Raw genomic sequence first — 57,671 nt, forward strand, 5'->3', positions numbered from 1 at the left:
GAGAAGCAGGCGAGGAAGGGCACGTACAGCGTCGCCAACGCCGTGGCCACAAGGTCCCGCACCAGAGCTCGCCCAGAGGTGCGGCGCGAAGGTGCGAGGCCTTCGAGCAGGCGCCACAGCCACAGCACCAGGAGGCCCGCGATCGCCACGACCCACTCCCCCGAAGCGTGCAGGTAGTAGGCAGCGGGAACCAGCACGACACCGACGACCGACAGCGCCACCCTCGGTACGCGCAGGCCGGCGATGCGCAGAGCGGTGGCGAACTCGAATCCGGCGAATCCCGCGAGGGTCGCCGCGAACACCATGAAGATCTCTTTGACGACGATCAGGCTGACCAGGAGCAGAGCGCCGCCCACGAGGCCGATGAAGACCGCGAACACCAGGTTGCGTCCCGTGCGCTGCTGGATCTTCTCGTTGGTGGCATCAAGCTGCGCCTTGGTCGCTTGCAGCTGGGCCTGCACCTGACGTTCCAGGTCGCTCCTGCGGTCACGCATGCGCCGCCCGAGGGGCGCGTCCGCTTGGCGCGCTTCATCGTCCGGCGGGCCGGATGATGCTTCGGGCGGCTGGGTCATCTCGGGCTCAAACCTCGAGGAGTTCCGCTTCCTTGCGAGCGAGCGCCTCGTCGACCTGGTCGATGTGCTTCTTCGTGAGCGACTCGAGTTCCTTCTCGGCGCGTGCGACCTCGTCGTCGCCTACCTCGGATTTGAGCGCGTCGAGCTCGTCCTTGGCCCTGCGACGGATGTTGCGGATGGACACGCGGGCCTCCTCGGCCTTGCCGCGCACCAGCTTCACATACTCCTTGCGTCGCTCCTCGTTGAGCTCCGGCATCGTGATCCGGATGATCTGCCCGTCGTTGTTCGGCGTCGCGCCGAGGTTCGGCGCGTTCACGATCGCCTTCTCGATGTCCTTCAGGGCGGACTTGTCGTACGGCGTGATTACGAGCGTGCGGGCCTCTGGGTTCTGCAGCGCCGCAAGCTGAGCGAGGGGCGTCGGGGTTCCGTAGTAGTCCACCAGGATGCGCTGGAACAACTGCGGGTTCGCGCGTCCCGTGCGGACGGTCGAGAAGTCGTCCTTGGCCACGTCGACGGCCTTGGTCATGCGCTCCGTCGCGGTGGCGAGTGAGTCAGCGATCACCTGTCGCTCCTTCGTTCGTTGGGTCAGATCAAGCTTAGGGCCGCCGCAAGCGTCGACCCGACCGGCTTTCGCCCGGGCGGTCTCGCCGTTCGGATGGCGACGCCCTTCCCTCCCTGAGCACACGCGAACGACGGATCGCGCGCTTTCAGTTGCCGACGATCGTGCCGATCTCCTTGCCGAGGATGGCCGCCGTCACGCTGCCTTCCGGCTCGATGCCGAAGATCTGCATGGGCATCCCGTTGTCGCGGCACAGGCTCAGCGCCGTCGCGTCGATCGCCTTGAGATCGCGCACGAGCGCATCCTGGTAGGTGATGCGCTCCAGCTTCACGGCATCCGGATTCTTGCGCGGGTCGTCGCTGTACAGGCCGTCGACGCCGTTCTTCGCCATGAGCACTGTGTTGGCCCCGATCTCCAGCGCGCGTTGCACCGCGACCGTGTCAGTGGAGAAGTACGGCAGCCCGGCTCCTGCGCCGAAGATGACCACGCGCCCCTTCTCGAGGTGACGTTCGGCGCGACGCGGGATATACGGCTCCGCCACCTGCGTCATGCTGATCGCGGACTGCACTCGTGTCTCGGCTCCCGCCTGCTCGAGGAAGTCCTGCAGCGCCAGCGCATTCATCACGGTGCCCAGCATGCCCATGTAGTCGGCGCGCGCCCGGTCCATGCCGCGTTGGCTCAGTTCGGCGCCGCGGAAGAAGTTGCCGCCGCCGACGACCACCGCCACCTCGACGTCTTCTGCCGCCTTGGCGATCTCGCGTGCCAGGGAGCTGACGATGTCGGGGTTGACGCCGAGTGCCCCTCCGCCGAACGCCTCGCCGGACAGTTTGAGAAGGACTCTCCGTCTCGTGGCAATGGGCATGTGGCGAGTCCTTCCTTAAGGTGTACGGAATCTAACGTAGCGGTGGCCGGCTCCCCCGAGCCACGACGGGCTCCCCGCCCGGGGACCTCGGCTCGGACTGCGGGATGACCGTCGCCTGGCGCAGAAAAGGAGCCCGGATCGTGCACGATCCGGGCTCCTCTCTGTACCGCGGCGGGCGCCCCGCAGCTCAAAGGCTCAAGCGCCCTCAGGCACCGACCTTGAAGCGCGCGAAGCCGGTGATCGTGATGCCCGCGTCGGACGCCACCTTGGCCACCGTCAGCTTGTTGTCCTTCGCGTACTCCTGGTCGAGCAGGGAGACCTGCTTGAAATAAGCGCCAAGACGGCCCTCGATGATCTTCGGCAACGCCGCCTCCGGCTTGCCCTCGTTGCGCGAGATCTCCTCGACGATGCGACGCTCGTTCTCGACCGCCTCTGCCGGAACGTCCTCACGGGTGAGGTACTCCGGGTTCGCGAACGAGATGTGCTGAGCGATGCTCCTGGCCGTCTCCGCGTCGTCGCCGCTGTAGGCGAGGACGACTCCGACCTGCGGCGGGAGGTCTTTCGACGTCCGGTGCAGGTAGATCGAGAAGTTGTCGCCGTCGAGGCTGACGAAGCGACGGAACTCGACCTTCTCGCCCAGAACGGCGGCCTCGTCGCTGATGAGCTCGGCGACGGTCTTGGTCGCCGCGGGCGCAGCGAGTGCCTCATCGAGGGTGGTGGCGCCGGCCTCGATGACCGCCTCTTCCACTCCCCCGGCCAGAGCGATGAACTTGTCGCTCTTGGCGACGAAGTCGGTCTCGCAGTTGAGCTCGAGCATGTAGGCGCGACCGCCGTGCTCACGAGCCGTGACGAGGCCCTCGCTCGTTGAGCGGTCGGCGCGCTTCGCGTTGCCCTTGGCGCCCTTCAGGCGCAGGATCTCGGTGGCCTTCTCGAGGTCGCCGTCGGCCTCCTCGAGCGCCTTCTTTGTGTCGACCATCCCGGTGCCGAGCTGCTCGCGCAGCGCCTTGATGTCGGCGATGCTGACGTTTGCCATTGTGGTGTGAACTCCTGAAGAAGAATCGGGTGGTTTACGCGGACGGGAGCTACTCGGCCGGCGCAGCCTCGGCTGCGTCGCCCTCCGCGGCCTGGTCCGCCTCGATGACGGCCTCCGGCTCGGCCTCAGCGCCCTCGGCGTCGGCGGCGGACTCGGTGGCCTCGATCTGCTCGGCAGCCTCGTCGACGACCACGGCGGCCTCCGCCTTGCCTTCTGCCAGATCGGCGTCCGCACGCTTGGCGGTTTCCGCGCCCGACTGCACGCCGTCACCGGTCTCCAGCAGCTCGCGCTCCCACTCGGCGAGCGGCTCCGCGCCTTCTTCGCCCTCCTCGGGCTTTTGGTGGCGCTGGATCAAGCCCTCGGCCGCGGCGTCGGCGACGATGCGGGTCAGCAGGCTGACCGAGCGGATGGCGTCGTCGTTGCCCGGGATGGGGTACTGGACCTCGTCGGGGTCGCAGTTGGTGTCGAGGATCGCGATCACTGGGATCCCGAGCTTCTGCGCCTCGTCGATGGCGAGGTGCTCCTTCTTGGTGTCGACAACCCAGAGCGCGCTCGGCGTCTTGCTGAGGTTGCGGATTCCGCCGAGCGACTTGTGCAGCTTGTCGAGCTCGCGCTTCTTGATCAGCAGTTCCTTCTTGGTGAAGCCGCTGGTCGTGCCCTCGAAGTCGAGCTCCTCGAGCTCCTTCATGCGCGCAAGGCGCTTCGACACCGTCTGGAAGTTGGTCAGCAGACCACCGAGCCAACGCTGGTTCACGTACGGCTGGCCGACACGCTGCGCCTGCTCGGCGATCGCGTTCTGGGCCTGCTTCTTCGTGCCGACGAACAGGATCGTTCCGCCGTGTGCCACGGTCTCCTTCACGAAGTCGTATGCCTTGTCGATGTAGGCCAGCGACTGCTGAAGGTCGATGATGTAGCTGCCGGAGCGCTCGGTGAGGATGAATCGCTTCATCTTCGGGTTCCAGCGCCTGGTCTGGTGTCCGAAGTGCACGCCGCTGTCGAGCAGCTGGCGCATGGTTACAACGGCCATGGCCGTTCTCCTTTTCTCGGCATCACGACGTCGACGACGAAGGATGCCTGGTCGGTTGCTCTGCGAGAGCCGGACGGCCTCGCACCTGGCGCTCGACAGGCATCCGCCTCAGCCGAAGCCGGGGACCGAATGGATTCCTGTGCCCATTGCGGAGTTCCGAAGTATCGGAACATCCACGGGCGAACGGGCGCGCGTAGTCACCCCGACGGGCGGGGTGCTCGACCATCATAACAGCCGGGCGCGGGGCACGCCGCGGCCGGAGCTCAACACGAGAGCTCTGGCCGCAGGCGGTGCTTCGTCAGGCCCTCGCGTGCTCGCGATGCAGCCTTTGGAGCTTCGACTTGTCCTCGAGCTCGAGTCCGGTGACCTCCGGCAGCGCCGAGAAGACGAACCAGAACGATAGAGCGGCGAAGAATGCGAACCCCGCGTATACCCAGCCGAGGCCGACGGCCTGGCTGAGCACCGGGAAGAGCAGCGTGACCAAGAAGTTGAACACCCAGTTGAAAGCAGCCGCGATGCCCAAGCCGAGTCCGCGGATCTTGTTGGGGAACACCTCGCCGAGGACGACCCACATCACGGGGCCCCAGGTGGCCGCGAAGAAGATCACGAACAGGTTCGCGCCGATCAGGGCGATGACGCCCCAGGGCTGGGGCAGGGTGACGGTGCCGCCTGAGGTGTGTGCCTGCGAGAACGAGATCGCCGCGAGCACGAGCCCCACGAACATTCCGGCGGAGCCCCACAGCAGCAGCGCCTTGCGCCCGACGCGGTCGACGAAGAGGATCGCGACGAACGTCAGCACGACGTTGATGATGGACGTGATCACCGAGGTGACGAACGAGTCGCTGGAACTGAATCCGACCGACTTCCAGAGCGTCGTCGAGTAGTAGAAGATCGCGTTGATGCCGACGAGCTGCTGGAACGCCGCCATGCCGATGCCGACCCACATGATCGGTTGCAGGCCGAGCGCCTTGCCGCGCAGGTCGCGGTAGTGGGCCCGCTTCTCGTTCTCCAGGCTGTCTTCGATCTCGTCGATGCGCTGGTCGATGTTGATGGCTCCCGTGACGTCACGCACCACGGTCCTGGCATCCTGTCTCCTGCCTTTGCGTAGCAGGTATTGCGGCGACTCTGGTATGGACAGCGAGAGGATGCCGTACACCACCGCAGGGACCACGCCGACGAGCAGCATCCACCGCCAGGCGGGTAGCCCGAACCAGAGGTTCCGCATGGGGTCGCCGTTGGAGCCCGCCAAAGCGGCATCCGAGAGCAGCGCGAGGAAGATGCCCAAGGTGATGGCGAGCTGCTGCAGCGAGCTCAGGCCGCCGCGCAGCTTCGCCGGCGCTATCTCGCCGATGTAGGCGGGTGCGATGACGGAAGCGATGCCGATGGCCAAACCGCCGATGAATCGCCAGAGCATGAGGAACCAGTCCGCGAACGCGAGCCCGGATGCGATCGAGCTCGCCACGAACAGCACTGCAGCGAGCAGCATGACGCCTTTGCGGCCCCATGCGTCGGCTAGCTGGCCCGCGAACCATGCGCCCACCGCACAGCCGATCAGCGTGATGGCCACCGTGAATCCGATGGCGGCTGAGCCGAGCGAGAAGGTCTTCTGAATCGAGTCGACCGCCCCGTTGATGACGGAGGTGTCGAATCCGAACAGGAGGCCGCCAAGTGCGGCGGAGATAGTGATTCCCAGTACTTTGCCGCGGTGCGCCGTGCCCACGCTGTCGTTCTCGGTTTCGGCGTTCGCGTCTTCGTGCGTCTTCGAGTGCCTATCAGACATTGAGATCGCCCCCTCGATTTCTCACGGTAACACCAGGCAGGAGCGATCGCGCCGATGGAACCGCAACCGGATCCCGGGCTTTCGCGAAGCGGTCCACGCGTGGTATGCGGGGCAGGCGGCGCCTGGCGTGCAGGTGCGGCAATGGTGCCCCCCGCTGACTTCTCCTCCCCCGCCGCGGCTGCAGGGCCGCTCTGCACATCGGCCGTCTCGGCAGCATTTTCGCCGGATCGCCCTGTCAAGATCGCCGCATGCCGTCGCCGCGTCGTCCCACCGTTACCCGAGCGGTTGCTGCGGTCGCGGCGGCGGCGCTGGCGCTCGCGCTCACCGGTGCCCCCGAACCGGTGGGCGCGAGCCCTTCCCGAATGCCAGCCCTATGGGCGAGCAACGCCCTATCGGCGAGCATCGCCGCATCGGGCCCCTCTACATCTGGCGCCTCTGCTTCTGGTGCCTCCGCATCTGACGCCTCTGCATCTGACGCCTCTGCATCTGACGCCTCTGCATCTGACGCCTCAGGGATGAGTACCGCTTCACCGAACGCGACTTCGAGGCGCATCGGCTCGCAGAACCAAGGTGGCCGCAGCGTGGTTCCCGTACCCGGAACTCGCTCCGGCCCCTCACCTGACTCGGGCGCCTGGACATGGCCCGTGGCAGGTCGCCGCACCGTGAGCCGGGGATACGAGGCGCCGCCATCGCGCTATACCGCCGGACACCGCGGGGTGGACATTCCCGCCGTAGAGGGTGCTGCGGTCGTGTCCCCCGCAGCGGGATCTGTGCGGTTCGCCGGTGTGGTCGTCGATCGCCCGACCGTCACCGTGCAGACGGGGAGCGGCATCCTCATCAGCATCGAGCCGGTAAGCACGCCCTACTCGGTCGGAGACGTCGTGATGCAGGACGCTCCGCTAGGTGTCGTTTCGCGTGGCGGGCACTGCGACGGCGTGTGCATTCACCTCGGAGTCCGCATCAAGGGCGACTACGTGTCACCCATGCGCTTCTTCGGAGGTATTCCGCGAGCCGTGCTGCTCCCGATCCGCTGAGCACCTCACCCCACGCCCCGGCTGACGCGGGTATGGAGACGAGGGTTCAGGCTTTCGGGCGTAGAGAGGAGCGTTCAGGCTTCTGGCGTGGAGACGAGCGTTCAGGCCTCGGGCGTGGAGACGAGCGTTCAGGCCCTGGGATGTGCGCGTTGATAACTCTCCTTGAGTCGTTCAGCAGACACGTGCGTGTAGATCTGGGTCGTGCCGAGGCTGGCATGGCCGAGGAGCTCTTGCACTGCCCTGAGGTCGGCGCCGCCATCCAGCAGATGCGTTGCGGCAGTATGCCGCAGGGTGTGCGGCCCGGACGGCCCCGATCCCGGCAGTTCCTGAAGCAGCGTGGAGACCAGACGGTGCACCGTACGAGTGTTGACGCGCCGCCCTCGTGCCCCGAGAAACAGAGCCGCCGCGTCGTTCGCCGCCGGCCCCGCGCGTCCCGAGCCCGAGCCCCCGGGGCCCGCACCGCCGAAGCCTGCTCCGCTCGAGCCCACACCGCCGAAGCCCGCACCGGTGGAGCCCGCAACGCCCGAGCCCACACGCCCAGAGCCCGCTCCGCCCGAACCCACACTGCCTTGGTTGCCAGTGGAGGCGCGAGCGAGAAGCTCGGGGCGAGCCATGCGCAGGTAGTCCACGATGGCGTTGAGAGCCGGCACGCCGAACGGAACGACCCGTTCCTTGGAACCCTTGCCGGTTACGCGCACGGTGAGGCGGTCGAGGTCCAGGTCGTCGACGTCGATGCCGGCGAGTTCCGAGACTCGAAGCCCGGAGGCGTACAGCAGTTCGACGATGGCGAGGTCGCGCAGACCGATGGGGTCTCCGCCAGCCGCGTGCTCCTGTAGACGGTCGAGCAGCGCGGATACTTGGTCCCTGGTCACCACACGCGGAAGCCGCCGGTCCGACTTCGGCGCACGGAGTCGGCGACCGGCATCCGTGGCCGCCGCTCCCGTTCTCTCCAGCCAGGCGGTGAAGCCTCGAGCGGCCGCAGCCTTGCGAGCGATGGATGCTTTGGCGAGGCCGCCCTGTTGGGAGTGCCACAGCCAGTCGCGCAACAGCGGGAGACCGATGTCGGCTGGTTCGCCCGTTCCCTCGTGCTCTGCGAAGTCGGCAAGCGCGCGAAGGTCGGATCCGTAGGCGCGAACGGTGGCAGCCGAGTATCCCCGATCGGCTCGCAGATGCGACTCGAATCGGCTGATCGCTTCGTCCCAGGGCACGTGCCCAGCTTGCCGCGGGAGAGGAACAGATGGCCGGCGACACCCTGGCGACATGACGGGCGATCGCCCTCGGATCACCGCTTACGGGGTACGGCTCGCCAGCCCGTGGCATCCTCTCGCGCCCTCCCCTCGATCTGGAGGACGCCGAGCGCGCCGAGTACGGCGCCGATCGCCAATCCGGAACGTGCAGCGATCTCGTCGGGTGCGTGAGCGTTCCTGGTCGTCAGCGCGTCGAGCACCCGCAGCGTGTCGGGGCTGTCACGGTCGGCCTCTGTTGCACGCGTCGCAGCGTTCTCGGTCGACGCAAGCGGCGTGACGAGCTCGGCCACCTCGCGAGCGTCGGTCACGCACACCGCGTCGTACTCACGAAGCAGACGGTGACACCCGGCAGAGGCCGGCGAGGTCACCGGGCCGGGAACAGCACCCAATGGGCGCCCAAGGGCTGATGCGTGACCTGCGGTGTTGAGCGATCCCGACCGTGCACCGGCCTCGACCACCACCGTTGCCGCGCTGCTGGCGGCGATGAGCCTGTTCCGCTGCAAAAACCGCCATTTCGTCGGGGCAGCGCCGCATGGCAGTTCCGATAACACGAGCCCGCGCTCCGTTATGCGCCGCAGCAGTTCGTCATGTCCCGCCGGATAGAACCGGTCGACGCCGCCTGCGAGGAATGCAAGCGTCAGTCCGTCGGCGGCGAGCGCCGCTCGATGCGCCATGCCGTCGATTCCGTAAGCAGCGCCCGAGACGACGGAATAGCCGAGCTCCACGAGCCCCGCGGAGAGCTCACCCGCCACGTGTTCGCCGTACCCCGTCGCCGCTCGTGCACCCACCAGCGCGATGCCGGTAGGCGCATCTGCGAGGAGCCGGGGCGATCCGCGCATCCACAGAGCGATCGGCGCGTGCGGGCCGAGGTCTTCAACGCCCGCCGGCCATGGCTCGCCTGGCGCATTGGGCACGAGCATCCGAGCGCCGACCCGCGCCGCAAGTGAGAGCGCGCGTTCCACGTCGGCCGAGCGCAGTCTTGGGCGCCAGCGTTCCAATCCTGAGCGAAGGTCGGAGTGGACCGCGACGGTCTCGGCGACTGCCGCCTGTGGGTCTCCGGTCGGCTCTTGCACGCGGTCGGATCGCCCGGAGTGGTGAAGCACGAGCTGAAGGGCCTCTGCCGCTCCCATGGATTGGATGATGGCTCCTGCTGTTCCGTCGCCTGGCTCGGTGACGACAGACCACGCAGCGCGCGCGAAACGATCGGCCAGCTCGCGTTCGTCGAGGTCGGCCCGGCCGCTCACCGCAGTGACAAGGCGGCGTACGTGAGATTCATCCAGCCCGAACAGCGTCACGCTCCGACTCCCTTTCTCAGGTACAGCGCCGTGCTGACGTGCTCGCTCGTCGGATGCGCTGCTCCCTCGACGTCGGCGATCGACCAGGCGAGGCGCAGGGACCTGTCGTACCCCCGCATCGTGATGGCGCCCCGCTCCAACGCCCGGTCGAGCGTTGAGGTGGTGCCGCGCGGAAGCATCCGTACGCGTTCCCTGAGCCATGACCCCGGCACGTCGGCATTCGTGCGCCACGGCGTCTCTGCGAGGCGCTCGGCGGCGGCCTCGCGGGCGTGCGCTACTCGGGCCCGTGCCTCTGCCGTGGTAGTTCTGGCTTTCCCCTCCGCGAGCTTGAGGTGCGCTGCCGTGACCCGACGTACGGTCAGCCTGATGTCTACTCGATCGAGGAGAGGACCGGAGATCTTGGCGAGGTAGCGGCGGCGTGCGGAGGGTGCACAGGTGCACTCCGTGTCGCCGACGTTGTACTGCCCGCAGGGACACGGGTTGGCGGCCATCACGAGTTGAAAGCGCCCGGGGAAGGTCGCCATGGCGTTCGCGCGATGGATGCGGATCTCCCCCGACTCCAATGGCTGACGCAACACGTCGAGTACCGAGCCTGGGAACTCCGGCGCCTCGTCGAGGAACAGCACGCCGTGCGCGGCCCGTACGGCCGCGCCCGGACGGATCTGGCCGCTTCCGCCGCCGACAATGGCAGCTGCCGTCGCCGTGTGGTGAGGGGATTCGAACGGTGGCCTCGTGACCAAACCGGTCACCGGTGCACCGGCGAGGGATCTGATCGAGGTGGCCTCGAGGGAGGCATCCGTCTCCAAGTCGGGCAGCAAGCCGGGCAGCCGCTCGGCCAACATGGTCTTGCCTGCACCCGGTGGTCCGAGCAGGAACATGTGGTGGCCGCCGGCTGCTGCAACGATGAGTGCCTCGATGGCCTCCTCGTTTCCGACCACTTCGGCGAGGTCGGCTTGCCGCTCGTTGCTGTCGTCTCGTTCGACCGGCGCCGGCCACGGCTCAACCGGCAGCGGGTCGAGTTCGGCTCCGTGCCGAATCGCTGCCTCGCTCAGCGACGCGACCGGCACGACCTCGATGCCTGGCACGAGACGTGCCTCCTCCGCGTTCGCAGTCGGGACCATCACCCTGGTCAGCCCGGCCTTGACCGCGCCGATCACCGAGGGAAGAACCCCCGGTGTTGGTCGGAGGCGCCCATCGAGGCCCAACTCGCCGATATGCACGGTGGATGCCACGGACTCAGCAGGCACATCTCCAGCGGCGGCCAGCGCCGCGAGGGCGATCGCGAGATCGAATCCGCCCCCGTGCTTGGGCAGCGCGGCAGGCGAGAGGCTCACGGTGAGCTTGCGCGACGTGATGGGCAGGCCGGAGTTCGAGGCCGCGGCGCGAACGCGCCCGCGGGACTCGCCCAGCGCGGTGTCAGGCAGCCCGATCAGCCAGAAGCCGGGAAGCCCCGGGGAGATGTCGGCTTCGACATCGATGACGTGCGGCGTCAGCCCGACGAGCGCTATGCCGCTGGTGCGCGCTATGGCCATCAGCACACCCCCAAGAGATGCTCGACGACCGCGTCGCGATCCGCGATCCCCGCCGGCGCGAGCACGGATATCGCGTCGATGCGGAGCGAGCGGTGCGACTGCTGCGTCGCCTCGCACCACAGCACCGCCAACCGGCGCAGTCTGGCGGCCTTCGACGGCGTTATGGCGTCGAGCGGATGCCCGAACATCGTCGACGAGCGCGTCTTCACCTCCACGACGGCGAACACTCCGCCGCGCTCTGCCACGATGTCTATCTCGCCCTGCTGGCATCGCCAATTGCGCGCGACGATGCGGTACCCGCGTGTCGTCAGGTAGCGCGCGGCGAGCTCTTCGCCGCGCCTGCCCAGGTCGTCTTTCTTCGCCATCTGATGCCTCCCCCGCCAGCGTGCCGGGAGACGGAGGGGCGAAAGCGCAACGGCTGCGCCGATCGGGACGATTCGCGTGTTCGCCCGGCTGGGGAGGACAGGTGCCGGGCTGGGGCTGTGGAGAATCGCGAAGACGACCTGGCGCGGAGGACGACAACACCGGTCCCCATGCAGCCGGCCGGCATTCCGACCCGATCTGGCTCACTCACCCGGTCGGCATGCCGACCGGAACAGGCTCACTCGTCGAGCGCGAGTTCCTTGGGCAGCTCGAACTCCTTGCTGGAGAGCTCCTCGATGTTGACGTCTTTGAACGTCAACACGCGAACGGACTTGACGAAACGGTCGGCGCGATACACATCCCAGACCCACACATCGTGCATGGTGATCTCGAAATAGAAGTCGTTCGCCGTGTCGCGACGCACGAATTCCACCTCATTGGCCAGGTAGAACCTGCGCTCGGTCTCGATCACGTATTTGAACTGCGAGACGATGTCGCGGTACTCGCGGTACAGGGCCAGCTCGACCTCGCGGTCGTAGTCGTCGAATTCGTCCTCGTCCATTTCAGCCAAGTCTACGCTGCGGGCTCATCGACTCGGTGCCGCTCGGCCGCCTCGTCGATGGCGACGGATCCCGCATCCGCGAGATCGTCCGACCGTCCCACGCTCTCCTCGACCAGGTCCTCGACGAGCCCGAGGTCCAATTCGACCTGCGTACTGTCGAGCTCCGCACGGATGCGCTTGAGCCAGGTACGCCTGTGCAGAGCGCTGGGGCCGAGCCGGTCGATGGCGCCGAAATGCGCCTCGCTCGAGTAACCCTTGTTGCTCGCCCAGGAGTAGCCGGGGAACACGGCATCCTGTTCGATCATGATTGCGTCGCGGTGCACCTTCGCGATCACGGATGCCGCGGCGACCGATGCGCACGACTGGTCGGCCTTGATGCGCGGCACAACGGGCATCCGCACCGGAAGCACCTTGCTGAGGTAGTCGTAGTTGCCGTCGAGGATGATCGTGCCGGCTTCCAGCGGCGCTCCTGCGGCCTGCAGCGATGCGAACGCACGAGCGCCCGCCATGCCGAGGCAGGCCATGATTCCGTATGCATCGATCTCTGCGGCAGTTGCGAGACCGACGGCGTGGTACCGAGCCCACTTGATGCACAACGGTGCGAGCTCCTCGCGTTTCGGCTCGAGCAGCAGCTTCGAGTCGCGCAGGCCTTTCGGCCAGCGCCCGACCTCGGCGTCGACGACGACCATGCCGACGGCGACCGGACCGGCAAGAGCCCCACGACCGACCTCGTCGCAGCCGATCACGGTCAGGTTGCCTGCCGCATGAAGCTCGGACTCGAACTTGTAGTTCGGCACGACGGGACGCTTGCGTCTGCGCGCGGGCGTCGCCGGCTTGGGCGCCGGCGACGAGGTCTCGCGAGCACGAGTATCCACTTCGTTCACTGCCACGCCTTCGACGTTACTGCTTGTCGTCCTCTGCGCCACGGAACACTTCCGGGTAGTTGGAGAGCCAGCTCCAGCGGCTGATCGGCCAGCTGATCAGGATGGCTCGACCCACGACATCCTTCTCGGGCACGAACCCCTTGCCCGGCAGATTCTGATTGCGCGATGAGTCCTGCGAGTCCCACCGGTTGTCGCCCATGACCCAGAGGTCACCCTTGGGCACCACGACGTCGAAGTGCAGCGAAGCCGCTTCTTCTTCACCGGGTGCGAGCTTGATGTACGGCTCGTCGAGCGGCGATCCATTGACGCTCAACTGCCCGAGGGCGTTGCAGCACGAGACGTGGTCGCCGGGAAGGCCGATGACGCGTTTGACGAGGTGATCGTCGCTGTCCGGGGCCGCGAGGCCGATCAGTGACAGGGCCCATTCGATGGGGTTCGTGTTCGACTTCGTCGTGGAGGGCTGAAGCCAGCCGCCCGGGTCGGTGAACACGACCACGTCGCCTCGGCTGATCGGCATCAGATTGGGTTCGAGCTCGTTCACGATGATCAGATCGTTGATCTGCAGCGTGTTCTCCATCGAACCCGACGGGATGTAGAACGACCGGACGATGAAGGTCTTGATCAGGAACGAGACGAGGATGGCGACCAGGAAGATGATGACCAGGTCGCGGAGGAAGAGTTTGACGCTGCGCTGCTTCGTCTTCTTCTCCGACGCCACGCGGCTCGACCGGCTGGGCAGAGATTCATCTGTCATCTGTGTATGAGATCCCGCCCCTTGAACCGCCGAAGCCCGCCCCTTAACGCCTGAGCTCCCGCCCCATACTAAGGGGTCGGGAGCTCAGAGTCGGACGTGTGCCGAGAGGGCCCAGCGCTGCTTACGCGTCGCGCTTCTCCTTGATCTTGGCCTTCTTGCCACGCAGTTCGCGCAGGTAGTAGAGCTTGGCGCGACGCACATCGCCTCGCGTGACGACCTCGATGTGGTCGATAACGGGCGAGTGCACCGGGAAGGTGCGCTCGACGCCGACCTGGAAGCTGACCTTGCGAACCGTGAACGTCTCGCGCACGCCCTCGCCGGCGCGTGAGATGACGACGCCCTGGAAGACCTGGATACGGGAGCGGTTGCCCTCGGTGATGTTGACGTGCACCTTGACGGTGTCACCCGCGCGGAAGTCTGGGATGTCGCTGCGCAGCGATGCTGCGTCGACGGCGTCGAGGATGTGCATGATGATTCGCTCTCTGCGCCCGCCACCGGTCGAACGCGGATCAAGTGGATGAAGAATTGGATGCTGTGCCGTTCGCGCTCTAGGGCGCAGTGCGTGACTCCCCGGAGGCAGAGCACGTGCCGCGGCACAGTCTTCTATTCTGCCATGAAGCGCAGGTCGGGCCAAAACGGCCTGGAGGCGTGCGATCAGTGGCCGTTCTCGCGCACGATGATGACGTCGCCGTCGTCGGGGCGGCGCCCGCGCACGGGACGGCCGGCGCCGGCTTCCGCACGGTCTGGCCAACTGGATGCCCGTGCGACGGCATCCGACACCCGGTCACGCCATTCCCGCAGCAACTCCCACACGGCGAGCCAGAAGGTTGCAAGGCCAAGCACCGCAGAAACGATGCCGAAGGCCGCGCCCGTCGCACCGAAGAAGCCGAGGCCGACGAGCGCGAGGTGGAAGGCGACGGTTGCGGCGGCATCCCATCTGCCCAGCGCACGCGTGGTGCGCACGGACGGTCGAAGCCTCGTGACACCGGCCAGCACCGCGAGGAACACGAGGAGGATGGCTGCGCCGAGGAAGAGCAGGAAGAACGCGCCTGCGCCGCCGCCGAAGAACCCGAACCCGACCAGAAGCCACAGCGGCAGCACCGGGACGGCGAACAACTGCCATCTCAGAAGGGCCCGCATGAGCGTCATGGCGTCAGGCTATGCGCGTGCCATGCAGAACGGCTGAGAGCAGCCGAGGGTTCGCTGAGGGCGTGACCGCTCCGAGTCCGGACGACGCTGTCAGTCCTCGCCCAGGAGGTCGGGGCGCACCCGGCGCGTGCGTTCCAGTTGCTGTTCCCGACGCCATTGCGCGATGGCACCATGGTTGCCGCTCAGCAGCACGGGCGGTACCTCGCGCCCGCGCCACACCGGCGGCTTGGTGTACGACGGATACTCCAGCAGGCCGTCTTCGTGCGATTCCTCCACGAGGCTCTGCGGGTTTCCCACGACACCCGGGATGAGCCGCGCGATGGCCTCGACCATGGCCATCGCGGCCACCTCTCCCCCATTGAGCACGTAGTCGCCCAGGCTGACCAGCCGCACCCTCGCCCGCGATGCCGTCTCGTCGAAGACGCGCTGGTCGATGCCCTCGTACCGCCCGCATCCGAACACCAGATGGCTCTCCCGCGAGAGCTGCCGTGCCAAGTGCTGCGTGAAGACCTCTCCCGCCGGCGAAGGGAAGACGACGACGGCGTCGTCGGATGCCTCGAGCGCGGCATCCAGCGCCTCTCCCCACGGCTCGGGTTTCATGACCATGCCTGCGCCGCCGCCGTACGGAGTGTCATCGACCGTGCGGTGCCGATCGTGCGTGAAGGCGCGCAGGTCGCCGACGTGCAGGTCGATGATGCCGTTCTGCCTGGCCTTGCCGAGGAGCGAGATGTCGAGCGCGTCGAAGATCGCGGGAAAGATCGTCACGATGTCGATGCGCACACCGCGAGTTTAGATGGCGTCCAGATACCGTTCCCGCACGAGATCGATGAGCTGCTGGGGTGCACGACGACCGGCGACGAGCAACGGTTCGGTCGTGACGTCGCCGCCCGCGGATGCCGCAAGATCGGCGAAGAAGCCGGGTGCGAGCAGGTAGCTGCTCACGATGACCCGGGACTTGGGGTGCAGCCGGCGCGTGGTCTCGATGGCCGACGAAAGGCGAGGCACGGCTGCCGAGATGAAGCCGACCGTCACGGGCCTGGCCAGGGTCGTGGCCAGGCGTCGCCCCATCTCGAGGCAATCCCGGACGGCGCGATGGTCGCTCGACCCTGCCGCGGCGAGCACGATGGCGTCGCTCGGCGCAAGGCCCCGTTCGGCCACACGGGAGGCCAGGATCTGCACGAGGCGGTCGTCCGGCCCGAGGGCTGCGGCCAGACTCACGTCGCGGCCCTCGGCAGCAGCGAGTTCGTTGGCGAGGTCGACATGCACGTGGTAACCGGCCGAGAGCAGCAGTGGCACGACCACGGCAGACTCGTGCGGTGCCAGACGTTGCAGCACAGAGGAGACGTCAGGTTGCTGCACGTCGACGAAGCCGTTGCCGACGCGCACACCACCCAGTGTCTCGCCGACCGCTCGGACCAGGTCGCCTATGGCTCGCTGTCCGTCGAGGGAACTCGTGCCGTGCGAGATCGCGAGCAGCGCCGGGCGTCTTCCCCTCTCCTGGCCATCCCTGTCGGTGCGATTGTCTGCGGCGGGGCCGGTCAAGGTCACACCGGTACCTCGACCTCGACGAACCCGTCGACGACGCGGGCGCGGAACGGCCGAAGGAAGAGCGAGGGGTCGGTGAAGCACTCACCCGTCTCGAGGTCGTAGACCTCCTTGTGCAAGGGCGACGCGATGGTCGCGCGGTCGCCCTTGGATCCCACGATGCCGCGTGCCATCACATGCGAACCGGTACGCGGGTCTTGGTGCGACACCGCATACACCTCGTCGGGAGAAAGCCTGAACAGCGCGATCTGGTGGGAACCGATCAGTGCGGCTTCTCCCCAGGCGGGCTCGAGATCATCGATGAGGCAGGCGCGCTGCCATGTCGGATTCGCCGTTTCGACCAGTCCAACCAGGTCCGTGATCGTCATCTCAAATCCCCTCGTGACGTGCATCTGCCTGTTACTGGTGTCGAAGGTAGGCCCGCCGTGTTTCGACGGTGTCGGCCGCAGGTTTCGCCGGGATGAAAACGGACTCACAGCGGCCGGCCCGGTCGGTGGGTGCGATGTTAATCCGGAGTTACGCCGAGGTAACGCGGCCGAAATCCCCCCGCTCCTATGCTCGATCAACGCCGATGGAGCCGCGCAGGACGACCGAACCGTGTCGGTCCTCGCCAGCAGGAAGAGGCAGATCCCATGACAGAAAACGACCAGCACGCACGCTCCGTCGTGATCATCGGGGGCGGCCCGGCAGCGCACCGGCTCGTGGAGGCCATCGTGGCCAGGGACGACGCGCACTCGCTGAAGGTCGCGGTCATCGCGGACGAATCCCACCTTCCCTACGACCGCGTCGCCCTCAGCCGTCGTCTCGTCGAGGCCGAGGACCTGACGCTGGATCCCGCGGTGTGGGCGGCGGGAAATGTCACCCTGTTCTCCGGCGAACTCGCCACAATGATCGACCGCTCCGCTCGTACCGTCACCACCAGCGTCGGGCGGGTGCTCTCGTATGACGACCTCGTGCTGGCGACCGGCTCCCGTGCACCCGTGCCCGACATCCCGGGTGCCGGGCTCGCCAGGGTGTACCGCACGATCGACGATGTCGACGCGCTGGTCGGCGAGGTGGAAGCTCTGCGCGTCACGCTGGGACGGGCGCCGAGGGTCGTCGTGGCCGGTGGCGGACTGCTCGGGCTTGAGGCGGCGGGCGGTGTGCAGAAGCTCGGAGCGGAATCGGCGATCGTGCACTCCGGATCGTGGCTCATGTCTGCACAGCTCGACGAGGGAGCCGGGCAGGCGCTCGGTCGCCTGATCAAGGCTCAGGGCATCGACCTGCACCTGGGAACGCGCCCGCGCGCGATCGTTCACGACGGGGACGTGGTCACAGCCGTCACCCTGACCAACGGGCACACCGTCGCGGCCGACATCGTCGTCTTCGCCATCGGCATCCGCGCACGGGACGAACTCGCCAGGGACACCGGCATCGAGGTGCACGACCGCGGAGGAGTCGTCGTCGGGTCGGACTGCCGAAGCTCCGACGAGCGCATCTGGGCCATCGGCGAGGTCGCGAACGTGCACGGCTGGTGCATAGGTCTCGTCGCACCCGCCAACGCGATGGCAGAGGTGGTCGCTGACCGGTTGCTCGGCGGTTCGGCCGAATTCACGACCATCGACGACGCGACGAAGCTCAAGCTTTCGGGAGTGGACGTGGCGAGCTTCGGCGACGCCTTCGCCACGGATGAGGGCGCCCTGGAGATCGTGTACGCCGACCCCGCCCGCGGCATGTATCAGAAGCTCGTGGTGACGGACGACGCCCGCACACTGCTCGGCGGCGTCTTCGTCGGCGATGCCGCACCCTACTCGTCGCTGCGCCCCATGCTGGGCAGGGAGCTCTCAGCCGAGCCCGCGGCGTACCTCTCCGCTGCGGGAGCCGAGGCTCCGGCGGGCGTGGAGCTGCCTGACGACGCGCTCGTCTGCTCGTGCAACAACGTCACGGCCGGCACGCTGCGCTCTGTCATCCACGGCGACGACGGGGAGCCGTGCACCGATCTCGGCGAGCTGAAGACGTGCTCGCGTGCCGGAACACAGTGCGGATCGTGCGTGCCGCTCGTCAAGAAGCTGCTCGAAGGCGAGCTGCAAGCGGCCGGGATCGCGGTCTCGCGCGCGCTGTGCGAGCACTTCCCCATCTCGCGCCAGGAGCTGTTCGAGTCGATCAAGGTCGTCGGCCTCACGAGCTTCGACGACATCATCGCCAGATTCGGCACGGGCAGAGGCTGCGACATCTGCAAGCCGGCGGTGGCATCCATCCTCGCCAGCCAGAACGTCGGGTACATCCTCGACTCGGGCAGGGGGACCCTTCAGGACACCAACGACCGCGCACTGGCGAACATGCAGAAGGACGGGACCTACTCGGTGGTGCCGCGCATTCCGGGGGGCGAGATCACGCCGGCGAAGCTTGCGGTGATCGCATCCGTCGCCACCGACTTCGGCCTCTACACGAAGATCACAGGCGGACAGCGCATCGACCTGTTCGGCGCAAGGCTCGAGCAGCTTCCGGAGATCTGGAAGCGCCTGGTGGAGGCCGGGTTCGAGTCGGGCCATGCCTACGGCAAGGCGTTGCGGAACGTGAAGAGCTGCGTGGGTTCGACCTGGTGCAGATTCGGGGTGCAGGACTCGGTGGGCATGGCCATCCGGGTGGAGCTGCGGTATCGCGGCCTGCGCGCCCCCCACAAGCTCAAGATCGGCGTGTCGGGCTGCGCACGTGAGTGCGCCGAGGCCAGAGGCAAGGACGTCGGCGTCATCGCCACCGACAAGGGCTGGAACATGTACGTCGGTGGCAACGGCGGATTCCAGCCGGCACACGCCCAGTTGCTCGCCTCCGACCTCGACGATGAGACGCTCATCAGGTACATCGACCGCTACCTCATGTACTACATCCGCACGGCTGATCGCCTGCAGCGCACGGCTCGTTGGATCGAGGATCTCGACGGCGGCATCGACCACGTCCGGGAAGTGGTCGTCGACGACTCTCTCGGGCTTGCCGCCGAGCTGGAGGCCGCGATGGCGGCGCACGTCGACACGTACGAAGACGAGTGGGCGGCGACGCTCGCCGACCCCGACCGCCTTCGCAGGTTCCGGTCGTTCGTGAACGCCCCGGCAGAAAGCGACCCGAGCATCGCCTACGTCGAGGAACGCGGGCAGATCAGGCCGGCCAACGACGACGACCGCTCGGCGGGACGCGTTCTGCTTGCCGGCGATCGCATCCCGGTGCGGGGGCGCGACTCGTGAACGGCTCAGTGCGGTCGCGCAGGGAGCATGGCCTCGGAAGTGTCTACCTCGTCGGCGGTGGTCCCGGGCGGCGCGATCTGCTCACCCTGGCCGCGCTCGAGGCGCTCGCGCAGGCGGATGTCGTGCTGTACGACCGCCTCGCACCTCACGACGATCTCGCCGAGCTCGCACCGAACGCGACGCTGATCGACGTCGGGAAGAAGCCGGGCCACCATCCGGTCGACCAGGGCGAGATCGACAGGATGCTCGTCGAGCACGCGCAAGCCGGCGCCGTCGTCGTTCGACTCAAAGGCGGCGACCCGTTCGTGTTCGGCCGCGGAGGCGAAGAGGCCGAGGCATGCAGGGCGGCGCGCATCCCTGTGACCGTTGTTCCCGGGGTCTCGAGTGCGATCGCCGTTCCGGCTGCGGCGGGCATCCCGCTCACCCACAGGGGAGTCAGCCACCTCTTCACGGTTGTCTCCGGCCACGCTCCGCTGAGCCCGGCCGAGCATGAACACCTCGCAGGGCTCGGCGGCACCATCGTGGTGCTGATGGGCATCGGGACCTTCCCGTCGTTGAGCCAGGGCCTGCTGAGGCACGGCATGTCACCGGACACGCCCGTGGCCATCGTCGAGCGGGGCTACACGGCTCAGCAGCGAACGACGATCGCCGACCTCGGGTCCATCCTCGAGCTCTCGGCGAGCGTGGGCGTCTCCTCCCCCGCCGTGATCGTGATCGGCGAGGTCGTGCGCCTTGCGCAGGCCGAGCCTGCAGCGCTTGCTGCCGTCGCCGGGCTGGCGGGGGCGTGATGAGCATGACATTCGTGGTGGAGCCGGACCTTCCCGAGCAGGTGCCCGGATTCCGGCCGACGCAGCTCGAGGGATTCCGCATCGGCGTAACGAGCGATAGGCGCAGCAAAGACCTGATCGAGGCGCTCGAGCGGCGCGGCGCTTACGTTCTGCACGCGCCCACCCTGCGCATTGCGCATGCCGAACGCGACGAGCCGCTCATCGAGGACACCAGGCGCGTGATCGCGGCCGCGCCCGACGTGCTGCTCGCCACGACGAGCTACGGGATCCGTCGCTGGTTCGAGGTTGCGGACGCGGCGGGGCTTGGCGGCGAGCTGATCCGCACCCTTGAGGCTACGGACATCCTCGTGCGCGGCCCGAAAGCGCGAGGGGCTGTGCGTGCCGCCGGCCTCGATGACGCGGGCATGAGCGACAAGGAGACGACGGCCTCGCTCGTGGATGCCGTGCTGGCCGACCATCCGTCCGCTTCGACGGTCGTCGTGCAACTGCACGGATACCCGGACGAGCAGCAGTTGCAGCGCCTGCGCGACGCCGGGCGCACTGTGCTGACCGTCGCACCGTATCGCTGGACCGACCCCGAAGGCGGCGACGAGCGCACCGCGAGGCTCATCGACGCGATCTGCACGCGGCAGCTCGATTGTGTGACATTCACGAGCGCCCCTGCCGTCGAGGCGCTGTTCGCCGCGGCGGATGCCACCGGGCACCTTTCCGAGGTGCTTGCCGCGATGACGAGCGACGTGCTTGCGGCAGCGGTCGGGCCCGTCACCGCTGCCCCGCTGGTCGCCGTGGGTGTGCATCCGATCCAGCCGGAGCGATACCGGATGGGAGCACTCATCCGGCTGGTCTGCGAGCACCTGGAACAGCACAGGGTGGAACGCGTGCAGACCGTGCACGGCATGGTTGAGCTCCGCGGCTCGATCGCCGTGATCGACGGAGCACGGCTGCGTCTGCCGCCCTCGTCGCTCGCACTGCTTCGCACCCTCGTTCGCGCCGGTGGAGCCGTCGTCACGCGCGGAGACCTCGCTGCAGCGCTTCCCGGCCAGCCGGACGACCATGCAGTGGAAGTCGCGCTCAGCAGGCTGAGGCAGGCGATCGGTTCGCCGCGCATCGTCGCCACCGTCGTCAAGCGCGGATACCGGCTCGCGGTCTAGCCGGTGGCCGGCGCTCGGCAGCGTGAAGGCATCGTCTTCGGCTCACCGCTCGCCGCCGATCCTGTGAGACGAGTGTTTCCCCGCGGTAACCGTGAGCGTCGGCGGCGGAAACACGGCGCACCTAGCGTCTGAGCACAGACGCTCATGAGCGACCAGGATCGCTCGGCAACGGCATCCGACCACCATCACCGATGAGCACCCGGAGCGACATGACAACTACCGCGGCAGACACGGCGCCCTCGGAAGAGCGGCAAGCGTGACCGAGATGGGCCCGCTCCGTGCACTGAGGGTCGTCGTCGTGGGCTATGGCCCCGTAGGCGCCCGCTTCGCAGACGAGCTGCTGCCTTCTGTGCGTGCCGGTGTCGTCGAACTGACCGTCGTGGGCGCAGAGGGCGCGGATGCCTACAATCGCGTGCTCGTCGCCGAGTACGCCGTGGGGAACTCCGAGTGGGACGACATGGTGCTGCACACGGCCGACGACGTGCGCGCGGCCGGCGGGCGCGTCGAGACCGGGACCCGCGTCGTGCTCATCGACCGCGATACGTCGTGCGTAGTCCTGGAGAGCGGCGAGCGGATTCCATACGACCGCTTGGTGCTGGCGACCGGTGCGAGGGCGAACGTCCCGACCCTCGACGGCATCGAACGCGTGGTGCGCGACCTGCGGACTCTTCAGCGGTCGGGTTCCCGTCTGATCGGGGCGGATGACGAGCTGCCGCAGGGGGTCACCGTGCTGCGCGACCTCGCGGACGCCGCACGCGTACGCGAGGCGGCACGAGCGGGCGGTCGCGTCGTCGTGCTCGGTGCCGGTGTGCTCGGTCTGGAGTTCGCGCTTCTCGCGGCGCGTGCCGGCGCGCAGGCCTGCGTCGTGCACCACGGTCCCGTTCCCATGCCCCGCAACCTCGACACGGGCGGCGGCACCGTGCTCGCCGCTTCGCTGCGCAAGGCGGGCGTCACGGTCATCGCGCACAGCCGGGCCGAAGCAATCGTCTTCCGCACGGACGAGGACGGCGAGCGGCGATTCAGCGCGCTCGCGACGGCCGACGGCAAGCACATCCACGGCGATCTGCTCGTGCTCTCCTGCGGCGTCGGCGCCCGGTCCGAGCTCGCAGCGACAGCGGGCCTGCGCACCGCCGCCGGCATCGTGGTCACGCCCGAGCTGCGCTCCTGGACCGACCCGGCCGTCTACGCGATCGGCGACTGCGCGCACGTCGTCGACCCGGCGGGGCAGGATCACGGCGCCCGGCTTTCGGGGGGACCGTCGGGGCTGATCGGCCCGGGCTGGCGGCAGGCCGAATGGCTGGCCGGGCGGTTCGCGACGGAGGCCGTGGGCAGCGAGCACGAGGCTGAGCCGCCGGCAGAGCGCCCATCAGTCGTGATGCTCAAGGGTGAGGACGTCGACGTCGTCGCCGTCGGAGATGTCTCCCCCGAACCGTGGGACGCTCAGCCATGGGATGCCGACCCGGCCGACGCGCCGCGCGCCGTTGCGCAGTGGGCCGATCCCGAGCACGGCAGGTACGTGAAGATGATCACGCGCGAAGGCATCCTCGAGGGCTTCGTGAGCGTTGGGATGCCTAAGACATCGGCAGAGCTGACGCTGCTGTTCGAACGCGGTGGCGAGCTGCCGGCCGACCGGTCGCTGCTGCTGCGCTTCGACGGCCCCGATTACACGCCGGAGTCGAACGCCTCGGCGTTCGCCCCCGACGCCACCGTGTGCTGGTGCAACGGGGTCTCAGTTGCGCAGATCCAATCGGCGGCATCCGACGGCAACGACACAGTCGCATGCATCGGCAAGGCGACACGAGCCGGCACGGGTTGCGGCGGCTGCAAAGGGCGCATCGCGGAGCTGCTCGAGCGACTGGCCGACCCGGACGAGGTCGCTGTCTGAGTTCTGGAGCCGACCTGGGCCGCACGCGTCATGCGCGGGCCAGGATGCCACTCAGATCGCTTCCCGTCGGAAGCGCGCCGTACTGCCACCGCCGGTCGTCGCCGAGGCGCGAAGCCACGAAGGCGTCGGAGACCGCCGCGGGCGCATACCTGAGCAGCAGCGAGGCCTGCAGCACGAGCGCCAGGTCTTCGGTGATCCGCCTTGCATCTGTCGCGGCGTCGTCGGGCTCCTGCTCGGCGAGGGTGCGCACCTCTTCGCGCACAAGCCTCAGGTGCGTGTCGAACTCGCGGTGGACGCCCCCCGCCTGCGACACCTCGGCGTCGAACGCTTCGAAAACACCGGGTGCCGCCAGTGCGCGCAACGTGTCGAGGGCTATGACGTTGCCCGACCCCTCCCACACCGCCATCACGGGTTGCTCCCGGTAGCGCATGGCGAGCGGAAAGTCTTCGGTATAGCCGTTGCCGCCGAGGCACTCCAGCGCCTCTGCGGCGTGCGCTGGACCACGTTTGCACACCCAGTACTTGCTCACGGCCGTGGCCAGCCGACGGAATGCGACCTCCTCGTGCGAGGCGTCATCGTCGTGCGCCCTGGCCAGACGCAGCGCCGTGGCCGTCGCCGCCTCGGACTCGAGGGCGAGGTCGGCGACGACGCTGCGCATGGCGGGCTGATCGACGAGCAGGCGGCCGAACGCCGCTCGTCCTCGCACATGCCACGCCGCCTCCGCCACCGACTGCCTCATGCCGGCAGCGGATCCGAGCACACAGTCCAGCCGCGTGCGCGCAACCATCTCGATGATGGTGCGGATGCCTGCCCCCGGTTCACCCACCAGGTGACCCACCGTGCCGTCGAACTCGACCTCGCACGACGCGTTCGAGCGGTTGCCCAGCTTGTTCTTGAGCCGTTGGATGCGGAACACATTGCGGGAGCCGCCGTCGAGCACTCGCGGAACCAGGAAGCATCCGATTCCCTCGGGAGTCTGGGCGAGCACGAGGAAGGCATCCGACATGGGTGCCGAGCAGAACCACTTGTGGCCGGTGATCAGGTAACCATCGGCCGTCCGCATGGCGACGGTGCGGTTCGCGCGAACGTCGCTGCCGCCCTGCTTCTCCGTCATCGCCATGCCGAAGAGTGCGCCCGGCTTGTTCGCGGCGTCCACGAGCCGCCCGTCGTATCCCCTGCCGAACACGCGAGGCAACCAGACGTCCGCGAGCTCTGGCTGCTGGCGAAGCGCTGGCACGACAGCGTGCGTCATCGAGATCGGACACGCATGCCCCGGCTCGACCTGCGCGAACAGCATGAATGCCGCCGCTCTTGCCACGTTGGCACCTGCACGAGGATGCGCCCATGCGGAGGTGTGCGCGCCGTGCTCGACCGCGGAGGCGATGACCTCGTGGTACGCGGGGTGGTATTCGATCTCGTCGACCCTGTTGCCCTGCCTGTCGTGCGTGTGCAGCACGGGCGGGTACCGGTGTGCGAGGTCGGCCGCGTGCTGGAATTCCGCGGTTCCGACGTGCCGCCCGATCGCCGACAGGTCGTCGAGCGCCCAGGCGGCGTCGTGGCGGCGCACCCCTTCGACGAGCGGGAGATTCGCCTCGAATTCGTCGACACCCACACGCGCGGCCGGCTGGTTCGTCACCTCGTGGGTGCTGTGTGGTTCTGGCATCGTCATCGAAGGCCTCCTCTGCACGTTCCTGCGCGGATCACGATCTCACAGTCGGCCGGATTCACTGTGATGCCGCCGTGACACGCCCCTTACTCCCAGGGCACGGGCGACGTAACACACCCTCAATATGGTCGACCCATGTCATCGGTCGCCGCAGCAGAGCACGGCACGGACACGCACTGTCCATATTGCGCACTGCAGTGCGGCATGACACTCACACGCAACGACGGCGAGACGGCGAGTACGGAGCCGGTCACGGTGTCGGGCCGGTTCTTCCCGACCAATCGCGGTGGTCTGTGCAAGAAGGGCTGGACCTCGGCCACGCTCCTGAACTCGCCGCAGCGCATCCTCCAGCCCCTCATCCGTCGTGCAGACGGCGAGCTCTCTCCCGCCTCGTGGGAGGAAGCGCTCGACCTCATCGCCTCTCGACTGGCCGAGTGCCGCCGAGAGCACGGTGCGGACGCCGTCGGAGTCTTCGGCGGAGGCGGACTGACGAACGAGAAGGCCTACCAGCTGGGCAAGTTCGCAAGGATCGCCCTGGGCACGTCCCGAATCGACTACAACGGCAGATTCTGCATGTCGTCGGCGGCGGCCGCCACAAATCGGGCCTTCGGGCTCGACAGGGGCCTGCCGTTCCCGGTGGCCGACCTCGATGAGGCGAGCACGATCCTGCTGCTCGGTTCGAACATGGCCGACACGATGCCGCCCATCCTGTCGCACCTGGAGAACGCCAGGAAGGCCGGCGGTCTCATCGTCGTCGACCCGCGCGAGAGCTCGACCGCGAAACTGACCGCCGACGGTGCAGGCATCCATGTTCAGCCGATCCCCGGCTCGGACCTCGCCCTGCTGCTCGGGCTGATCCACATCGTCATCGCCGAACGCCTCTACGACGCCGAGTACATCGAAGCACGCACGAGCGGCTTCGCCGCGCTCAGGCGAAGCGTCTCATCATGGTGGCCGGAGCGCACTCAGGCCGCCACCGGCGTGCCAGCTGCGCAACTGCGCGAGGTCGCGCGCCGCTTGGCAGGCGGCGGAACCTACATTCTGACCGGCCGTGGCGTCGAGCAGCACGTGAACGGCACGGACACCGCGACCGCGGCGATCAATCTTGCGCTCATCCTCGGACTGCCCGGATCGGAGACGGGCGGCTACGGAACCGTGACCGGTCAGGGCAACGGTCAAGGCGGCAGGGAGCATGGCCAGAAGTGTGATCAGCTCCCTGGCTACCGCAAGATCACCGACCCGGATGCCCGCAGGCACGTCGCCGCCGTGTGGGGCGTCGACGAAGCGGACATCCCCGGTCCCGGGCTGCCGGCCGTTCAACTGCTTGCCTCGCTGGGGCAGCCGGGGGGCGTGCGCACGCTGCTCGTGCACGGCGCGAACGTCGTGGTCTCCGCACCGAACGCATCCGAGGTCATGGCGGCACTGGAACGACTCGACTTCCTCGTGGTGTGCGACTTCTTCCTCTCTGAGACGGCACGGTTCGCCGACGTCGTGCTTCCGGTCACGCAGTGGGCCGAGGAGGAGGGCACCATGACCAATCTCGAGGGAAGGGTCATCCGCAGGAAGCGCGCGCTCGACCCGCCCCCCGGCGTTCGGAGCGAGCTCTGGGTGTTCGCCGAACTCGCGGCCCGGCTCGGTGCGCCAGGGGTCTACGACACAGACGCGTCCGCCGTCTTCGACGAACTCGCGAGGGCCTCGGAAGGCGGTATCGCGGACTACTCGGGACTCAGCTACTCCGTGCTCGATGCCGGCAGACCCGCGTACTGGCCCTATCCCAAGGGGCGCAGGGGCACCCCCCGCTTGTTCGCCGACCGCTTCGCCACACCCGACGGGCTGGCGAACATCGTGCCCGTCACCGTTCGCCCGGGCGCAGAACCCCGCCCCGTCGGAGATGAACTGGCGCTCATCACGGGACGCCTGCTCGAGCACTACCAGTCGGGCAGCCAGACGAGACGCGTTCCTGAACTGAGCACGGCACAGCCCGAACTGAGAGCGCAACTGCACCCCGCAACGGCGGCCGACCGTGGGCTGGCAGACGGCGATCGCATCGAGCTTCGCAACCGGCGGGGCGTGGTGAGAGCCGTTGTGCAGACGACGCGCGGCATCCGGCACGACACGGTCTTCCTGCCGTTCCACTTCGCCGGCGATCAGAGCGCCAACATTCTGGTGTCAGACGCCACAGACCCCATCTCGTCCATGCCCGAGTTCAAGACGAGCGTCGTGACGATTCACGCGATCGACGCGGCGGCCCATCAAGATATGTGAGGAGAGCACCATGTCCATCTACGAGGAGATCGGCGGAGCCGACGCGCTCACCGCAGTGGTCGACGACTTCTACGACCGGGTACTTGCCGACGATGAGCTGGCCGACTTCTTCATCGGCGTCAACATGACACGGCTGAAGCGACTGCAGGTCGAGTTCTTCACGGTGGCGCTCGGCGGTCCGCAGGATGCCTACACGGGCGCCGCCATGGACGAGGTGCACCGCGGCCTTGAGATCGGTGCGCACCATTTCGGCCTCGTGGCGGGCCATCTGACCGATGCGCTGACGGATGCCGGCGTTCCGCCAGAGACCGTGTCGACCATCATCGGCGCAATCGCACCGCTGCAGTCGGACATCGTCACGGCGTGAACGTCTCGGGGGCCGGTCGAGTACTACTCGGCTCGCTCCTGGGCGTCCGCCTCCGACTCGTCATCGTCTGACCCAGCTGGCTCGTCCGACTCGGCGCGCTCGGTCGACTCGTCCGATTCGCCTGCCTCGGTCGAATCGTCCGGCTCATCCGGGGTCTCCTCGAAGAGTCCGAGCGGTGGTGTCACGGTGACGGTTCCCGCCTTGACATCGACCTCCGGCACGATCGCGGAGACGAACGGAACAAGCACTTCGCCCTGCTTCGTCGACACGGCGAGAAGGTCTTGAGCGGGAAGATGGTCGACGCGGGCGACGGTCCCGACCGGTTCGCCGTCCCGCAGCACGGTCAGTCCGACGAGCTGGTGGTCGTACCAGGCATCCTCTTCGACCTCATCGTCCTGATCGACCCACAGAATGGCCTTGATCAGCGTCTCGGCCTCCGAGCGGTCGCTCACGCCTTCGAAGAATCCGACGGCATGCCCGTTGTACCAGCGCAGTTCGGACAGCGTGATCGTCTTGCCGTGCCACTTCGAACCGCTTGGCACCTGCAGCGAGAACTCGGCGCCCGGTGTGAATCGGCGCTCGGGGTCATCGGTGAAAAGCTCGAGCTTGATGGCGCCCTTGAGACCGTGCGCCTTGGTCAGTCTGCCGACGCGAAGCTGCTGCTTCGGCTGTTTCGGCTCGGTTCTCTTCCCGCTCACCGTTCGTCAGTCGACGAGATCGACACGAACGCGCTTGCCGTCGGCAAGTGCGTTCACGACAGTGCGAAGCGCTTTCGCCGTGCGACCGGAGCGGCCGATCACGCGGCCGAGATCCTCGGGGTTCACGTGAACCTCGAGGACCTCGCCGCGCGAGGACTCCTTCGCCACGACGCGAACGTCGTCAGGATGGTCGACGATTCCCTCGACCAGGTGCTGCAGAGCGGGAGCGAGCAAGGTTTTACGCCTCGGTCGTCTCGTCGGCCGACTCGGAGGCCGCTGCCTCCGGCTCGGCCTTGGGGGCCGGCCTGTCTGCCTTGGGCTTGAGGACCGGCTTCTTCTTCTCGTCTGCGACGAACGCGACCTTGGCCTCAGCCGTCTTGACGGTGCTCACCGCGTTCTTGTCGCCCTTGAACTTGCCCCAGTCTCCGGTGAGCTTGAGGATGGCCTGCACCTGCTCGGTCGGCTGTGCGCCGACGCCGAGCCAGTACTGGGCGCGCTCCGAGTCGACCTCGATGAACGAGGGCTCCTCGGTGGGGTGGTACTTGCCGATCTCCTCGATCACACGACCATCGCGCTTGGTGCGCGAGTCGGCGACGACGATGCGGTAGTAAGGGGCACGGATCTTTCCGAGCCTCTTGAGGCGGATCTTGACAGCCACGGTTCTCCTGAGTGTGTTTTGACGTGTTTCGCGAACTGACTGCCGAGGGCGTGGGGGCACACAGGGCAGGAGGTCTGATGGAGAGTTTTCCCACGGGCTGATAGAGGGTCGTTCCGTGAGAACTCGACTGACCATTCTTGCAGATTCTGGCGCCCGACCGATAATCGCAGTCTTGCGCTCGGCGGCCGGCGGTCCAGGGCCGAGCCCATCATCGCACCGCGGCTGCTATGCGGCTATGCGCCTTGCCGCAGCGAGGCCCTCCGACGTCGCACGCACGGCATCCACTCCGCTGGCGTCCCTGGCTCCACCGACGAGCTCGAAGCGGATGCCCGCGACGCCCAGCTCCGCCGTGAGTGGCGCATGCGGTTCCTGCCCGGCGCACACGATGACCGCAGCGGCGGGCAGCAGCGTGGTCGCCCCGTCCTCGCGCTCGATGACCAGGCCTTCCGACGTGATCTCCCGGTATCGCACGCCGGAGATCATGGTGACGCCGGCGTCCCGGAGCGCACCGACCACGACCCAGCGCGCCGTGATGCCGATGCCTGCGCCGAACTTGCCGCTGCGGCGCAGCACCGTCACCTGGGAACCCGGGCGCGGCGCGCGCCCGCCTTGCCGATTGGCCCACGGACGCCGCTCGGACTCCAGCAGATCGGCGGGCCACGACAGGCCGAAGCGCGGCGCGAAGCGTTCGGCGCGGGTCAGGGCATCCGCGGGTTCGACGAGCATGGTGGCGACGTCGACGCCTATGCCACCGCCGCCGATGATGACGACCGGGCCATCGGGCACGCCGCCGCGGATCGCCGTCTCGTAGTCGATCACGTTCGCGCCGTCGGCACCTGGCAGGTCGACGGTCCGCGGTCGCACGCCCGACGCGAGCACGACACCGTCGAAGACGCCGAGGTCGTCTGCCGTTGCCGTCGTGTCCAGCAGCACGCGTGCGCCGAGGCGCTCGAGCTCGAGTGCGGCGGCTCTCGGCGTGGCGGCATAGTCGTCTTTGCCGGGGATGCGCGCGGCGAGCCCGAACTGTCCGCCGAGTTCTCCTGCCGCCTCGTACACCGTTACCTCGTGCCCTCTGCGTGCCAGGTCGACTGCCGCAGCCATGCCTGCCGGGCCTCCCCCGACGACGGCGACGCTGGAGCGCGACCTGGTCGGTCCCAGCGGATGCGCCGCCTCGCGTCCGGCGCGCGGATTCACCAGACATGAGACGGGCGCAGACACCAGGGACCTGTCGATGCACGCCTGGTCGCACCCGATGCAGGTGTTGACGGCGGCGAAATCGCCTGCCATGGAGCGGGCGACGATGAGCGGGTCGGCGAGAAAGGGCCTGGCCAGGGCGACAGCGTCCACCAAGCCCCGTTCCAGCGCCGACTCGGCATCGCGCAGGTCGGTGAACCTGTTGCTGGCGATGACCGCGGCCGTCGAGCCCGCGGACTTCAGCTCGGCTGCGATCCGCTCAGCAGCAGCGAGCCAGGCGCCATGCGGAACGGGCGCCTGCACCGTCGGCACACGCGACTCGTGCCATCCGATGCCGACGCTGATCGCGTCGGCTCCCTCGGCCGCAAGCGACGCCGCGAGGCGCGCGTACTCGTCTGGACGCGGTCCCCCTGGCATGAGGTCGTCGCCCGAGAGCCGAACCACGACAGGCAGGTCGACGGCCGCTCGCACCGCTCGCACGACCTCCATCGCGAACCTGTTCCGGCGCGGGGCGTCGCCGCCCCACTCGTCGTCCCGAAGGTTCGTGATGGGTGAGCAGAACTGGTTGATCAGGTAGCCCTCCGACGCCATGACCTCTACCGCGTCGAATCCGAGCCCCTGCGCGACCGCTGCGGCCTCCGCGAACTCCGTGACGGTGCGAGCGATCTCGTCGCCGGTGAGCTGCCTCGGAACGACGCCCCGGGCGGCGGACCACGGCACAGGCGAAGGTGCGACGGGATGCTCCGGCCGGCCGTCGGCATCCGTCATCCCCTCCAGCACGGCGTAGCGGCCTGCGTGGAAGAGCTGAGCGCAGATGTGGCCGCCGGCGTCGTGCACGGCGTCGACCACCGTTCGGAGCCTGTGCTGTGCTGCCGGGTCGGTGAGCACGGCGTAATCGGGTCCGGCTCGTCCTGCCGAGGTGACGGCGAGCCCGCCCGTGATGATGAGGGATGCGCCGCCCTCCACGCGCTCGCGGTAGAACGCGGCGAGGGCCTCTCCCCCGTCGTCGTGTGCTTCGAGCCCGGTGTGCATGCTGCCGACCACCACTCGGTGCGGCAGCCGCAGGGAGCCCAGCGACCAGGGCGAGAAGGTGCGGTCGAGAGTGGTGGCTGGCATCCGGCTGTCGTCTCAGGTGGTGCGCGTCTAGTCGCCGTAGACGGCGGCCCGCAGCTCCCCGCTCGTGTCCGACCAGAACGGCGGAGCCACGACGGTGAGTCCGCCATCGACCGTGATGGTCTGACCTGTGATGTACCCCGCGCCGGACCCGAGCAGGAACTCGACGGCCGACGCCATGTCGTCCGCCGTTCCCGGGTGGCCGAGCGGCACCTTCTCGATCACGCTGTTCATGGGGGCCATGCCCGGCACCCGCTCGTAGAAGTACGCGAGCGAGTCGGTGTCGATGAGGCCGCCGTTGACGGCGTTGACGGTGATGTTCCGGGGCCCGAACTCGGTCGCCATGAACTTCACGTACGTCTCTACCGCCGCCTTCGCCGCACCGAGCGAGGCGTAGGTGGGGAAGGCGCGCAGGGAGCCATAGCTCGTGACGGCGACGATGCGGCCGCCTTGCTCGCCCATCAGTGCAACGGCACGTTGGGCGCCGAGCACGAAGGAGCGCACGTTCATCGCCCAGTTGCGGTCGAGGTGGTGCAGCTTGAGCGCCGAGATCGGCTTGAAGGCGCTCGCGGCAGCATTGGCCACGAAGGCATCCAGCCTGCCGTACTCGGAGCGGATGGTCTCGAACATCGCATCGATGTCGTCCGGCTCCTCGATGTCCGCCTGCACCGTTATGCCGTCTCCACCGGCCTCGCGCAGCTCGCGCACGACGTCATCGGCCAGCTCCGCGTTCTTCTTGTAGTTGACCACCACGTGCTCGCCCTTGGCAGCGAGCTTCAGCGCCAACACGCGACCGATGCCGCGCGAGCTGCCGGTGATCAGGGTGACGCGGGGGGAATCGGACGTCATGGGGGTGTGTGCTCCTGTCGTTGTCATCGGATGCCCGTGGCCGGCTCTGCCTCGCCTCGTGCCTCAGTTTTGGTGCGCCTGTTCGCGGCCTAGCTCAGACCCGCCCGGTGAGCACAGCGCGGCTCACCACCAGCTTCTGGATCTCGTTCGTGCCCTCCTCGAATCGCTGCGCGCGGGCATCCCGGTAGACGCGCTCGATGGCGTTGCGCTTCCAGTAGCCCTGGCCGCCGTGCACCTGAAGGGCCTTGTCCGTGACCCGGGTGAGCATGTCGACGGCGATCATCTTGGAGGCGCTGGAGAGCACGTCTGCGTTCGGCGCCCCGTTCTCGTAGGCGCGAGCCGCCTCGAGCACGAGCGCCCTCGCGGCCTGGATGTCGGCGTAGTTCTCGGCGAGCATGAACTGGATCGCCTGGCGTTCCGCGATCTTCTTGCCGAACGTCTCCCTGCGCTGCGAGTACTGCACCGCGAGTTCCTGAGCGCGTTCCGCAAGTCCGACGCAGCTCATCGCCACGGACACTCGGCTGGGCAGCAGGAATCCGCCGAGCAGCACGTCGAGACCCTGACCCTCTTCGCCTACCCGGTTCGCCACAGGCACCGGGGTGTCGTGGAACCTGAGGATGGCGTGGTCGGTGCCGTGCACGCCCATGGTCTGCGAGTCATCGATCACCTCGGCGCCTGGGAGCCCCGTGTTCGGCAGCATGATGGCAACGGTGCCGTCTTTGCCGCTCGTTCCCTCGAGCCTGGCCCCCAGCAGCCACCAGTCGCACTTCACCCCGAAGGTGATGAGGTGCTTCTCGCCGTTCAGGTAGTAGGTGTCGCCCTCGCGGCGCACCGTCGTGCGCAGGTCGGCGCCGCTGCCTGCGGTGGACTCGGTGAGGGTGAACGCGACGAGCTTCTCACCCTTGACGGACGGCACGATGAACGTCTCGCGCTGCTCGTCGGTCATGAACGGGTCCATCGCCCGCCACGTGCCGTTGACGACGTGCACGAGCATGCGGATGGAGGCGTGTGAGCGGGAGAAGATCTCCATCAACTCCAGGTACTGGGGAAACGGGATGCCGCGTCCGCCGAGCCGCGCAGGGGCTGCCAGGCCGAGGTATCCGAGGTCACGCAGCTCGGCGAAGAGCTCGTCCGGCACCGAGCCGGTGCTCTCGATCCGCTCCGCGTACTCCTCGCCAGGTCCGGTCACCCAGTCGGTGATCTGCCTTTTGAGCGCCTCGAACTCCTCGTCGACGACGGTCATGCCTTCTCCTTCTTGTCCACGGGGTCGTTACCGGCCGAGCCGGACTCCACCAGCGCCGCGGCACGCTCACGCAGGATGTTCTTCTGGATCTTGCCGACGACGTTGCGCGGGAGCGCGTCCACGAGTTCGACGCGCTCAGGCCAGTAGTACTTGGAGGTGCCGTGGCGGCCGAGATAATCCTGCACCTCCTTCAGCGTCAGGGCCGAATCGACGGCCGCGGGAACCACGAAAGCGCACGCGCGCTCCCCGAGCCTCTTGTCGGGCATGGCCACGATGGCCACGTCGGTGACCTTGGGATGCTGGTAGAGCAGGTTCTCGATCTCGACGACCGGGATCTTCTCGCCGCCGCGATTGATGACGTCCTTGACCCGGCCCGTGATGTGCAGGAATTCGGCCTCGTCGAGGTAGGCCAGGTCGCCCGTGCGGTACCAGCCGTCGTCGGTGAAGACATCCGCCGTGAGGTCGGGTCGCTGCAGGTAGCCACCGAAGACCGTGGGTGAGCGCAGTTCGTAGTTGCCTTCGGCACCTGCCGGCAGCTCGGCGCCCTCGTCGTCCACGATGCGGATGTCGACGCCCGGCAGCGCGCGCCCGTCGCTTCCCCAGGCATCCTCAGGCTTGTCCTCGGGCGAGGCCAGCGTGCCCAGGCATGTCTCGGTCGTGCCGAAAGCGCCGAGCACCGATGTGCCGAGCACCGCGGTGGCACGCTCGGCCAGCGCTCTTGGCACCGCAGCGCCCGTGGCCACGAAGATGCGGAGGCTCTCCGGAACGGCGGCCCCCGCCTCGACGCGTGAGACGAGGTCGGAGAGGAACGGCGTTGCCGCCTGCACGAAGGTCGCTCCGGCCTGGCCGAACGCGCGCTTCAGCGACACGTCGGCATCCCACACCGGCTGAATGACGACGGCAACGCCGAGACGCCATGCCAGCAGCATCCCGTACAGGAAACCGGTCTGATGCGCCAAGGGCGACGGCACGTAGATACGGTCGTCCGGTCCAAGACCCAGGTGGCGCACCTCCATCGCAGTGGCCAACCCGAGGCTGCGATAGGTGTGCTGCACACCCTTCGGCTCGCCGGTCGTGCCAGAGGTGAACAGCAACTGGCAGTAGTCGTCAAGGCCGGGCGCGGCCGCCGCGATGGCATCCTTGTCCACGGTCACCGCGGCCAGTGCCGTGTCGTAGTAGCGCCAGGTCCACTCGGTGGTCCTCGCGTTCGCGACGGCATCGTTCGGAATGGGCGGGATCTGCACGGAGGCGTCCGCGCCGTGCCTGTGATCGCTGCGGATGACCACGACGTGCTCGACCGCGAGACGCCTGCCCTGGGCGTCCGCCTCGTCGATCGCGGACAGCAACTCGACGACCGGCTGCCTGCCCCTGAAGTAGTTGGGCAGGAACATGACCCGGGCGCGCGATCTCGCAAGTGTCATCGCCGTCTCGCGCGGGCCGAACACCGGCATGATGGGGGTCACCACCCCGCCGACCTGCATGATGCCGAGCGCGATGGCGACGAACTCGCTCCAATTCGGCAACTGCACCGCAACCGGCTCGCCGCGGCGAACGCCGAGGTCGAGCAGCAGTGCAGCCACCTTGTCGGCCTCGTCTCCGAGCTCACGCCAGGTGAGGCTGCTCGAGGCGTGCCCGTCCACCTCCATGACCGCCGCTTCGTCTGGCGCCTCGAGCACCTTGGCGGCGACCGCCTCGGTGAGCATGAGCGGCTCGGCAAGGGCGCCGAGCGACGCCTGCACCTGTTCGGCGGTGGATGCCGGCACCTCGGTCTCCTCCTCGGCCACGGGCTGGCCGATGTTCAGGTTCAGCCCGATGCTGTTCATCTCGTCGAGGAACATCGGGTACGAGATGCGGTAGGCGCGCGGATACGTGAGCGTCGAGACACCGGATGCGCGCGACGCAGCCACGGCGAGCGCCATCAGCACCCGGTGGTCGTTGAACGACGACATCGTGGCGCCCGCAAGCGACTTCACTCCCGTGATGCGCAGCTCGTCCGGATCCTGCTCGAGCCGGCCGCCCATGCGGTTCAGCTGGAGCATGGCTGCGACCCGGTCGGACTCCTTGAGCCGGATGTGCCGCACGTTGTAGAGCCTGGAGGTGCCCTCGGCGAACGTGGCAAGGGTGGACAGCGCAGGCAGCAGGTCGGGGATGGGTCCGCAGTCCACATCGATGGGCTGCAGCTTCAGGCCGTCGTGTGAGATGCGCACGAAGCCCGTCTCCTCGTCCGTGGTCATCGGCACACCCATGGCTGCCGCGAGGTCGAGGAACTCCGCCTCCGGGTGATCGGTCTCTGCCGCGCGGGTGGCGGACATGCCCCTGAAGAGCACGTCGCCCGGATGGACGGCTGCCGCAACGATGCCGAACGCGGCCGAGCCGATGTCGGGCGGAATGCTGTAGTCGGCGGCGCGCGCGATCTGACCGGCAGGTACGCGGTACGTCAGCCAGTCGTCCGAGACATCGACGCGCAGGCCGAACATGCGCATCATGCGCACCGTGAGGTCGACGTAGGGCTGCTCGTTCAGTGCACCGCCGGTGACGTGGATCGTGGTGTCGGTCTCGGCGAACGGTGCGAGCAGGAGCAGACCGCTCAACCACTGGGAGAGCGTGCCCGCGATGGAGACGTCGCCGCCACGGGGGCGTAACGGTTGCACGGTGATCGGCGGGCAGTCGTCCGTGCTCTCCAGCCGCACTCCCATCTGCTGCAGCGAGTCCAGCAGCGCTTTGATGGGCCGGCGCCTGAAGTACTTCATGCCCGTGAGCGTGATCGGCTTGTCGGCGAGGGCGGCGAGCCCCGTCATGAAGTAGAGCGTGGTGCCGCTCGATCCGACGTTGAGGAGGCCCTCCGGTCCGCTCGATCCGCGTTCGACGACGTCGGAGGCCCGGTAGTGCCCGCTGACCCCCTTGATGACGTAGCGATCATCCGCCACGTCGATCTGCGCACCCAGCGCGCGCAGAACGCTCACGGTCCACTCGATCTGTCGCGTCGTCGAGAGTCCGGTGATCACACTCGTGCCCTCGGCGAGCGAGGCCAGCACCAGCGCGCGATGCGCGTGGTATTTCGAGACCGGCACGTCGAGCTCGTCGTGCAGTCGGTTGCGGGTTCCCCTAACGATCAGTCGCATATTCACCTTCGCGTGTTCTCGCCAGAACCGGTCCCGGCGATCGCATGCGACGCTGAGGGAACGGTCGTGGCGCCTGTGCCTTGTACGAGGAAAGTCAGCCGACTGCGCCCGACGCTCATGCGACGTGCCGTCATCGCGACCCCACGGCGAACGCTAGGCTATCGGGCGAGTCCCGATTAGGTGGCCGTTTCCGCGGAGTTCCGCCACCGCCGAGCCGGGTGAGGCACATAAGAGGGGCGTCGCATGCGCATCGACTTCTCGGCATCCGAACGCTCCAGCGTGGGCATCGAGTGGGAGATCGCGCTCGTCGACCGCGATACGGGCGACCTGGTGCAGGCCGCCGATGACGTGCTTCCCGCACTGGGTCCAGGCGACGGCAGTGAGCATCCGCAGATCACGCACGAGCTGCTGCTGAACACGATCGAACTCGTCAGCGGCGTGCACAAGAGCGTGCCGCATGCCGTCGCCGACCTCGAGCGCCTCATCGAACGCGTACGAACGGTCACCGACCGACTCGATGTCGAGCTGATGTGTGCAGGAACGCATCCGTTCGCGCAGTGGTTCGACCAGAAACCGACGCCGTCGGAGCGATACGAGCACCTGCTCGAGCGCACGCAGTGGTGGGGGCGCCAGATGCTCATCTGGGGCGTGCACGTGCACGTCGGCATCGAGCGCCGCGACAAGGTGCTGCCCATTCTCAACGGACTGCTCACGTTCTACCCGCACCTGCAGGCGCTCAGCGCGTCCAGCCCGTTCTGGGGCGGCGTGGCCACCGGCTACGCCTCGAACAGGGCGCTCATGTTCCAGCAGCTGCCGACTGCGGGCTTGCCGTGGCAGATGACGCAGTGGGCCGACTACGAGGACTACGTGAGCGACCTGATCACCACCGACGTGATCAGGGACTACACCGAGGTGCGCTGGGACATCCGCCCGTCGCCGCACTGGGGCACCGTGGAGATGCGCGCGTGCGACGGTGTCTCGACCGCCACGGAACTCGGTGCGCTGGCCGCAGTCATCCATTGCCTCGTCGAGCGGATGTCCACCCAGCTCGACGACGGCGAGGTTCCGCTCGTGCTGCAGCCGTGGTTCGTGCGCGAGAACAAGTGGCGAGCCGCGAGGTACGGCATCGACGCCGACATCATCCTCGACCCAGGCGGCGCACAGGGCGGAGTCGCCGAGGGCATCCGCTCGCTCGTCACCGAGCTGGCCCCCACGGCCGACAAGCTCGGCTGCGCGAAGGAGCTCGCCGACGTCGAGCGCATCCTGGAGCGCGGCGTGAGTTACCAGCGGCAGCTTGCGGTCGCCGAGGCCAACGGCGGCAGTCTTCCCGCCGTGGTCTCTTCACTCACGCGCGAGCTACGGAACGGCCTTCGCTGACCGCAGGGCCGCGAGTCAGCCGCGGCCGAACAGCTTCTGCACGGCTGCGAGTTCCTCGCCCGTCGGCGCCTGCTGAGCGGCTTCCTGCCCTGCGCCGAGACCGAATCCGGACCCGCCTGCCGAGCCACCGGGTTTCGCCCCGGAGGCGAGCGCCGCATTCTCCGCAGCACGCTTTGCCGGGTTGCCTGAGCGCGACGACTTGCCCTTCTTCTTCTGCGACTTGCGTCCGGCGAAGCCGCCGCCGGCCATCGGTCCCATGCCCGGCACGTTCGGCACACCGCCCCTTGCGACGGTCTTCATCATCTTGGCCGCCTGCTCGAACCGGGTGACGAGCTGATTGATGTCGGTCACCGTCATGCCGGAGCCCTTGGCGATGCGCAGCCTGCGCGAACCGTTCAGCAGCTTGGGGTTCGCCCGCTCCGCCGGCGTCATCGACTGGATGATCGCCTCCGTGCGCACGATCTCCTTCTCGTCGAACTGATCGAGTTGCTGTCGCATCTGCCCTGCGCCAGGGAGCATCCCGATCATCTTCTTGATCGAGCCCATGTTGCGCAGCTGCTGCATCTGCTTCAGGAAGTCGTCGAGCGTGAACGTCTCGGTCGCGAACTTCTCCGCGACCTTGCGCGCCTCTTCTTCGTCGAATGCTTGCTGCGCCTGCTCGATGAGCGTCAGCACGTCACCGAGATCGAGGATGCGGCTGGCCATGCGATCGGGATGGAACGGCTCGAAATCGTCGAGCGACTCACCCGTCGAGGCGAAGATGATGGGCCGACCTGTGATGGATGCCACGGACAGCGCGGCTCCGCCTCGTGCGTCGCCGTCGAGCTTGGTGAGCACAACGCCGGTGAAATCGACGCCCTCCTGGAACGCCTTGGCCGTGTTCACGGCGTCTTGTCCGATCATGGCGTCGATGACGAACAGGACTTCGTCGGGGTTCGTCGCCTTGCGGATGTCCGACGCCTGCTTCATGAGTTCGGCATCGATGCCGAGACGACCGGCGGTGTCGATCACGACGACGTCGTACTGCTGGCGCTCTGCCTGTTTCACGGCGTCTTTGGCCACGCGCACCGGGTCGCCGACGCCATTGCCCGGCTCGGGAGCGAACACCGTGACGCCCGCCTGCTCGCCGACGACCTGAAGCTGGGTGACGGCGTTAGGACGCTGGAGGTCTGCTGCCACCAGCATCGGGGTGTGCCCGTCCTTCTTGAGCCACTTCGCGAGCTTCCCGGCCAGCGTCGTCTTGCCGGCGCCCTGAAGGCCGGCGAGCATGATGACCGTCGGAGGGTTCTTGGCGAACTCCAGGCGGCGCTGCTGACCACCGAGGATGCCAACGAGTTCCTCGTTGACGATCTGCACCACCTGCTGCGCGGGGTTCAGCGCCTTGTTGACCTCGTCGCCGAGTGCACGCTCACGAACGGTGGCAGTGAACTGCCTGACAACGTCGAGTGATACGTCCGCGTCGAGCAGAGCGCGGCGGATCTCGCGGACTGTGCCGTCGACATCCGATGCCGAGAGCTTGCCCTTGGTGCGGAGGTTCTTGAAGGTCTCGGTGAGCCGGTCGGAGAGCGTGCCGAAGGTAGCCATGGTGGGGTCAATGGTACTGGAGCGGGCTGACTGCTCCCCCACTGCTCGGCGTCGTCACTGCTCGCCGTCGTCCACCGTCACGACGTCGCCCTGGTCGTCGAAGCCGACCTGCAGCACGGCATCCGTTTCGTCCGGGTCGATGGAGTAGGTGAAGACCGCGAATGCGTCGTCGTCGGCCGTGTTGCCCGGCCGGAGCGACACGCTGAGCAGCTGCAGGGAGCGCAGCACATCCATGGGGATGTCGCCCGAGTTGTGCACCAGGAGATCCAGGAGCGATTGGCCCAGGTCGTCGACGCGTTGGTCGATGTACTGGGTCGTCACGGACCCGCGCTCGCTGAGGTCGGCGATGAGCGCGTCGCGGGCGCGGGCGTCCAGTCCTTCGAGGGCATTGATGACGGCCGCGGCGGTGTCGAGTGCGCTCTCCGACACCTCTGCCGCGTCCGCGGCGGTGAGCACCACCTCCACCGGTTGCTCGGCGACCTCGACGGTCTCGCTCCAGTACAGTCCGCCCGACGAATCCTCGTCGATGATGCCGAAGAAGTCGTGCTCGATGGCCATGTCGCCTCCTCCGCTCAGCCGACCAGTTGCTGTGCGAAGACGTGCGGCGTGAATCCCGTGAGGTCGCCGATGCCTTCGCCCTGGCCGATGAGTTTGATGGGCAAGCGCGTGCGCTCCTGAACCGACAGCACGAAACCGCCCTTGGCCGAGCCGTCGAGCTTCGTGAGCACCAGCCCGGTTACGCCGGCGTGCTCGATGAACGCCTGCGCCTGAGCTAGTCCGTTCTGGCCAGTCGTCGCGTCGAGCACCAGGAGCACCTCGGAGATCGGCGCCTGCTTCTCCACCACGCGTTTGATCTTCGACAGCTCGTCCATGAGCCCGCCCTTTGTGTGCAGCCGTCCGGCCGTGTCGATGATGACGATCTCGGTGCCCGTGTTCTTCGCGTACTCGACGGTCTGGAACGCGACGGATGCCGGGTCCTGCCGTTCCTGCTGCGGCCGCACGATCTCCGCTCCCGCGCGTGCAGCCCACGTCGCCAGCTGCTCGACCGCGGCCGCACGGAACGTGTCGGCAGCGCCCACGACCACGGAGCGGTCGAAGTTGCGCAGGAACTTCGCGAACTTGCCGATCGTGGTGGTCTTGCCCACGCCGTTCACACCGACCACCAGCACCACTGCTGGGCGCTCGGTCAGGTGCAGTGTCGGGTCGAAGTCCGCGAGCCGTTCCTCGATGGTCTCGCGGAGCATCCTCTGCAGGTCGGCGGGATCGGTCGTACGGTAGCGGTCGACCTTCTGACGCAGCTCGTCGACGATGTCCTCGGTGACGGCCGGTCCGAAATCGGCGGTGATGAGCGCCGCCTCAAGGTCGTCCCACGTCTGCTCGTCGATCGTGCGCTTCGCGAACATGCCGCGCAGCGCGCCAGCCAGCGACCAGGAGCGTTCTGCCATGCCTCAAGAGTAGAGGCGATTGAGGTTTGGTCATGCGAGCTCGCTCGCATGACCAAACCGATTGAGCCTTTGAGCGGCGTCAGCCGCGATAGAGGCGATTGAGGGACAGCACCGTCGTCGCGAACCTGGCCCTGGAAGCGCTCGGGTGGGAGCATGAGCGCATGGCGCAGATGAACGGCTGGCTCGGCGTGGTGTCTCGTTCGCACGTGCTTCACGGCGTGCAGCTGGGGATCGCCCAGTTCAATCACGGCAAGCGTGCGGCGGTCGCGCGCCCTCACGCTGGAGACGTCGTGGTCTACTACTCGCCGCGTACGGACTATCCGGACGGCGAACCGCTCAAGGCGTTCACTGCGATAGGCACGGTGGTCGACGACGAGGTCTGGCAGGCGGACGAGGGCGACTTCACGCCGTGGCGCCGCCGGGTCGAGTATCGCGAAAGCGTCGAGGTGCCGATCGCAGACCTCGCAGGACGGCTGGAGTTCACCTCCAGTCCCAACTGGGGCTATCTGCTGAGGCGCGGACTGCTGCCTCTTGCGCCGGGCGACGTCGCGGTCATCGAGAGCGCGATGTGCGGTCCGGCGAACGGCGGCGAACGGCAATCCGAGCTCTGAACGGGGCTCTGTCGGAGGCCTGGAATAGGTTCGTGGCATGCAGATGTCATCCGCATTCGAAGACCTTCGCTCACGTCTCTCTGGCTCGCTGTTCCTTCCGGGCGACGACGGCTACGACCACGAGCGGTTCGGCTGGAACCTGGCCATCGATCAGCGGCCTGCGGCCATCGTCGTTCCGTCCGGCGTTTCCGATGTGCAGCATGCCGTCAGGGCTGCCGCGGCGGCTGGCCTTGGCGTCCTCACCCAGCCGAACGGTCACGCGGCCGGCCGTGACCTGTCCGACATCGTCCTGATCCGTCCGCGCTCGTTCGACGACGTCTCCGTCGACGTTCAGCGGCGAACGGCGCGGGTGGGTGCAGGGGTCAACTGGGGCCGCGTACTGGCGGCGCTGGACGACACGGGCCTCGTCGCCCTGGCCGGCAGCAATCCCGAAGTGAACGTCGTGGCGTATTCGCTGGGAGGCGGGCACTCGATGTTCGGACGCGCATACGGTCTTCAGGCACCGGCCATCACTGCGGTGGAGCTGGTCGATGCGACAGGCGAGGCTCGCCGCATCGACGACGAAACAGACCCCGAGCTGATGTGGGCCATGCGGGGGGCAGGCGGTCTGTTCGGTGTGGTCACCGCGATCGAGTTCTCACTGTTCCCAGGCGCCCGGCTCTACGGCGGAAAGCTCGCGTTCACTCCGGACAGGGCCGCCGACCTGCTCCCCGTCGTGTTCGAACTCGCAGAGGCCCAGCCAGCACTCGGCCTCTCGTTCGGCATGATGACCTTCCCCAACGCTCCCGCCATCCCCGATCCGTTGCGCGGCAAGACGCTCGCCTCCGTCGACGCGTTGCACATCGGAGACGCGGAGTCGGGTTCACAGCTGATCGAGCCGCTCAGGGCGGTCGGATCGGCCGTCACTGACAGCATGCAGCCGTTCGGCATCGGTTCGCTCGCCGCCGTCGCTGCCGAACCGGTCGCCCCGATGGCGTTCATGGACTGGAGCAGCGCCGTCGGCGACTACGGCCAAGAGTCCGCCGCGGGCCTCATCGAAGCGTTCCACGACGCATCGGCCAAAGGGCTGAGCAGGATGGAGGTGCGTCCCTTCGGCGGTTCCCTGCGCTCGGGTGACCCCGCCCGGTCGGTCGCCTCGTATGTCGCGGCGCCTGCGTACCTGGGTGCCAACTTCATCGCCCCTAACCCGGAGGCGCTGGCGGGAGCGGATGCGGCGTTCGCACCCTTGGCCGCAGCGGCCGCCTCGACTCCGGCCACCGGGAATGTGGCGACTCTGCTCGACGACCGCGCGACGCTTGCGGATGCCTATGGTGCGGAGTCCATCGAGCGGTTGCGTCGCCTCAAGACGGAGCGCGATCCGAGCGGAGTCATCCGGGCTGCCAGGGAGCTCCCGCGGTAGCCGGCCCGAAACGCGGTCAGGCCGACTGGCGCTCGTCCTCTACGCCGTTCGCACCGGCATCCCGTTGTGCAACCCTCTGCCCGACGACGGCCGATACCCCGTCCTGCCGCATGGAAACGCCGTAGAGCGCGTCCGCGATCTCCATGGTGCGCTTCTGGTGGGTGATGACGATGAGCTGGCTGTCGCCACGAAGGTCTTCGAACGTCGTCAGCAGTCGGCCCAGGTTGGCGTCGTCGAGCGCGGCCTCCACCTCGTCCATGATGTAGAACGGGCTTGGGCGCGCCTTGAAGATGGCGAGAAGGAACGCGACCGCCGCGAGCGACCGCTCGCCGCCGGAGAGCAGCGACAGCCGTTCGATCTTCTTCCCGGCCGGCCGCACCGACACCTCGATGCCGGTGGCCAGCAGATCGTCGGGATCGGTGAGCCGGATGCTTCCGCTCCCACCGGGGAACAGCACAGGGAAGACCTCAGCGAATGCCTGCCTGGTGTCTTCGAATGCATCCGAGAAGATGCCCTGCATGCGCTCGTCGATGTCGGCGATGATCGTCAGGAGGTCTTTGCGCGTGTTCGTGAGGTCGGTCAGCTGCTCGGTGAGGAACTTGTGCCGCTGTTCGAGCGCTGCGAACTCCTCGAGCGCGAGCGGGTTCACGCGTCCAAGTCGCGCAAGCTTTCGCTCCGCGTCCTGCAGCCGCTTCTCCTGCTCGGCGCGCAGGAACGGCCGCTCGTCGTCGTCCTCCGTCTCGGCCGGGATGGCCGCCTCGGGCCCGTACTCGGCGACCAGCACGTCTTCGACCAGCCCCAATTCGCTTCCCGCACGCTCCAGCAACGACGACAGGTGCAGCTTCTTCTCGTAGATCTGCAGCTCGAGACCGTGGACACTCTCGCTCACGGCCTGCAGCCGATCGCGAAGGGATGCCTCGTCTCGCCGAAGCGCGACGAGCTCCTCGTTCTGCCCGGCACGTGCGGCTTCGGCCGCCGCGAGTTCCGTACGAGCCTGGCTCACCGATCGATCCGCCGAGTCCAGCACGCGCGGGAGCGCGGCGATGACGCGTTCGGCCGCGTCGACCTGGTGCCTGCGCACCACCTCGCGACGCGCCGCCTCGGCGGCAGCGGCACGCTCGGCCTCGAGGCGCCTCGCCAACGAGACTGCACGAGCCTCCTCGGCACGCACTCGCTCGCGCGCAGTCTCGGCAGCGAGCCTCGCCTGTACCTCGGCCTCGCGACACGCTTCGAGTTCGGCAAGGAGTCCGTCTCGCGCGGAGACATCGAGGATGGGGCGCGGCCGTGCCTGCGCCTCCTCCAGAGCCTGCTTGGCGCGCTCGGAATCCGCCTCGGCGACGGCGACCTGCTCCGCCGAGGTCGCCCTCGCAGCCGCGAGACGCTGGAGTTCCGCCGCAGACGCTTCGGCCTGCACGCGCAGCCTGTTCAGCGCCTCGGTGCGCTCGGCAGCGCGCGCATCCTGCTCGCGGAGCCGGTTCAGGGCATCCGTCGAGCGTTGCTTGGCCGCCTGCGCCTCAGCGCGTGCGTCGGCGAGCGCGGCTCTCGCCGTCTGCAGTTCGCCGGTGACGATCTCTGCTCTCGTCGCGGCGGCGTCGCGGTCGGCGACCAGTTCGAGCTTGCTTTGAGTGCGGGCCGATCCGCCGCGCAGCACCTGCGTGCCGAGCACGTCCCCCTCTCGCGTGATGACCGTCACACCGGCGCCGTCCCGGTCGGCTGCGAGTGCCGGCCACGCCTGCCGCGCCGCCTCGAGATCGTCGGCGATGACCGTGGCCTCCAGCAGCGTGAGGATGCCGGCCGGCCCCCGCACGACGGCGGCCGCTGCCACAATTCCGGCGGGAAGCTCCCGACGCCGGTCGGCGCCAGACGCCGCGGCCGCTCCGGAGGCTGCGATCGCCAGTTCGACGCGACCGAGCTCGGACTGCTTGGCATACAGGAGAGCGTGGATGGCGGCATCCCTGTCGTCAGCGACGACCGCGTCGGCGAGCGACCCGAGGGCTGCGGCCACAGCCGTCTCGTAGCCGGGCTCGACGCGCACGTTGTCGGCGACGAGTCCGCGCAGCCCGTCGAGCTTGGCGGCGACGAGGGCCGTCGAGCCGTCCTTCTGATCGAGTGCGAGCGACAAGGCGCCCACTCGTGCCTGCAGGGCGTCGCGCTCCCGCTCCAGGGTGTGCACCGCTTCACGGAGCCGGTCGATGTCACCCTCGCGCTCGAAGACCGCCGACTGTGCCAGCTCGTATTCTTCCGTGAGGTCGACGTCTGGCGCATCCTCCTCGGCCTGTGCCTCCGCCGCCTGCAGGGCGAGCGTCGCCTCGTCGCGCCTGGCAGTCGCGGCATCGATCGCATTCTGCTGCCGCAGCGCCTCGCCCCTCGCCGCAGCCAGCCGGGAGGCGGCGACGTCTGCCGCGCCGCGGAGCTTCGAGAGCTCCAGGTCGTGCTTGGAGACGAGCGCGCTCTGCGCCGCGATCTGCTCGTCGAGCGCATCCAGCCTGGCACGCGCCGCACGGGTTGCGGACTGCGCCGCGGTCACGGCGGCATCGGCCGCCCCGACGCCGTCACGCAGCATCGCGGCTTCGGCCTTCGACGCCTCGATCATGTCGGGCGTGACGGTGCGCGCCGACTCGGACATGTCGGCCTGCGAGCCGAGCAGCGCGAGACGCTGGTTGGCCAGCGTGAACAGCGATCGCAGCCGCTCCTGCGCGGACTCGAGCGCGAACGCCGTGCGCCGGGCAGCGTCGACCGCGTCGCCCACCTGCTCCTGCTCGATCCGCGCGATGCGCAACTGCTTCTGCTCGAGCTGCTCCTGGAGCACGATGCGCTCGCTGTGCCGCTGCGACTCGTCGCGCGAGTAGTCGTCGAGCGCCGCACGCAGGGTGACCACCTCGTCCGCCAGCAATCGCGCCCTTGCGTCGCGCACGATGGCGGCGATGGTCTGCGCCTCCCTCGCGACCTCGGCCTGAGCCCCGAGCGGCTTCAGCTGGCGGCGGATCTCACCCGCCAGATCGCTCAGCCGCGTGAGATTCGTCTGCATCGCCTCGAGCTTGCGCAGGGTCTTCTCCTTGCGCCTTCGATGCTTCAGGATGCCCGCGGCTTCTTCGATGAATCCGCGACGATCATCCGGGCTTGCGTGCAGCACGGCATCCAGCTGCCCCTGCCCCACGATGACGTGCATCTCGCGGCCGAGCCCTGAGTCGCTCAGCAGCTCCTGCACGTCGAGCAGCCGGCATTGTTTGCCGTTGATCGCGTATTCGCTGCCTCCGTTGCGGAACAGCGTGCGGCTGATCGTGACCTCGGAGTACTCGATCGGCAGCACGCCGTCGGAGTTGTCGATGGTGAGGGTGACCTCGGCGCGGCCGAGCGGACCCCTCGTCGACGTGCCGGCGAAGATGACGTCTTCCATCTTGCCGCCGCGCAGGGTCTTCACGCCCTGCTCCCCCATCACCCAGGCGAGCGCATCGACCACGTTGGACTTGCCCGAACCGTTCGGTCCCACGATGCAGGTGACGCCTGGCTCGAACGCGAAAGTGGTCGGCTGGGCGAAGGACTTGAAGCCCTTGAGCGTCAAGCTCTTCAGATGCAACCGACGCCCCCTTCTGACTGGCTGGCCATGCCGACCGGCCTGCCGGCCGGCACTCAACACTTGTGCGGCCGGCGCGGCCCGGGCGGCGACCCGTCTCTAAGGTACCCGACGGGCGACGCGCAACCCCGCACGCGCGTAGGCTGGTCGGCTGATTGCCTCGTCGGAGGGAGCGCGCGTGCGGGTGACCATCGAGCGGGTGGCGGTGCCCGAGACCATGGCTGACGACACGAACGGCGATTTCGCCGGATTCGTCGACGTGGAGAACGCCTGCGCCCTGCACCTGTGGCACAACGACGACTTCGTGTACGACCCGGCCGACCAGCTCGCGTGGTACCTGCCGAGCCCGTTCGGAATGCGGATGCTCTACCTCGCGCGCCTGGACGGCGAACCCACCGGACGGCTCCTGGTCACCGTGCCGCTCGAGGAAGACGCGACGACGGCAGAAGTAGAGGTGCGGGTCATCCCCGCAGCCCGACGGCACGGCATAGGGGCCGCGCTGCTGCGTCAGGGCGAGGAACTCGTGGCCGAGGCCGGCCGCATCGACATCTCGGCGTTCACGGAACACCTGCTCTCGGACATCCCGCCCGAAGCGGAGACGATCGCACCCGAGGCGGGGCCGCGCGGCATCCCGGCGGACGAGGGCACGCGGTTCGCGCTGTCGGCGGGTTACCGGCTCGGACAGGTCGAGCTCGTGAGCCGGTTGGCGGTACCGCTACCCGACGCGGTCGGCTCTCGCCTTCAACGGGAGGCGGACGATCACGCAGCGGGCTACCGCATCGTGACCTGGTGGCAGCACTGTCCTGATGACCTCGTCGCCGGGTATGCAGCTGCACGCGCACGCATGGTGCAAGAGGTTCCCCACGACGGCATCGTTTTGGATGCCGAGCACTGGGATGCCCAGCGCGTGCGCGAGGAGGAACGTCGCTGGATCGATGCGGGCGAGCCTCCGCTCGTCGCCGTCGCGGTGCACGAGGCGACGGGCGACGTCGCCGCATACACGATCCTGCTCGTCGCGGTCGGCTCGAAGAAGGTCGAGCAGTGGGACACGCTCGTCGTCCCCGCGCACCGGGGGCACCGACTCGGGATCGCGGTGAAGCTCGCGAACCTTGCTGCTTTGGCCCGTGTGGCGCCGCAGGTGGAGCGTGTGCTCACCTGGAACGCCGCGGAGAACGGTCCGATGCTCGCCATCAATGAGGCCTTCGGCTTCGAACCGCTCGCCCTCAACGGCACCTGGCAGAAGCACCTCGAGTGAGACTCACGCTCCGGTCGTCGGCGTAGGGGTGGGCTTCGGCGTACTCGGCGATGGGGTGCTTGTCGACGGCGTGCCGGCCGATGGAGCGGACGGCGTGCTCGTCGCCCCTCCGACCCGTGAAATGCACTTGTCGAGCCGCGTCTTGACCTTGCCGATCGCGTCTTTCACCCGGTCGCCGTAGCCGCCGGACTCGGCCTTGCTTGCAATCGTCTTGAGGTCGGACTCCCGGTTGGCACCACTGGCCGCCTTCGCGTTCTTGAGGTCGCTGCGGAGCGAGGAGGGAAGACGGTCCCACGCTGCCTTGAAGCCCGCAAGCGTCTTCTTGTCCTTCGCCGCCGATTGCACTGCCGAGCCATAGCCACCCGATTGTGCCTTCTTCAGCACGTTCTGCAGGGCCTCGTGCTTCGCGGATGTCGAGGACTGGTGCTGCGCGGACGACACGTCCATGCGCAGGGCGTCGGGCACACGGTCGTAGTCGTGCTTGAGCACGAGCAGCACCGGCCCGCAGAGGCGACTCCCCGGGTTCGCTGCCGACGTGGCGGCGACCAGCGACGTGGACGCGATGCTGCTCACCGGAACCGTGGCCGTCGCGGAGGCGGGGATGGCTGTCAGCGCGAGCCCCCCGGCGACGGTGGCGACTGCGGCAGCGGCCGCAACCGTGATCACGAGGTGTTCGCGCCGGATGCGCCGCTTCAGACGGGTGGCGATCCCTTCCCCTTGCCGTACCTCGCCTTCGGCGGAGTGCCCGCTCGCGTCGTCCCCTGTGACGTTGGATCTGCCCGGTGCCGGGTTCCTCGGTGTCTGCATGGTGTTCCCTTCGGTTCTCCTGCCATGCCAACGGCATGGCGCGCTGATCTGCCGCGTACTGGTGTGCCAGCGACACGGCCACGACTCCACGAGACTCGCAAAGCCGTGTGCGGTACGCGTGGGATGCGTGTTCGGGGAATGTAAGGGTTCGCTGGGATGCCTGGCTTCCAGGGTGCGCCCGCCTCGGCACGGGCTTGAATGGGAGGCATGGAAGCGCCCTCCGGTCTCGTCGTCGTGGTCGAAGACGAGCGCACCATTGCCGACCTGGAGCGGCTGTACCTGACGCGCGCCGGCTTCGGAGTGGAGATCGTGGATGACGGGGACGTCGCCCTCGCGGTCATCCGGGCCAGGCGCCCTGTCGCGATCGTGCTCGACGTGGCGCTGCCCGGGGTCGATGGGATCGAGCTGTGCCGAAGGCTGCGAGCCGAGGACGACTGGACGCCGATCATCTTCGTGACGGCCCGTGACGACGAGGTAGAGCGTCTAGTCGCGCTCGAGCTCGGCGGCGACGACTACCTCACGAAGCCCTTCTCACCGCGCGAACTCGTCACCCGGCTCAAGGTCGTGCTGCGGCGCACGCACGGTACGCAGAGCATCCGCGAGGTGCGGCTTGGCACGCTCGTCCTCGACCAGGACACACGCTCGGCGACTCTGGACGGCGTCGAGCTCACCCTCACGGCAACGGAGTTCGATCTGCTGTCCTACCTCGCACGCTCCCCCGGCCGGGTCTTCACCAGGGAGCAGCTCCTGTCCGCGGTGTGGGGACATGCCGACTACGCGTCGGGCAGAACCGTGGACGTGCACATCGCCCAGCTGAGGGCGAAGCTGGGGCCGGGTTCGGGCATCCGAACCGTGCGCGGCGTCGGCTACGCCATCGACGCGCAGCAGGCGGTGCTCGACGACGCACAGGATGCCCGCACGGGCGTCCGCAGAACGGCGGGCTGACATGCGCGTCCTCCCCCGCACCCTCGCAGGACGCATCGTCTTCACCACCGTCGCCGTCGCTGTGGTCGCTGCGGTCGTCGCGGGCGCAGTCTCGCTCGGCCTCGTGCATTCGGCGTCGGTGGGCGACGCACGCTCGGAGGCGTCAGCGCTGGCCGACCAGTTGGCGGCACTGCCTCAGGACCGGCTCGAGCAGCGAGTCGCCGACGAGCCGACGGGAGCAGGCGAGCCGAAGGTCGCCGTCATCAATGCGGACGGCACGGTCACCGGCTCGCTCGGCGTCGTGCTGCGGCCGAAAGTGCGTCAGAGGCTGGCCGTGGGTTCGACGCTGTCCACGACTGTCGAGCTGGCCGGCCGACGCTTCATCGTCGAAGCACGCCAGAGCGCCGACGACGGAACGGTCGTGGTGGCGCGCTCCCTCACGTCGGTCGACGCATCCGTTTCCAGGGTGCTCGGTCAGCTCGTGCTCGCCCTCGCGATCGGGCTGGCGGTCGCGATCGGCGCAGGCGTCCTGCTCGCCCGCGTCGTCTCCCGGCCCCTGTCGAAGACCGCAGCTGCCGCTCGACGCTTGGCAAGGGGCGACCGCAACGTTGAGCTGCCGCATGCCGGAACCGCCGAGGTCTCTGATGTCGTCACAGCACTCGACGAGCTGGACGACGCGCTGACCGTCAGCGAGGCACGGCAACGCGAATTCCTGCTCTCCATCTCGCACGATCTGCGCACGCCGCTGACCGCCTTGCGCGGCTATGCCGAAGCACTCGCCGACGGCGTCGTCGGCGCCGAGGATGCCCGCGACGTGGGTTCGACGATGCTCACCGAGACCCGGCGGCTGGATCGTTTCGTGGCCGACCTGCTCGAGCTGGCGAGGCTCGAGGCGCACGACTTCGCCATGGAGCCGGCCCCGGTCGACGTCGGATCGCTGCTGGCGGAGGCCCAGGCCGCGTGGCGCGCCGTGGCCGAGGCGAGCGGTGTGGAGTTTCGATGCACGGTCCCGGCCGGCGTCAGCGCCATGACGGATGCTCATCGCGTGCGTCAGATCGTCGACGGGTTGCTCGAGAACGCCCTGCGCGCGACTCCGTCTGGAGGCGTCGTCGCGATGGAGGCGAACGTGGACGCACGCGTCGACGGCCACGATCGGGTGGTGCTCGTCGTGAGCGACAGCGGGGCCGGTCTCACCGCGGATGACCGCGAGACCGCCTTCGTGCGAGGCGCACTGCGCGACAAGTACCGCCAGACCAGGGCCGTCGGCACCGGGCTCGGCCTCTCGATAGCGCAGCGACTGACCACCAGAATGGGCGGAACTTTGCGGGCGGTCGACACGACGGGAACGCCATGGGGCGCCTCGTTCCGGCTGGAACTGCCCGCCGCGCACCCTGGGCCGTCCCTCGACACGGCGACGCGCGAGGTAGAGGCCGGCGACCATGCCCGCTCCGGCGACGAGGCGACCACGCTGTAGCCGGTCGGTAGATTGGCGACATGGGCATCTCGACCATGCGAGCGGCCGTCATCCACGAGATCGGGCCGGCCGACTCGATCTCCATCGAACAGGTTCCCGTACCGCGTCCATCGCAAGGGGAGGTGCTCGTCCGCGTCACGGCAACGACCGTGAACCACGTCGACACCTTCGTGCGCAGCGGCGCCTACCGCACCCCCTTGAGGTTCCCGTTCGTGATCGGACGCGACCTGGTGGGGGTCGTGGAGGCGACGGCATCCGACGTGACCCGGTTCCACCAGGGCGACGAGGTGTGGTGCAACAGTCTCGGCCACCACGGCAGGCAGGGCTCGGCGGCCGAATTCGCGTGCGTGCCTCAGGATCGCCTGTATCGCATGCCACACGGAGTGGACCCCGTCGAGTTCGTCGCCGTCGTGCATCCTGCCGCGACGGCGTGGCTTGGACTCGTCGAGCACGGTCGCCTGGCGGCAGGTGACACCGCGTTCGTAGGCGGTGGCGCGGGAAACGTGGGCGCATGCGCCGTCGCCTTCGCGCTCTCGCTTGGCTCGCGCGTCGTCACCACGGTAAGCGGCCGCGACCTCGAGCAGTTCACCGCATCGGGCGCGGTTGCGATCGACTACAACTCCCCCGATGTCGATGCCGTTCTGACGGACGCTCTCATCGATCACGACCGGCGGCCAGTCGAGGCCTCACCTCACAGCGGAGCGGATGTCTGGCTCGACACGTCGGGAACGCTCGCGCTGCCGCAGGCGATACCGCTCCTGGCCGAACGCGGTCGCATCGTGTTGATCTCCGGCATCGCCAGGCATGACGTGCTGCGATTCGGCGACCTGTACACGCACGACAGGGCGATCGTGGGCTTCGCGATCAGCAACGCCACGACCGACGAGCTGACTCGTGCGGCGGACGCGATCGGGAACGCCGCAGCATCGGGAACGCTGCCCACGCTCAGCGTGGCCCGGCACTCGCTCGAGTACGCCGCTGAGGCCCACGCCGATCTGGAGGCGGGCAGGACGCACAGGAGTCGCCTGGTGCTCGTGCCGTGAGGTTCGCGACAGCGCTCACCGCGACCGATGCGTTCAGCCGAGGCGCGTAGGCCTGCGGATGCGCTGGCAACGCGGGCAGTAGTGCGACGACCGGTTCATGAACGATGCCCGAACCATGGGAGTACCGCAACGCGGGCAGGGCAGACCGTCGCGTCCATAGGCGTTGAGGCTCCGCGAGAAGTAGCCGGATACGCCGTTCACATTCACGTACTGCGCGTCGAAGCTCGTCCCACCCTCCGCAAGCGCCCTGCTCAACACGGCGCGCACCTCGAAGAGCAATTCGGTGGCCTTGCGGCGCGAAAGCTCCGCAGTCGGTTGATCGAAGTGGATGCGCGCGGCCCACAACGCCTCGTCGGCGTAGATGTTGCCGACCCCGCTGATGAGCGTCTGATCGAGCAGAGCCCGCTTCACGGTCGTACGCCTCGCCGCCAGCGCACGAAGGAACCGCTCGTCGTCGAATGCCGGGTCGAGAGGGTCTCGAGCGATGTGCGCGACCTGGCTCGGCACGAGAGCCTGATCGACGCCGAACCCGCCGGGCGCGCCGTCAGGAGTCGCGAGCATCCTGTCGACGGCAAGCGATCCGAACGTGCGCTGATCGACGAAATGCACGGCCAGTTCACGGTGATCCGGATGCTCCACCGTCAGCCGTACCCGCGCATGGCGCTCGAGAGGGTCTCCCGCCTGGCGCAGCAGTACCTGCCCGCTCATTCCCAGGTGCAGCAGCAGAGCGTCGTTCTCGTCCTGCGCGGCATCGGCGCCCGAAGGCGCTGTGGGATCCGAACCGGGATGACGTCTGGATTCGAGGGGCAGCCACATGAACTTGCCGCGGCGGGCTGCGCCCAGCACGCGTCTGCCGGTGAGCAATCCGGCGAGGTCGCCGCGCACCCTGTCGTGGCGCGTGATGGCACGTTCGTCGAACACTTCGACCGAGGAGACTATTGCCCCGCTGACCACCGGTTCGAGTCCGGCGCGCACCACCTCAACCTCGGGGAGTTCTGGCACTGCTCTCGCGTTCGGTGGCCGCCGCCCAGGCCTGCAATGCTGCAGCCATCTCGGCGTTCTTCTTGCTGGTTCCCTCGCCGGTCGCGCTAACGAGGCCGTCGATCGTGACGGTGGCGTGGAAGGTCTTGTTGTGGTCGGGGCCGGTGTCGGTCACCACATACTGCGGCGGCGGGGCGGAGTGCCTGGCCGCGAGTTCCTGCAGGCTCGTCTTCGGGTCCATCGCGGCACCGAAGCGGTCCGGATTCTCGAGCAACGGCTCGATGAGGCGAAGCACAAGGGCGGTCGCCACGTCGCCGCCCGCGTCGAGATACACGGCTCCGATGATCGCTTCGACGGTGTCGGCGAGGATCGAGGACTTGTCCGCGCCCCCGCTCGAGGTCTCTCCTCTGCCGAGGAGAACGAACTCGCCGAGACCGATGGATCTAGCGACCTCGGCGAGCGCGACGCTGCTCACCAGCGATGCCCTGCGTTTGGCGAGCCCGCCCTCGTCGAGTTCCGGATGCTCGCGATACAGCTTCACCGTGACGGCCTGCCCGAGGATCGAGTCGCCGAGGAACTCCAGTCGCTCGTTGTTGGGGATGCCGCCGTGCTCGTAGGCGTACGACCGGTGAGTGAGCGCCAACGTGAGCAGCCTCGGATCGATCTGCACCCCGAGGCGCGCCGGAAGCTCCGCCGGATCGGCTGTGCCGTCGACAGCAGGACTCAGGCGCGCATCCTTGACGGTGCGCGCCTGAGTTTCCGCACGTTCCACGTGCGAAGCCTGACTAGACGTCGGCGACCTTGCGGCCCTTGTACTCCAGGAACAGCGGGGTACCGGCCGAGTCTTCGACTACCTTCGCGTGGTGCGGGAGGCTGTAGGTCACCTTGCCGTTCTCGACGGTCTTGACGAGGTTGGGAACCTCTGCCTTCCACTGCGAACGGCGCGCGTGGGTGTTGGCGCGCGACTTCTTCCGCTTGGGAACAGCCATGTCTCTACTCTTCTCTGTCTGGGGAGCCGGCTCGTTCAGACGAACTGCTCCGGCCGGCGGCGTCATCGGAAGCGGGGAACTCTGCGAGCGCAGCCCACCGAGGGTCGATGTTCTGCGAGACTTCGCGATCCGGCAGATCGGCCAACCGCTCGCCGGTCTCGGGGTCGAGACCGGGGCAATCCGGTCGGCACACCGGCTGGAACGGCAGTGACAACACCACCGCATCCCTGACAAGAGGTTCAAGATCCACGTGGTCGTCGTGAACCTCAAAGTCGAAAGCTTCCCCAGAAGAATACGCGAAAAGCTCCTGGAAGTCGACTTGGACAGGCTCGGCGATGTCGATCAGACACCGCCCGCAGACACCCGTCGCGACCGTCGTGGCTTCACCGGAAACGAGGATGCCCTCGTGCACGGATTCGAGCCGCACGTCGAGTTCGAGGTGCGAGCCGGCCTCCACGCTGAGCAGGCCTTCCCCGAGTTTGTCGGGCAGGTCGAGGCTCAGAGACTCTTCTCGCATCTCGCCTGGACGATGGATGAGGTCGCGCACACCTATGGAGTACGGATTGCGAACGGCGGGAGACACGAACGACGATTCTACGCGTCGTTCCCCTGCCGCATGCGCACCTGCCGTTCAGGCGCTGGGCACGGCTGCGGCCCTCAGCCGGCCTTCGAGCAACGAGACAGGAACAAGCATCGCTCGCACGCGTCTGGCCCATCCGGCGGTTGCCGCAATGGCTCCCACCACGGTCACGACATCGTCGGCGAGCACGGGGTCTGCCCATCGTCCCCCGGGCGGCCCGTACCTCTCCTGCTCGATCGCCTCGACGAGTTCGGCAAGGGCGACGGATGCCGCATCGCTTGTTTCGGCGTCGGGCGCCGATCCCGCGGCCCCCTGCCACGTGCGGCTCAGCCGCTCCGCGAAGGCGCGTGGAGTCTCCGTCGGTGGCGCGGCGAGTCCCAGGTCGAGCGCAGACGAGCGGAGCTCCGCCCAAGCAGCCGCTGCCGTGCCTCCTCCCTGGCGAAGGGTGTCCAGCCGTTTGGTGCGCATGCGGCGACGTATCACGGCGGGTGTCAGAAGCAGCGCGATGACGAGGAGCCCGACGGCAGCCACGCTGCTGCTCGACGAGAACGCCGCGCTTGCCGTGTCGGCCGAACCCGCCGCGGGTGCGGGCTTGTCGGTGGGCACTTGGCGCCTCGCGCCGTTCGCAGCGTCCGCGCTCGCTGTGTCGCTCGGCACGGGTGTCGCGGCAGTGGCCGTGCTGTAGTCCGGAACCGTGCCTCGGCCGACGGTGGGCTCGAATGGCACCCAGCCGACGCCGGGGAAGTACAGCTCGGGCCATGCGTGCAGGTCGTCGGAGGTCACCTGGTACTGGGTCACCTTGTTCCCTGTTCCGGTCACCTCACCGGGCAGGTAGCCGACGGCGATCCGCGCTGGGATGCCGAGCTCCCTCGCCATGAAGGTCATGGCAGCCGCGAAGTGCACGCAGTAGCCGGACTTCTGCTTCAGGAACGTGGCGATCGTGCCAGGGGTGTCGCCGTCGTACCCGCCGTTCTTCGGCGCATCAAGGGAGTAGCGGAAGTCGCCGTCGTGGAAGTACGCCTGCAACGCGACAGCCATGTCGTACGGCGTCGTCGCGCCCGCGGTCACCGACAGGGCGGTGGTGCGGATGACGCCTGGTGCGTTCTTCGGCACACTCAGGTCGTCCTGCACCGATTGCGGGTAGTCGGTTCCGGCCGAGCGCAGCTGCTTGGCCGTCGGCTCCAGGGTGCTGGATGTCACGCGATACTGCTGTCCGATCGTCGTGGCTGTGAGCCCCGAGATGGTCAGGTCGTCGCGTTCCCAGGCCCAGCTGCCGTCGAGTCCCTCGACCTTCGACGCCGGGTATGGCACGGGCAGCCACTTGCTCGTCATGTTGTGAACGTCGACGTCTGTGACGACGTCGGTGGTATGGACGTGGCTGCTCAGGCCTGGCACGCGATCGATGGACGTGGATGAGCTGAAGAACGTCGACTGCGAGCGGGTGTGACGCCAGACCTCGCCCGAGAATGCGTCGAGCGTTGTCATCTGCAGGTAACCGGGCGAGGATGCCGTGGTCGTGTAATCGATGACGGGCACCGCAACGGGACGCCGCAGGTCGGCGCCGAGGTCGATGAGCGGGCTGACGCCTTGGCCGAAGAGCACGCCCGCCGCCGGAATCGACTGCCTGCCGACCTGCTGGAATCCGGGGGCCGTCGTTCCGATGACGAGGGCGACGACGATCGCGCCAACAGCGATGGAGAGCGATGCGGCGATCTCGCGCCCCGTGCCGCGCTTGGCCCGCACGTCGACCCTGAGCAGGAGCAGATAGGCGGCAAGACACAGGATGAGCGCCATCGGCGATATGCCGGTGTCGAGCAGCGATCCCGGCGCCAGAAGTGCAGCCGCGACGACCAGCCCGACCAGGGCGGGCCTGTGACAGACGACGGCGAGAAAGTCGCAGACCCAGGCGATTCCGCCGCCGGCTGCGACGAGCAGGAAGAGGAATTCGGGCAGCGGATCGGCCGGGACCCCCTGGTCATAGAACGAGACGCCGGATCGGGCGATGAGGTCGGCGAACTGCGAGAACGTCCCCGGCGTCGGGATGAAGCCGAACAGTGACTGCCGGGGAGCGAACATCGCCGAGAGGAGCAGTAACAATGCGACGAAGGAGAGCAACGGCGCGAGCCACCTCGGGAGGGCGGCCGCGCGGGATCCGGCAGCGACCCCGAGCACCACGACAACGGCGAGAAGGAGCTGCCACCACCACTGCGCGCCCGAGATCAGCCCGACCAGAGCGACGGCGAGCGCGACCATGACCGCCAGCAGAGCGGCGCTCAGTCGCAGGTCGGCGACACGCGCGGAGAGGCCTTGCGCGGCATCCTCGAACCGAGCCCGAACCGACGCAGCGGCGGGCTTTTCGTTGCCGGGGGCCCGTCCCGGTTCTCGGTCGCGTCGAGGCGGGGCGGCAGGAGGACCTGGTGCGATGTCAAGCATGACGAACCGCCGGCGAGCCGATGCTCGAGCGGATGCCCGCACGCTGCCACGCTGCTCCTGGCGTGTCCCCGGGCGCGACGTCGACGCACGTCCACCCACGCCGTTCGAAATGCTCGCGCAACTCCGGGCGCCGACCGACGAAGAAGGCGACCGCCGGATCGCACAGCGTTCGCAACGAGGCCAGCGCGGCGAGCTCGTCGCGGTCCCCGTCGACGAGGATCGCGAAGGTGGGCACGGCCTGCGGATTGCGACGCAGAGCCGAGCCGAGCACGCCTGCAGGGTCGGTCTTGTCTCTTCGCCGTTGCTCGAGTCCGGCCAGGCCGATGAGCAGCGAGTTGGCGCCGCCAGGGGGGTCGTACGCCGATGCCGCCAGGCCGGCAAGGCCCGCGCGCCCGGTTCCCGCTCTGCCCTGCAGCTGCAGGGGCGCGGACTCCACGACGCCGAGCACGTAACCCTGCTCGATGAGGTGCGCGCCGACGGACGCCGCGAGGTCGACGGCGGTTTCGAAGGCAGGGCTCGCTCCGTGCCCATGCAGGTGACGGTGGTCGAGCCGTGCGCCGCCGTCAGTGTCGAGCAGGACCCAGGCCTCTGGGTTGCTGCGCGGCTCCTCCTGCCTGACCATGAGCTTGCCGTGCCTGGCGGTCGCGCGCCAATGCACACGGCGCATGGGGTCGCCCGGTCGGTAATCGCGGGCGATGAGCTCGTCCGCGTTGGGAATGCTGTGCTTCACCAGCTCGTGTTCGTATCCCTCGCTGCGAGACACGTCGAGTTCACCGTCGC

The 57,671-nt window shown here is 68.0% G+C and carries 51 protein-coding genes (2 of these 51 cut by a window edge); 14 read left to right on the forward strand and 37 right to left on the reverse strand.

Translation table 11 applies throughout. The features are described 5' to 3' along the window. The 6 genes from ACO2Q7_RS02990 to ACO2Q7_RS03015 form a co-directional block, all read right to left on the reverse strand. A protein-coding gene (locus ACO2Q7_RS02990) for a phosphatidate cytidylyltransferase (protein ID WP_423354147.1) crosses the window boundary here: on the reverse strand, positions 1-572 show its 5' portion. The gene continues 436 nt to the left of window position 1, outside the view; the window shows 572 of its 1,008 coding nt (coding positions 1-572); its start codon is at positions 570-572; the stop codon falls past the left edge of the window. Positions 573-579: 7 nt separating this feature from the next. After that, positions 580-1,134, reverse strand: a complete 555-nt coding sequence (frr, locus tag ACO2Q7_RS02995; RefSeq protein ID WP_423354148.1) for a ribosome recycling factor — start codon at positions 1,132-1,134, stop codon at positions 580-582. A gap of 145 nt (positions 1,135-1,279) precedes the next feature. Beyond that, positions 1,280-1,993, reverse strand: a complete 714-nt coding sequence (gene pyrH / locus ACO2Q7_RS03000; protein WP_423354149.1) for a UMP kinase — start codon at positions 1,991-1,993, stop codon at positions 1,280-1,282. 205 nt (positions 1,994-2,198) lie between these two features. Continuing rightward, positions 2,199-3,026: a translation elongation factor Ts gene (gene tsf / locus ACO2Q7_RS03005; RefSeq protein ID WP_423354150.1), complete on the reverse strand. Its 828-nt coding sequence runs from the start codon at positions 3,024-3,026 to the stop codon at positions 2,199-2,201. Between the two features lie 49 nt (positions 3,027-3,075). Then, positions 3,076-4,053: a 30S ribosomal protein S2 gene (rpsB, locus tag ACO2Q7_RS03010; RefSeq protein ID WP_423354151.1), complete on the reverse strand. Its 978-nt coding sequence runs from the start codon at positions 4,051-4,053 to the stop codon at positions 3,076-3,078. 298 nt (positions 4,054-4,351) lie between these two features. After that, complete coding sequence (locus ACO2Q7_RS03015; RefSeq protein ID WP_423354152.1) at positions 4,352-5,833, reverse strand: sugar porter family MFS transporter; 1,482 nt, start codon at positions 5,831-5,833, stop codon at positions 4,352-4,354. A 644-nt stretch (positions 5,834-6,477) separates the two neighbouring features. On the opposite strand from ACO2Q7_RS03015, the gene ACO2Q7_RS03020 reads away from it, so the two are divergent. After that, positions 6,478-6,867, forward strand: coding sequence for a peptidoglycan DD-metalloendopeptidase family protein (locus tag ACO2Q7_RS03020; protein WP_423354153.1), 390 nt, complete (start codon positions 6,478-6,480; stop codon positions 6,865-6,867). 128 nt (positions 6,868-6,995) lie between these two features. Here ACO2Q7_RS03020 and ACO2Q7_RS03025 read toward each other — a convergent pair whose 3' ends face one another. The 12 genes from ACO2Q7_RS03025 to nirD all read right to left on the reverse strand — a co-directional run bounded on the left by ACO2Q7_RS03025 (position 6,996) and on the right by nirD (position 16,566). After that, on the reverse strand, positions 6,996-8,075 hold the full coding sequence (locus ACO2Q7_RS03025; protein ID WP_423354154.1) for a tyrosine-type recombinase/integrase: 1,080 nt from the start codon (positions 8,073-8,075) through the stop codon (positions 6,996-6,998). A gap of 74 nt (positions 8,076-8,149) precedes the next feature. Next, positions 8,150-9,409, reverse strand: a complete 1,260-nt coding sequence (gene dprA, locus ACO2Q7_RS03030) for a DNA-processing protein DprA (protein WP_423354155.1) — start codon at positions 9,407-9,409, stop codon at positions 8,150-8,152. Beyond that, the gene (locus ACO2Q7_RS03035; RefSeq protein WP_423354156.1) at positions 9,406-10,941 is read right to left on the reverse strand and encodes a YifB family Mg chelatase-like AAA ATPase; all 1,536 of its coding nucleotides are present in this window, start codon (positions 10,939-10,941) and stop codon (positions 9,406-9,408) included. Before ACO2Q7_RS03035 ends, dprA begins: the two co-directional genes overlap by 4 nt. Then, complete coding sequence (locus tag ACO2Q7_RS03040; protein ID WP_423354157.1) at positions 10,941-11,306, reverse strand: YraN family protein; 366 nt, start codon at positions 11,304-11,306, stop codon at positions 10,941-10,943. The genes ACO2Q7_RS03035 and ACO2Q7_RS03040 overlap by 1 nt, the downstream gene beginning before the upstream one ends. Before the next feature lie 236 nt (positions 11,307-11,542). Next, on the reverse strand, positions 11,543-11,866 hold the full coding sequence (locus tag ACO2Q7_RS03045) for a DUF2469 domain-containing protein (protein WP_170024148.1): 324 nt from the start codon (positions 11,864-11,866) through the stop codon (positions 11,543-11,545). Positions 11,867-11,877: 11 nt separating this feature from the next. Then, entirely contained in the window at positions 11,878-12,756 is an 879-nt protein-coding gene (locus ACO2Q7_RS03050) for a ribonuclease HII (protein ID WP_423354158.1), read from the reverse strand. Positions 12,757-12,766: 10 nt separating this feature from the next. Further along, positions 12,767-13,504, reverse strand: a complete 738-nt coding sequence (gene lepB / locus ACO2Q7_RS03055) for a signal peptidase I (protein ID WP_423354159.1) — start codon at positions 13,502-13,504, stop codon at positions 12,767-12,769. A gap of 121 nt (positions 13,505-13,625) precedes the next feature. Next, positions 13,626-13,973, reverse strand: coding sequence for a 50S ribosomal protein L19 (rplS, locus tag ACO2Q7_RS03060; protein WP_423354160.1), 348 nt, complete (start codon positions 13,971-13,973; stop codon positions 13,626-13,628). Positions 13,974-14,158: 185 nt separating this feature from the next. Continuing rightward, a complete protein-coding gene (locus ACO2Q7_RS03065; protein WP_423354161.1) occupies positions 14,159-14,653 on the reverse strand; it encodes an MFS transporter permease in 495 nt (164 codons plus the stop codon). A gap of 90 nt (positions 14,654-14,743) precedes the next feature. Next, positions 14,744-15,433, reverse strand: a complete 690-nt coding sequence (trmD, locus tag ACO2Q7_RS03070; protein ID WP_423354162.1) for a tRNA (guanosine(37)-N1)-methyltransferase TrmD — start codon at positions 15,431-15,433, stop codon at positions 14,744-14,746. A gap of 9 nt (positions 15,434-15,442) precedes the next feature. Next, positions 15,443-16,201, reverse strand: a complete 759-nt coding sequence (locus ACO2Q7_RS03075) for a sirohydrochlorin chelatase (RefSeq protein WP_423354163.1) — start codon at positions 16,199-16,201, stop codon at positions 15,443-15,445. After that, positions 16,198-16,566, reverse strand: coding sequence for a nitrite reductase small subunit NirD (gene nirD / locus ACO2Q7_RS03080; protein WP_423354164.1), 369 nt, complete (start codon positions 16,564-16,566; stop codon positions 16,198-16,200). Before nirD ends, ACO2Q7_RS03075 begins: the two co-directional genes overlap by 4 nt. A 264-nt stretch (positions 16,567-16,830) precedes the next feature. Between nirD and nirB the strand changes: the two genes are divergently transcribed. The 4 genes from nirB (at position 16,831) to ACO2Q7_RS03100 (ending at position 23,240) form a co-directional block, all read left to right on the forward strand. Beyond that, on the forward strand, positions 16,831-19,416 hold the full coding sequence (gene nirB / locus ACO2Q7_RS03085; RefSeq protein WP_423354165.1) for a nitrite reductase large subunit NirB: 2,586 nt from the start codon (positions 16,831-16,833) through the stop codon (positions 19,414-19,416). Beyond that, the gene (gene cobA, locus ACO2Q7_RS03090) at positions 19,413-20,204 is read left to right on the forward strand and encodes a uroporphyrinogen-III C-methyltransferase (protein WP_423354166.1); all 792 of its coding nucleotides are present in this window, start codon (positions 19,413-19,415) and stop codon (positions 20,202-20,204) included. The genes nirB and cobA overlap by 4 nt, the downstream gene beginning before the upstream one ends. Continuing rightward, entirely contained in the window at positions 20,204-21,355 is a 1,152-nt protein-coding gene (locus ACO2Q7_RS03095; RefSeq protein WP_423354167.1) for a uroporphyrinogen-III synthase, read from the forward strand. The genes cobA and ACO2Q7_RS03095 overlap by 1 nt, the downstream gene beginning before the upstream one ends. 265 nt (positions 21,356-21,620) lie before the next feature. Further along, positions 21,621-23,240: an FAD-dependent oxidoreductase gene (locus ACO2Q7_RS03100; RefSeq protein ID WP_423355947.1), complete on the forward strand. Its 1,620-nt coding sequence runs from the start codon at positions 21,621-21,623 to the stop codon at positions 23,238-23,240. A 28-nt stretch (positions 23,241-23,268) separates the two neighbouring features. Here ACO2Q7_RS03100 and ACO2Q7_RS03105 read toward each other — a convergent pair whose 3' ends face one another. After that, a complete protein-coding gene (locus ACO2Q7_RS03105; RefSeq protein WP_423354168.1) occupies positions 23,269-24,909 on the reverse strand; it encodes an acyl-CoA dehydrogenase family protein in 1,641 nt (546 codons plus the stop codon). Positions 24,910-25,041: 132 nt separating this feature from the next. Here ACO2Q7_RS03105 and ACO2Q7_RS03110 point away from each other — a divergent pair, with 132 nt between their 5' ends. Further along, complete coding sequence (locus tag ACO2Q7_RS03110; RefSeq protein ID WP_423354169.1) at positions 25,042-27,171, forward strand: molybdopterin oxidoreductase family protein; 2,130 nt, start codon at positions 25,042-25,044, stop codon at positions 27,169-27,171. 10 nt (positions 27,172-27,181) lie between these two features. Then, the gene (locus ACO2Q7_RS03115; protein WP_423354170.1) at positions 27,182-27,538 is read left to right on the forward strand and encodes a group I truncated hemoglobin; all 357 of its coding nucleotides are present in this window, start codon (positions 27,182-27,184) and stop codon (positions 27,536-27,538) included. 23 nt (positions 27,539-27,561) lie between these two features. Here ACO2Q7_RS03115 and rimM read toward each other — a convergent pair whose 3' ends face one another. The 7 genes from rimM to aroA all read right to left on the reverse strand — a co-directional run bounded on the left by rimM (position 27,562) and on the right by aroA (position 36,415). After that, positions 27,562-28,236 carry a ribosome maturation factor RimM gene (gene rimM, locus ACO2Q7_RS03120; RefSeq protein ID WP_423354171.1) on the reverse strand — a complete coding sequence of 225 codons (675 nt, stop codon included), beginning with the start codon at positions 28,234-28,236 and terminating at the stop codon, positions 27,562-27,564. 6 nt (positions 28,237-28,242) lie between these two features. Then, a complete protein-coding gene (locus ACO2Q7_RS03125) occupies positions 28,243-28,470 on the reverse strand; it encodes an RNA-binding protein (protein WP_423354172.1) in 228 nt (75 codons plus the stop codon). 4 nt (positions 28,471-28,474) lie between these two features. Then, a complete protein-coding gene (rpsP, locus tag ACO2Q7_RS03130; protein WP_423354173.1) occupies positions 28,475-28,894 on the reverse strand; it encodes a 30S ribosomal protein S16 in 420 nt (139 codons plus the stop codon). A 225-nt stretch (positions 28,895-29,119) separates the two neighbouring features. Further along, positions 29,120-31,204 carry an FAD-dependent oxidoreductase gene (locus tag ACO2Q7_RS03135; protein WP_423354174.1) on the reverse strand — a complete coding sequence of 695 codons (2,085 nt, stop codon included), beginning with the start codon at positions 31,202-31,204 and terminating at the stop codon, positions 29,120-29,122. 27 nt (positions 31,205-31,231) lie between these two features. Beyond that, positions 31,232-32,050 carry an SDR family oxidoreductase gene (locus ACO2Q7_RS03140; protein WP_423354175.1) on the reverse strand — a complete coding sequence of 273 codons (819 nt, stop codon included), beginning with the start codon at positions 32,048-32,050 and terminating at the stop codon, positions 31,232-31,234. A gap of 94 nt (positions 32,051-32,144) precedes the next feature. Continuing rightward, on the reverse strand, positions 32,145-33,293 hold the full coding sequence (locus ACO2Q7_RS03145) for an acyl-CoA dehydrogenase family protein (protein ID WP_423354176.1): 1,149 nt from the start codon (positions 33,291-33,293) through the stop codon (positions 32,145-32,147). Beyond that, positions 33,290-36,415, reverse strand: a complete 3,126-nt coding sequence (gene aroA / locus ACO2Q7_RS03150; protein WP_423354177.1) for a 3-phosphoshikimate 1-carboxyvinyltransferase — start codon at positions 36,413-36,415, stop codon at positions 33,290-33,292. Before aroA ends, ACO2Q7_RS03145 begins: the two co-directional genes overlap by 4 nt. 243 nt (positions 36,416-36,658) lie before the next feature. On the opposite strand from aroA, the gene ACO2Q7_RS03155 reads away from it, so the two are divergent. Further along, positions 36,659-37,792: a glutamate--cysteine ligase gene (locus ACO2Q7_RS03155; protein ID WP_423354178.1), complete on the forward strand. Its 1,134-nt coding sequence runs from the start codon at positions 36,659-36,661 to the stop codon at positions 37,790-37,792. Between the two features lie 15 nt (positions 37,793-37,807). Here ACO2Q7_RS03155 and ffh read toward each other — a convergent pair whose 3' ends face one another. The 3 genes from ffh to ftsY are packed head-to-tail and all read right to left on the reverse strand — an operon-like array spanning position 37,808 to position 40,821. After that, positions 37,808-39,376 carry a signal recognition particle protein gene (gene ffh, locus ACO2Q7_RS03160; RefSeq protein WP_423354179.1) on the reverse strand — a complete coding sequence of 523 codons (1,569 nt, stop codon included), beginning with the start codon at positions 39,374-39,376 and terminating at the stop codon, positions 37,808-37,810. A 54-nt stretch (positions 39,377-39,430) separates the two neighbouring features. Then, complete coding sequence (locus ACO2Q7_RS03165) at positions 39,431-39,934, reverse strand: DUF2004 domain-containing protein (protein ID WP_423354180.1); 504 nt, start codon at positions 39,932-39,934, stop codon at positions 39,431-39,433. A gap of 14 nt (positions 39,935-39,948) precedes the next feature. Beyond that, positions 39,949-40,821, reverse strand: coding sequence for a signal recognition particle-docking protein FtsY (gene ftsY, locus ACO2Q7_RS03170; protein ID WP_423354181.1), 873 nt, complete (start codon positions 40,819-40,821; stop codon positions 39,949-39,951). 161 nt (positions 40,822-40,982) lie between these two features. On the opposite strand from ftsY, the gene ACO2Q7_RS03175 reads away from it, so the two are divergent. Beyond that, a complete protein-coding gene (locus ACO2Q7_RS03175) occupies positions 40,983-41,432 on the forward strand; it encodes an EVE domain-containing protein (protein WP_423354182.1) in 450 nt (149 codons plus the stop codon). Positions 41,433-41,469: 37 nt separating this feature from the next. Next, positions 41,470-42,831 (forward strand): FAD-binding oxidoreductase, encoded by a 1,362-nt coding sequence (locus tag ACO2Q7_RS03180; RefSeq protein WP_423354183.1) that lies wholly within the window; start codon positions 41,470-41,472, stop codon positions 42,829-42,831. Positions 42,832-42,847: 16 nt separating this feature from the next. On the opposite strand, the gene smc is transcribed toward ACO2Q7_RS03180, so the two are convergent. After that, complete coding sequence (gene smc, locus ACO2Q7_RS03185) at positions 42,848-46,408, reverse strand: chromosome segregation protein SMC (protein ID WP_423354184.1); 3,561 nt, start codon at positions 46,406-46,408, stop codon at positions 42,848-42,850. A 175-nt stretch (positions 46,409-46,583) separates the two neighbouring features. Between smc and ACO2Q7_RS03190 the strand changes: the two genes are divergently transcribed. After that, on the forward strand, positions 46,584-47,660 hold the full coding sequence (locus ACO2Q7_RS03190) for a GNAT family N-acetyltransferase (RefSeq protein WP_423354185.1): 1,077 nt from the start codon (positions 46,584-46,586) through the stop codon (positions 47,658-47,660). Between the two features lie 3 nt (positions 47,661-47,663). On the opposite strand, the gene ACO2Q7_RS03195 is transcribed toward ACO2Q7_RS03190, so the two are convergent. After that, complete coding sequence (locus tag ACO2Q7_RS03195; RefSeq protein ID WP_423354186.1) at positions 47,664-48,467, reverse strand: hypothetical protein; 804 nt, start codon at positions 48,465-48,467, stop codon at positions 47,664-47,666. A gap of 207 nt (positions 48,468-48,674) precedes the next feature. Between ACO2Q7_RS03195 and ACO2Q7_RS03200 the strand changes: the two genes are divergently transcribed. Genes ACO2Q7_RS03200 through ACO2Q7_RS03210 form a run of 3 tightly spaced genes read left to right on the forward strand, consistent with a single transcriptional unit; the run spans position 48,675 to position 51,908 of the window. After that, entirely contained in the window at positions 48,675-49,412 is a 738-nt protein-coding gene (locus ACO2Q7_RS03200; protein WP_423354187.1) for a response regulator transcription factor, read from the forward strand. Position 49,413: 1 nt separating this feature from the next. After that, positions 49,414-50,865: a sensor histidine kinase gene (locus tag ACO2Q7_RS03205; protein ID WP_423354188.1), complete on the forward strand. Its 1,452-nt coding sequence runs from the start codon at positions 49,414-49,416 to the stop codon at positions 50,863-50,865. Between the two features lie 20 nt (positions 50,866-50,885). Next, positions 50,886-51,908, forward strand: a complete 1,023-nt coding sequence (locus ACO2Q7_RS03210; protein WP_423354189.1) for an alcohol dehydrogenase catalytic domain-containing protein — start codon at positions 50,886-50,888, stop codon at positions 51,906-51,908. 33 nt (positions 51,909-51,941) lie between these two features. Here ACO2Q7_RS03210 and mutM read toward each other — a convergent pair whose 3' ends face one another. The 6 genes from mutM to ACO2Q7_RS03240 all read right to left on the reverse strand — a co-directional run. After that, positions 51,942-52,910, reverse strand: a complete 969-nt coding sequence (gene mutM / locus ACO2Q7_RS03215; RefSeq protein ID WP_423354190.1) for a bifunctional DNA-formamidopyrimidine glycosylase/DNA-(apurinic or apyrimidinic site) lyase — start codon at positions 52,908-52,910, stop codon at positions 51,942-51,944. Next, positions 52,888-53,616, reverse strand: coding sequence for a ribonuclease III (rnc, locus tag ACO2Q7_RS03220; protein ID WP_423355948.1), 729 nt, complete (start codon positions 53,614-53,616; stop codon positions 52,888-52,890). The genes mutM and rnc overlap by 23 nt, the downstream gene beginning before the upstream one ends. 58 nt (positions 53,617-53,674) lie before the next feature. Further along, positions 53,675-53,878: a 50S ribosomal protein L32 gene (rpmF, locus tag ACO2Q7_RS03225; protein ID WP_146318687.1), complete on the reverse strand. Its 204-nt coding sequence runs from the start codon at positions 53,876-53,878 to the stop codon at positions 53,675-53,677. Positions 53,879-53,882: 4 nt separating this feature from the next. Beyond that, complete coding sequence (locus ACO2Q7_RS03230; RefSeq protein ID WP_423355949.1) at positions 53,883-54,395, reverse strand: YceD family protein; 513 nt, start codon at positions 54,393-54,395, stop codon at positions 53,883-53,885. A 114-nt stretch (positions 54,396-54,509) separates the two neighbouring features. After that, complete coding sequence (locus ACO2Q7_RS03235) at positions 54,510-56,891, reverse strand: transglutaminaseTgpA domain-containing protein (protein WP_423354191.1); 2,382 nt, start codon at positions 56,889-56,891, stop codon at positions 54,510-54,512. After that, positions 56,884-57,671: the 3' portion of a DUF58 domain-containing protein gene (locus tag ACO2Q7_RS03240; RefSeq protein ID WP_423354192.1), read on the reverse strand. 559 nt of this gene lie beyond the right edge of the window; only the last 788 of its 1,347 coding nucleotides appear in the window; its start codon lies beyond the right edge, outside the window; the stop codon is at positions 56,884-56,886. The genes ACO2Q7_RS03235 and ACO2Q7_RS03240 overlap by 8 nt, the downstream gene beginning before the upstream one ends.

Origin of the sequence: Rathayibacter sp. KR2-224 (genome assembly GCF_049446075.1) — a bacterium.
In the GTDB taxonomy this organism is placed as follows: Bacteria; Actinomycetota; Actinomycetes; order Actinomycetales; family Microbacteriaceae; genus Humibacter.

Bases quoted from the DNA above. Each gene is read 5' to 3' on its own strand.
- nirD (WP_423354164.1), bottom strand. From the start codon at position 16,566: ATGACGATCACGGACCTGGTTGGACTGGTCGAAACGGCGAATCCGACA.
- ACO2Q7_RS03040 (WP_423354157.1), bottom strand. From the start codon at position 11,306: ATGGCGAAGAAAGACGACCTGGGCAGGCGCGGCGAAGAGCTCGCCGCG.
- ACO2Q7_RS03100 (WP_423355947.1), top strand. From the start codon at position 21,621: ATGGGCCCGCTCCGTGCACTGAGGGTCGTCGTCGTGGGCTATGGCCCC.
- tsf (WP_423354150.1), bottom strand. From the start codon at position 3,026: ATGGCAAACGTCAGCATCGCCGACATCAAGGCGCTGCGCGAGCAGCTC.
- ACO2Q7_RS03115 (WP_423354170.1), top strand. From the start codon at position 27,182: ATGTCCATCTACGAGGAGATCGGCGGAGCCGACGCGCTCACCGCAGTG.
- ACO2Q7_RS03135 (WP_423354174.1), bottom strand. From the start codon at position 31,204: ATGCCAGCCACCACTCTCGACCGCACCTTCTCGCCCTGGTCGCTGGGC.
- ACO2Q7_RS03210 (WP_423354189.1), top strand. From the start codon at position 50,886: ATGGGCATCTCGACCATGCGAGCGGCCGTCATCCACGAGATCGGGCCG.
- ACO2Q7_RS03165 (WP_423354180.1), bottom strand. From the start codon at position 39,934: ATGGCCATCGAGCACGACTTCTTCGGCATCATCGACGAGGATTCGTCG.
- aroA (WP_423354177.1), bottom strand. From the start codon at position 36,415: ATGCGACTGATCGTTAGGGGAACCCGCAACCGACTGCACGACGAGCTC.
- ffh (WP_423354179.1), bottom strand. From the start codon at position 39,376: ATGGCTACCTTCGGCACGCTCTCCGACCGGCTCACCGAGACCTTCAAG.
- lepB (WP_423354159.1), bottom strand. From the start codon at position 13,504: ATGACAGATGAATCTCTGCCCAGCCGGTCGAGCCGCGTGGCGTCGGAG.
- ACO2Q7_RS03195 (WP_423354186.1), bottom strand. From the start codon at position 48,467: ATGCAGACACCGAGGAACCCGGCACCGGGCAGATCCAACGTCACAGGG.
- ACO2Q7_RS03175 (WP_423354182.1), top strand. From the start codon at position 40,983: ATGGCGCAGATGAACGGCTGGCTCGGCGTGGTGTCTCGTTCGCACGTG.
- ACO2Q7_RS03035 (WP_423354156.1), bottom strand. From the start codon at position 10,941: ATGGCCATAGCGCGCACCAGCGGCATAGCGCTCGTCGGGCTGACGCCG.
- nirB (WP_423354165.1), top strand. From the start codon at position 16,831: ATGACAGAAAACGACCAGCACGCACGCTCCGTCGTGATCATCGGGGGC.
- rplS (WP_423354160.1), bottom strand. From the start codon at position 13,973: ATGCACATCCTCGACGCCGTCGACGCAGCATCGCTGCGCAGCGACATC.
- ACO2Q7_RS03180 (WP_423354183.1), top strand. From the start codon at position 41,470: ATGCAGATGTCATCCGCATTCGAAGACCTTCGCTCACGTCTCTCTGGC.
- ACO2Q7_RS03110 (WP_423354169.1), top strand. From the start codon at position 25,042: ATGTCATCGGTCGCCGCAGCAGAGCACGGCACGGACACGCACTGTCCA.
- pyrH (WP_423354149.1), bottom strand. From the start codon at position 1,993: ATGCCCATTGCCACGAGACGGAGAGTCCTTCTCAAACTGTCCGGCGAG.
- ACO2Q7_RS03155 (WP_423354178.1), top strand. From the start codon at position 36,659: ATGCGCATCGACTTCTCGGCATCCGAACGCTCCAGCGTGGGCATCGAG.
- ACO2Q7_RS03105 (WP_423354168.1), bottom strand. From the start codon at position 24,909: ATGACGATGCCAGAACCACACAGCACCCACGAGGTGACGAACCAGCCG.
- ACO2Q7_RS03095 (WP_423354167.1), top strand. From the start codon at position 20,204: ATGAGCATGACATTCGTGGTGGAGCCGGACCTTCCCGAGCAGGTGCCC.
- ACO2Q7_RS03045 (WP_170024148.1), bottom strand. From the start codon at position 11,866: ATGGACGAGGACGAATTCGACGACTACGACCGCGAGGTCGAGCTGGCC.
- rpsB (WP_423354151.1), bottom strand. From the start codon at position 4,053: ATGGCCGTTGTAACCATGCGCCAGCTGCTCGACAGCGGCGTGCACTTC.
- ACO2Q7_RS03200 (WP_423354187.1), top strand. From the start codon at position 48,675: ATGGAAGCGCCCTCCGGTCTCGTCGTCGTGGTCGAAGACGAGCGCACC.
- rpmF (WP_146318687.1), bottom strand. From the start codon at position 53,878: ATGGCTGTTCCCAAGCGGAAGAAGTCGCGCGCCAACACCCACGCGCGC.
- ACO2Q7_RS03140 (WP_423354175.1), bottom strand. From the start codon at position 32,050: ATGACGTCCGATTCCCCCCGCGTCACCCTGATCACCGGCAGCTCGCGC.
- ACO2Q7_RS03065 (WP_423354161.1), bottom strand. From the start codon at position 14,653: ATGACGCTCATGCGGGCCCTTCTGAGATGGCAGTTGTTCGCCGTCCCG.
- ACO2Q7_RS03205 (WP_423354188.1), top strand. From the start codon at position 49,414: ATGCGCGTCCTCCCCCGCACCCTCGCAGGACGCATCGTCTTCACCACC.
- ACO2Q7_RS03145 (WP_423354176.1), bottom strand. From the start codon at position 33,293: ATGACCGTCGTCGACGAGGAGTTCGAGGCGCTCAAAAGGCAGATCACC.
- ACO2Q7_RS03235 (WP_423354191.1), bottom strand. From the start codon at position 56,891: ATGCTTGACATCGCACCAGGTCCTCCTGCCGCCCCGCCTCGACGCGAC.
- ACO2Q7_RS03230 (WP_423355949.1), bottom strand. From the start codon at position 54,395: ATGCGAGAAGAGTCTCTGAGCCTCGACCTGCCCGACAAACTCGGGGAA.
- ftsY (WP_423354181.1), bottom strand. From the start codon at position 40,821: ATGGCAGAACGCTCCTGGTCGCTGGCTGGCGCGCTGCGCGGCATGTTC.
- ACO2Q7_RS03015 (WP_423354152.1), bottom strand. From the start codon at position 5,833: ATGTCTGATAGGCACTCGAAGACGCACGAAGACGCGAACGCCGAAACC.